This window comes from Sphingomonas oligophenolica (assembly GCF_039522915.1).
Classification (GTDB): domain Bacteria; phylum Pseudomonadota; class Alphaproteobacteria; order Sphingomonadales; family Sphingomonadaceae; genus Sphingomonas; species Sphingomonas oligophenolica.
The window spans coordinates 55,900-111,508 of record NZ_BAAAEH010000007.1 but is presented as its reverse complement, the minus strand read 5'-3'; the positions used below and the strand labels follow the sequence as shown (position 1 = coordinate 111,508).

Genomic DNA, 55,609 nt, shown 5'->3' with positions numbered 1-55,609 from the left:
GCATCGGCACCGGGCCAGGCACCGAACGCCATTCGCGGCGCAGGCCGCCGTCACGAGGTGGCGATAGGCGACATAGTCGTCGCCACTGAAGAACACCGGCTGCCGCCGGTTGCCGCGCTGGGTGACGTGGTGCGCGACATTCGGTACGACGATGCGGGCGAGGCGAGCCATGAGGCTTGCTTTAGTCGCGCTCGGTGCTGACGGCAATTAAGTATAGCGTCCTCCGAATTCAGGTTTGGGACTACGGTCCGGGTATGTTGCGGTGGCATTGTGGACTATGGATGCGTACGGAATAGCCATGCAAATAGGATGCGACAAGTGAAAAAAATTTACATCATAAGATCTATTTGCGTAATCGGTTATTTACTCGCTCTATTAAATTTCTATAGAATCTTGGCACTTGGCATATCGATAGCGTGCTCTTGCTATTTAATTTACATATATAAGAAGGAAAACTCGAATGATATTCCACCCCATTGATACGATATCCTGAAAAGCCAAATAGTCCAACAGTGACAGGACTGGGCTGCACCTGGACCGCCCCCCCCGTTTTGAGACACAACTAATTGGGTAACAGGTAGCACCTCTTCCGCGAAAGGCGAGCCGCCAGACGTTGCTCGCAACGCAAGCAACATGACGAGCGATCGCCCGGCTGGACGGATCGCGCGGCTGCTGCGATGATAGCGATACCATCAGCGAACCGGAGAGATCGCGACTGTGGCGGAGGAGCAAGTTGGACTGTCGGCCGGTAACGTCTCGACTATAAGCCGTCGCGGTTTCATCGTGATGGCGGGCGCCTTTGCGGCCTCGTCCGGTTGGGCGGCCTCCCCGCCTGCCCCGGCTACCATCCGCATCCTGTCGCCCAAGGGCGCGGCGATTATCGATCCCAATGCCGTGGTCGAGACGATCGCCGACGGCATCGCATGGGCCGAGGGGCCGGTGTGGGTCCCGCACCAGAATGCCCTCCTCTTTTCCGATCCGCCCGCCAATATCATGCGGCGCTGGTCGCGGCGCGGCGGCGTCTCGGTGTTCCTGAAGCCATCGGGCGCTGCCGTGTTCGATCCGAAGCTGGTGCGCGAGGCGGGATCGAACGGGCTGGCGCTCGGGACCGACGGGGCGCTGCTGATCGCCGATAGCGGCAGCCGGGCGCTGGTGCGGGTGGATCTCGCCACGCGGCGGCGCAGCATCCTGGTCGATCGCTGGCGCGGCGAGAGGTTCAGCAGCCCGAACGACCTGCATGTGGCGCGATCGGGCGCGATCTATTTCACTGATCCGCCCTATGGCTTTGCCGATGGCGATGCCTCGCCGCTCAAGGAAGTGGAGCAGAACGGCGTCTATCGCTGGACGCCGGGCGGCGAAGCGGTGCTGGTCGACGGGGCGCTGACGAGGCCCAATGGTGTCGCGCTCTCCCCCGACGAGCGGCGGCTCTATGTGTCGGTCTCGGACGAGAAGGCGCCGCGGATCATGGCCTATGATCTCGATGCGGGCGGGATGCCGCGCAACAGCCGCGTCTTCCTCGACGCCTCGACGCTGCATGGCCCGGGCCTGCCCGACGGCATGAAGGTCTCGGCGGGCGGCATCCTGTTCTGCAGCGCGCCGGGCGGCCTGTACCTTCTCTCGCCCGAGGCGGAACCGCTTGCGCTGATCGCGAACGGCGGACCGATCGCCAATTGCGCGTTCGGCGAGGACGGCCGGACCCTGTTCATGACCGCCAACGACCGGGTGCTTCGGGTCAGGCTGAAGATCAACGCCCTGCACGGCTGAACTGCCCGGCGCCTGCAAAAAAATGCCGGCGGTTCAAAAACCATTCACCGCTTTCGGGGCACTTAATTCCATGGCGCCGGCCAGCGCGGGGAACGCCCCCTGCCGTCCGGTGTTCTGCGCAGGTGCAAGGCCCGACCGCACGCCTCGCCGGATTCCGGCGGACATGCGCCAGGGCTTTTCCACCATTCGAACCAATCAGGCCGGCGTGGCATCGCCCCCACCGGCTGCGGGCACGTGTCGCGCCGCGATGAAATGAGGTAGCGCTTACCTATGTCGATCCTGTTGGCCCTCGCCCTGGCGGGCGTAGCCGCCCCCGCCCCGACGCCGCAACCCGATGCAGTGGTCGGGCGCTGGAAGACCGAGACCAAGAACGGGGTGGTCGAGATTGCGCGCTGCGGCGCCTCGATCTGCGGACGGCTCGTCACCTCCGACCTGCTGCGCACCAATCCGGGGCTGAAGGACGGCCGCAACAGCAACCCCGCGCTGCGCAACCGGCTGCTGCGCGGGCTGCTGATCCTGGGCGGCTTCACCCCGGCGGCCGGTGGCGTGTGGGAAGGCGGCACCATCTATAATGGCGATGACGGCAAGACCTATAGCGCCCGGGTGACGCCGATCAGCGCCAACCAGCTCAAGGTGCGCGGCTGCGTGTTCGTGCCCTTCTGCAAGACCCAGACCTGGACGCGGGTGAACTGAGGCTCCGCGACGCACCTCGCCTCCCAGGGCGTCGCCTGTGCGACGGCCTGAAATAAGCTGTCAGTATAGCGTCCCGAATTAGCCGCCCCGTCACCGCTCGCGGACCATGGATGCCCGAACCAGTCCGGCATGACGGGAACTGGGCCTGCGCTCGATTCAAGCAAACGTCCCCAACAAGACGCGCCCCTCCCGCGTCACGGCCCCCTATTGACTCCCTCACACAGTATATGCCACACACTGTGTGTCACACACTATACGGCAGACAGCACGGCATGGTCGTCGACCCCGATCTTTTCGAAAGCATGCGGCTCGAGCTCAGGCGCGGGTCGCTGGTGCTCGCGGTGCTCGCCCGGCTCAGGGAGGAGCGTTACGGCTATACGCTGCGCCAGGCGCTCGCCGCCGACGGGCTCGAGATGGAGGAAAGCACCCTCTATCCGTTGCTGCGCCGGCTCGAGAGCCAGGGGCTGCTGCAGAGCGAATGGCGCGAGGAGGAGAAGCGCAGGAAGCGCTTCTACCGGCTGTCGCCGATGGGCGCGCTGATGCTCGCCGCCCTCGCTGACGAATGGCGCGGCATCAACGCCTCGCTCGACAAGATCCTCTGAAACCGCATTTCGCGAAAGGCCCCGACATGGACATGATCGAAACCTATCTCGACGCCGTCGCCGCTCAACTGCCACGCGATACGCGCGACGACATCATCGCCGAGCTGCGCGACACCCTTCTCTCGCAGATCGAGGAGCGCGAAGCGGCGCTCGGCCGGCCGCTCGACGATGACGAGCGCGAAGCGATCCTGCGTGCCATGGGCCATCCGCTGGTGGTAGGCGCGCGCTACCGCGCCGGGCCGCAGATGCTGATCGGGCCGGAGCTCTTCCCCTATTGGCTGTTCGCGGTGAAGGTCGGGCTGGCGATCCTCGCCCTCGTCTTCGTGGTGACCTCGGTGATCGGCATGCTGGTCGGATCGTGGCATCTGTTCGGCCAGGCTTTTCCGAGCTTCATCGGATCGGGGCTGACGGTGATCGGCGCGGTGACCGTGACGGGCGCCGCGATCGAGCATTTCGGGCTGCGGCCGGCCTATTTCGACAGCTGGCGGGTGAAGGACCTCGCGGTGCTTCGGTTCAGCGATCCGGCGACATGGGCGGCGGAAGTGGCGGGTTCGGGCATGTTCTCCGGCCCGCGCGCGCGACGAACCCGGTTCGAGCAGCGGCGGCGGATGTGGCCCGGCTTCGAGGCGCTGGCCGGCGTGGTGTGGGGGCTGGTTTTCGTCGCCTGGTGGATCGGCCTGCTGCATTTCCCCGGGCAAGCCATGTTCGGGTTCCACGGCGCTGACGTGACGGCCGCGCCGGCGCCGATCTGGACGACCCTGTTCGTGCCGATCCTCGCCTTTGCGCTGGTGCAGGTCGCGGTGGACGCGGTGGGCGTGGCCTGGCCCCGGGCGGTGCGGGTGCGCGCCGCGCTCGGCATACCGGTCGCGCTGGCCGGGGCGGCGCTGGCCTGGGTGGCGTTCCTGGCGAGCGAATGGATCGAACTCAGCCGGTCGGGCGACCATGCCATGGTCGCCGGCGGGATGGAGATGCTGAACCTCCATGCGCTCGAGCAGATGGGCCATGGCGACACGCTCGCCGGGCTCGCCGCGATCCTGAGCGTGGTGTTCAGCTGGATGCTGGCGGGGATCGCGGTCGGCCAGATATTGAAGGCGCTGAAATGCCTGTGGCGGCTGTGCTTCGGGTGATAACCGCCACCGCTGCGCAACAATTGGTTTCCACATGCCGTCTTGATCCCGCCGCGCCGCAGGGCCACATGCGTGACATGCTGATCGAAACCGAAACGACGCCCAACCCCGCCACGCTCAAATTCCTGCCGGGACGGCCGGTCATGGAGGCTGGCACGCGCGACTTCGCGACGCCCGAGGAGGCCGAGGCCTCGCCGCTGGCGGAGGCGCTGTTCGCGCTGGGCGATGTGACCGGCGTGTTCTTCGGTCGCGACTTCATCTCGGTGACCGCGGCGCCGGGCGTCGAATGGGCGAGCCTGAAGCCGGATATTCTCGGCCTGCTGCTCGATCATTTCAGCGCCGCCATGCCCTTGTTCCGCCCGGGCAATGCCGGCGGCATTTCGGTTCCGGCCGACGACGCGATGTTCGCCGAAGACCCCGAAGACGCTGACATCGTCATCCAGATCAAGGAGCTGATCGAGACCAGGGTTCGCCCCGCGGTTGCGAATGACGGCGGCGATATCGTCTATCGCGGCTTCGACAAGGGCAAGGTCTATCTGCAGATGCAGGGCGCCTGTTCGGGTTGCCCGTCCTCGGCGGCGACGCTCAAGAACGGCATCGAGCAATTGCTCAAATATTACGTGCCCGAAGTCACCGAGGTCCGCGCGGTCTGAAGGCCGCGATCACCGTCAATCGTCAAAGGGGTCCTGCAATGACCGAGAAGCTGTCCGATGCGGCGCTCGATACGATCTTCCGTGCCGCGCGCACCTATAATGGCTATACCGACGAACCGGTCAGCGAAGCCGAATTGCGGGCGATCTGGGACCTGATGAAATGGGGGCCGACCTCGGCCAACCAGCTCCCCGCCCGGCTGATCTGGTGCGTGAGCGACGCGGCCAAGCAGAAGCTCGCCGCCTGCGCCAGCGCGCAGAACGCGCCCAAGATCCTGGCGGCGCCGGTGACGGTGATCATCGGCATGGACACCAATTTCCACGAGCATCTGCCCGAATTCTTTCCGCACAATCAGACGGCGAAAAGCTGGTTCGAGGGCGATACCGAGTTGCGCGAAGTCTCGGCGATGCGCAACTCGACGCTGCAGGGCGCCTATTTCATCATCGCGGCGCGGGCGCTCGGCCTCGATACCGGGCCGATGTCGGGCTTCGACAACGGGTTGGTCGATGCCGCCTTCTTCGCCGAAATGCCGGCGGTGCGATCGAACTTCATCTCGACGCTCGGCCATGGCGACCCGAGCACGATCTTCGAACGGTCGCCACGACCCGCCTTCGAGAAGTTCAACAGGATTGCCTGAACGGCCCTTCGCGCAGCGATCGTCCTTGTGTAGCGGGGGCTGATGCGCACCCTCGTCATCGAAACCTCGACCGCCGCCTGCTCGGTGGCGCTGATCGAGCATGGCGCGGTGATCGCCGCCGCGCACGAGGTCGTCGGACGCGGCCATGCCGAACGGCTGGTGCCGATGATCGCCGAATTGCCCGACGGCGGACGGGCCGCGGCCATCCTGGTCGATTGCGGCCCGGGCAGCTTCACCGGCATCCGCGTCGGCATCGCCGCCGCGCGCGGGCTCGCGCTGGGCTGGGGCGCGGAGGCGCATGGCTATTCGTCGCTAGCGCTGGTCGCCGCGGCCGGCTTTGCGGAAAATCCCGACTGGACGACCCTTGCCGTCGTGCTTGAAGGCGGGCATGGCGAGGTCTTCATGCAGCTTTTCGATGCTCCGCTCCTGTCCATTGGCGCGCTCGCCTCGCTCAAGCCCGAGGCCGCTTCCGCCGTTCTTGGCGGGCGGCCGGCGATCGGCAACGGCGTCCGCTTCCTCCGCCCGATCGAGACGGACGCGACGCTCGTCGATGCCCTGCCCCGTGCCGCCGACGCGATCCTGCTGCCGCCGGCGCTGACGGCGCTGCCGCCGCGTCCGATTTACGGGCGCGCGCCCGACGCCAAGCCGCTTGCGGCGCTGACATGAGCACGGTGCTGCATATGATCGAACTGCGTTCGGGAAGTGTCGCTGACCTTGGCTTGATCGATTCGATCATGGCGGCAGCGTTCGATCCCCGTTTCGGCGAGGCATGGACTCACAACCAGTGCCTCGGCATCATGGCGCTGCCAGGCGTCTGGCTGACGATCGCGACGCTCGATGGCGCGCCCGCCGGCTTCGCCCTGTCGCGCCTGGCGGCAGACGAGGCCGAGTTGCTTTTGCTCGCGACTGTCCCGGCGATGCGACGCTGTGGGGTTGCTGCTGCGTTACTGCGGTCGGTCGTCGCGGATTCCGTTACGGCGGGCGCCCACAAGCTTCATCTCGAAGTCCGCGAAGGCAATGAAGCGATCAGGCTTTATCAAGGTACAGGCTTCGTTAAGGTTGGCGAGAGACGCGATTACTATCGTGGCACGTCCGGTCAGGCATTCCACGCCTTCACCTATAGCCGCGATCTACGCTAAAAAAGCTTTTCTGCCGCATTTGTTACTTGCACGCCGCGGACCAAAGGACGATAGGGCCCAGCACGGGTTGCTAGGAAAAGCAATCGTAGATTGGGTCGAAAGGAATATAATGGATACGCAAAACGAGCTGCAGGAAACGCTGATCACGCTGACCGCCGATATTGTCGCCGCACATGTCAGCAACAACAGTGTCGCGGTTTCTGATTTGCCGGTGCTGATCTCGAACGTGCACGGCGCGCTCAGCGGCCTTGGCGGTGCTCCGGTAGTGCCCGAAGTCAAGCAGGAGCCAGCCGTTTCGATCCGCTCGTCGATCAAGCCGGACTTCATCGTTTGCCTCGAAGACGGCAAGAAACTCAAGATGTTGAAGCGCCACCTGATGACTCACTATCAGATGACGCCCGAGCAGTACCGCGCCAAGTGGAACTTGCCTGCCGACTATCCCATGGTCGCGCCGAACTATGCCGAGCAGCGCCGCACGCTCGCCAAGAAGATCGGCCTGGGCACCAAGCGCCGCAAGACCAGGTAACGGCCTGAAATCCTCCCCCGGTTGCGGGGGAGGATTTTCTCCGCGCTTATTGCGAGTCGGTCGCTCTTTATCGATGCGCGCAAAGCCACTACATCGGCGCCATGGCGCGCAAGATCGATCTCGAAGCCCTCTGCAATGAAAGAGGCCTCCGCATCACGGAGCAGCGCCGGGTAATCGCCCGCGTCCTTTCCGATGCCGAAGACCATCCGGATGTCGAAAAGGTCTATGAGCGGGCATCCGCGATCGACCCAGGCATTTCGATCGCGACGGTATACCGGACAGTCAGGCTGTTCGAGGAAGCCGGCATCCTCGATCGCCACGATTTCGGCGATGGCCGCTCGCGCTACGAGCCGGCACCCGAATCGCATCACGACCATCTGATCGACGTCGAGACCGGCAAGGTGATCGAATTCGTCGACCCCGAGCTCGAGCAATTGCAGAAGGCGATCGCCGAACGGCTCGGCTTCCGTCTCGTCGACCATCGCATGGAGCTGTACGGCGTCGTCCTCGACCGCAAGGTGTAGGCTTTGACGGCAGCCGCACAGGCGCGGGCTGACGCCGCAGCGGGGAAGGGAGTGCCGGTCGACGCACTCGGCTGGACGCGGATTGCCCTGCGCGCGTCGGGGCTGGTGCTGGCACTGCTGCTCACCGTGCCGCTCCACTATCTCTGGCGGCTGTTGCGGATCGGTTCGCCCTGGCCGAAGATCTTTCTCGGCTGGGCGGCGCGGCTCTCAGGCGCGCGGGTCGAGCGGGTCGGGGTGCCGCTGAAACGCGATGTCTTCTATATCTCCAACCATCTCAGCTGGATCGATATCCTCGCGATCGCCGGGCAGAGCGGGACCGCCTTCGTGGCCAAGGAGGAGATCCGCCAGGCGCCGGTGGTCGGCTGGCTCTCGACGCTCAACCGCACCGTCTATGTGAAGCGCGAGAACCGGCTCGGCGTGGCCGAGCAGATCAACCAGCTGCGCGACGCGCTCGAGGACAATTGGTCGGTCACCGTGTTTCCGGAAGGGACGACGACCGACGGCCAGTCGCTGCTGCCGTTCAAGACGCCGATGCTGCGCGTGCTCGAACCGCCGCCGCCGGGCGTGATGGTCCAGCCGGTGCTGCTCGATTATGGCGCGGTGGCCGAGGAGATCGGCTGGATCGGCGTCGAGAGCGGGATCGACAATGCCAAGCGGATTCTGTCGCGGCCCGGCTCTTTCCGGATGCGGGTCGAGTTCCTCGAGCCGTTCCTTCCGCAGGATTTCCCCGGGCGCAAGGCGATTGCTGCCGAGAGCCGGCGGCGGATCGAGGAGGCGCTGGTCGCGCGGCTTGGCAGGCCGCTCAGGCCGTTCGCTTATGCGGTCGAGGCGGTTCGCTATGAGGCGCCGGAGCAGCCCGCGGCCTGACGGTTTGTGCCCGTCCGCCGCCGCGACTATAGGCGCGGCATGAAACCCGCCCCCAAGACCTTTCACGTCAAGTCGTTCGGCTGCCAGATGAACATGTATGACGGCGACCGGATGAGCGAGCTCATGTCCGCCGAGGGCATGACGCCGGCCGAGGCGGCCGAGGCCGATCTGGTCGTGCTCAATACCTGCCATATCCGCGAGCGGGCGACCGAGAAGGTCTATTCGGACATCGGGCGCCTGAGGAAGAACGGCCGCGCGCCGATGATCGCGGTAGCCGGCTGCGTCGCGCAGGCCGAGGGCGCGGAGATCGTGCGGCGAGCGAAGGTGGATGTCGTGGTCGGCCCGCAGGCCTATCACAACCTGCCCGAGCTGGTCGCGAAGGCGGCGCGGGGCGAGGCGGCGCTCGACACCGACATGCCGGTCGAGACGAAATTCGGACGGCTGCCCGCCCGCCGCCGCGTGCCGCCGTCCGCTTTCCTGACGGTGCAGGAGGGGTGCGACAAATTCTGCACCTATTGCGTGGTGCCCTATACGCGCGGCGCCGAGGTTTCGCGGCCCTGGGGCGCGATCGTCGACGAGGCGAAGGCGCTGGTCGATGCCGGGGCGAAGGAAATCACTTTGCTCGGGCAGAACGTCAATGCCTGGGAGGGCGAGGACGCGAGCGGCAATGTCCAGGGGCTCGACGGGCTGATCCGGGCGCTCGACCGGATCGAAGGGCTGAAGCGAATCCGCTATACGACCAGCCACCCCAACGACATGCGCGAGGGGCTGATCGTCGCGCATGCCGAGGTGGAGAAGCTGATGCCGTTCCTGCATCTGCCGGTGCAATCGGGCAGCGACCGCATCCTCAAGGCAATGAACCGCAGCCATAGCCGCGATTCCTATCTGCGCATCCTCGACCGGGTCCGCGCGGCGCGGCCCGACATGGCGCTGTCGGGCGACTTCATCGTCGGCTTTCCCGGCGAGACCGAGGCCGACTTCGCCGACACGCTGAGCCTGGTCGACGCGGTCGGCTATGCCCAGGCGTTCAGTTTCAAATACAGCCCGCGGCCGGGAACGCCTGCCGCCGACATGGCCGAGCAGATCGCACCCGAGGTGATGGACGAGCGGCTGCAGCGGCTCCAGGCGGCGATCAACCGCGACCAGGAGGCGTTCAACCTTGCGAGCGTCGGGCGGCGGTGCGGGGTGCTGCTCGAGCGCAAGGGCAAGCTGCCGGGGCAGCTGATCGGCAAGTCGCCCTGGCTCCAATCGGTGCATCTGGTGGCGGATGCGGCGATCGGGGACATGATCGAGGTGGAGATCGCGGCGGCGTGGCCGAATTCGGTGTCGGGGGTGGAGCTGGTGCACGAGGCGGCGTGATGGCATCGTCACCCCGGACTTGTTCCGGGGTCCGCCGTGCCGCATGTCTCGTCGCGAGAGGCTTGGGGCACCGTGGATGCCGGAACAAGTCCGGCATGACGGAAAGATGGGTGGGGTGGCTTTTCCCTCTGTCCTCTGCGCCTCCGACCTGCCATCCTGCGCACGGATGCAGCAGACTCGCCCCTCCGCCGGAACACCGCTTCTTGCGGGCCGTTCGGGTGAATTGCTCTCCCTCCATGACATCTCCCTCCTGCCCGAAGGAACCGCATGAGCCGCAAGCCTGTCCAAGCCCAGTCCGGTGATCGCAGCCGTGCCGAGGTCGTGTTCGACAAGCCCCAGCTCATGCCGCAGCTCTTCGGGGAGTTCGACCAGAACCTCCTGCTGCTCGAAAACCGGCTCGGCGTGTACATCACTGCGCGGGGCAACCGCGTCGGCCTCGAGGGCAATGCCGAATCGGTCGCGGCGGCGCGCGACGTGCTGCAGGGCCTGTACAACCGGATCGTCCGCGGCGAGCGGGTCGATCCCGGGCTGGTCGAGGCAGTGATCACCATGTCGTCCGAGCCGACGCTCGACGGCATCATCCGCGCCGATATCGCCGGCACGCCGCAGATCATGATCCGCACGCGCAAGAAGACGATCGTGCCGCGCACCCTCGCACAGCAGCATTATATGCGCGAGCTGCTGGGCAACGACATCATCTTCGCGCTTGGGCCGGCGGGCACCGGCAAGACCTATATCGCGGTCGCGCAAGCCGTGGCGCAGCTGATCACCGGCAGCGTGCAGCGGCTGATCCTGTCGCGGCCCGCGGTCGAGGCGGGGGAGAAGCTCGGATTCCTGCCCGGCGACATGAAGGACAAGGTCGATCCCTATCTGCGGCCGCTCTATGATGCGCTGAACGATTGCCTGCCGGCGGAGCAGGTCGAGAGGCGGATCCTGTCGGGCGAGATCGAGGTCGCGCCGATCGCCTTCATGCGCGGGCGGACGCTGGCGGATGCCTTCATCATCCTCGACGAGGCGCAGAACACCACCCCGGCGCAGATGAAGATGTTCCTGACGCGCTTCGGCGAGAACAGCCGGATGGTGGTGTGCGGCGACCCCAAACAGACCGACCTTCCCGGCGGGATGGCGTCCTCCGGGCTTAACGACGCGGTCGGGCGGCTCGAGGGGATCGAGGGGATGTCAATCGTGCGCTTCGGCGCAGGGGATGTCGTGCGGCACCCGATCGTCGGGCGGATCGTCGAGGCTTATGAGGGGAAGGATGGTTGAGATGGGTGGGATATCCAGATATAGATAGAGGATATCCCCGGAGGAGAACATGGCTTCGCTATTCATCAAGGATCCCGCCACTGCTGACCTAGTCGATCGTCTGGCCAAGCGGAGAGGCATAACGAAGACGGAGGCCGTACGGCTGGCAGTCCAGGCCGATCTGGAGCGACTTGGCACGGAGCCGCCGGTACCGGAGTGGCTCGCTGACTTCTGGCGGCGATATCCGATTCCCGAACCGACCGGGCTGAAAGCGGACAAAGCATTTTTCGACGAGCTGTCGGGCGACCTGTGACGCTTTTCATCGACGCATCCGCGATCATCGCCATCCTTGCCGGTGAGGACGGGTGGCGAACGATCGAACGCGAACTGACGACCCATGTCGTCATCTGGTCTGCAATGTCCGCGTGGGAGGCCAATGCAGGCATGTGTCGATCCTATCGCTTGCAGCCGCAGGAGGCTCGCGAAAGGATCGAAGCGCTTTCTCGTGAAATGGGCTTTCGCCTCGTTTCCATCGGAGAACGGGAAGCGGAACTCGCTCTCGATGCCTATGCCCGGTACGGCAAGAACCGCCACTCCGCCGCCCTCAACATGGGCGATTGCTTCGCCTATGCCTGCGCCAAGGCGAACGACGCCCGCCTGCTCTACAAGGGCAATGACTTCGCCCAGACTGACCTCGCCTGAAAGGCTCCGATGCTCGAAACTGCCCTCTCGATCGAATCCCCCTGGCCGGCCGGCGACTGGGAGGCGCTTGCCCTTCGTGCCGCGACTGCGGCGATGGAGCGGACGCCGCAGGGCGAGATGCTCGCTTATCCGGCGACCTTCGAGATATCGGTCCGCCTCGCGACCGACGAGGAAGTCCGGACGCTCAACAAGCAATATCGGCACAAGGACAAGCCGACCAATGTGCTGAGCTTCCCAATGGTCCAGGCCGATCTGCTCGATACGATCGACCAGAATTCGGACGATGGCGAAGTGCTGCTCGGCGATATCGTGCTTGCTTACGGGGTCTGCGCGGCGGAGGCGGCCGAACGCAACATATCGCTGGAAGACCATGCAACACATTTGATCGTGCATGGCACGCTGCACCTGCTAGGATATGATCATCTGGAGGAACGCGAGGCGGAGGCGATGGAGGCGATCGAGATCGATGCGCTTGCCTCGCTCGGGCTTGCGGACCCCTATCTGATTCAAGAGGACTGAACGACCGCCATGGCCGACGGCCCCAGTACCACCGGCAGCGGCCCCACCAATGCCGGGGCCGACACCCACGACGGCAATCGGCACGAAGGTAGCATCTGGCGCTCCTTCCGTTCCTTCATCTTCGGCGACCCGGGCGACGATTCGCTCCGGGCCCAGCTCGAAGAGGTGATCGACGCGCATGAAGACGAGCCCGGCCCGGACAATGCCGGGGACCTTTCCCCGCTGGAACGCCAGATGGTCCGCAACCTGCTCCATTTCGGGGAGCGCGATGCGGGCGATGTCGGCGTGCCGCGCGCCGACATCGTCGCGGTGGAGGAGCGGACCAGCTTCGCCGATCTCGTCACCCTGTTCGCCGAGGCCGGGCACAGTCGCCTCCCCGTTTATCGGGAGAAGCTCGATACGATCATCGGCATGGTCCATATCAAGGACGTGTTCGCCATCCTCGCGACCGGGGCGCCGCACCCCGAGAGCCTGACCGGGCTGATCCGCGAGCCGCTCTATGTGCCGATGTCGCGCGGCGCGCTCGACCTGCTTGCCGACATGCGGCAGAAAAGGGTGCATCTCGCGATCGTGCTCGACGAGTATTTCGGCACCGAGGGGCTCGTCACCATCGAGGACCTGATCGAGGAGATCGTCGGCGATATCGAGGACGAGCATGACGACGCGCCCGAGGCGTTGCTCGTGCCGCTCGACGGCGGCGCCTGGGAAGCCGATGCGCGCGCCGAGCTGGAGGATGTCGGCACGGAGATCGACCCGCGGCTGGCCGAGGTTGACGGCGATATCGACACGCTGGGCGGCCTGGCCGCGGTGCTGGCGGGCCATGTGCCGCAAAAGGGCGAGTGCATCGTCCATGACAGCGGCTGGACGCTTGAGATCATCGAGGCCGATCCGCGCCGTGTGGAACGGCTGCGGCTGCATCCGCCGCGCAAGCGGGCGGTGGACGAGAGCTGAGCCGGGTGGTGAAATCCGGATTCAGGCAAACCGTCGCCGTCGCGGGAATTACGCCGCGGGCATCGGCGCCAGGATGCCGTACGGATCGTCCCCGGCCGCGCGCCTGACCTGGTCGAGCAGCCAGTCGCGGAAGGCACGGATCTTCGGCAGGTTGCGCTTGTGCTCCGGATACACCAGCCAGAAGGCATTGCGGTAGGTCGCCACGTGCGGAAAGGGTTGCACCAGAAGGCCCGCATCGATCGCCGGCTGGAACATGGGTGGGCTGAGAATTGCAATGCCATGGCCAGCGATCGCCGCATGCCCGTCAAGCACCTGCGATTCAAAGCGGATGCCGCTGCGCGGGGCCGTCTCCTGCCCCTCGACCGCCAGGGAATCGAACCAGAGATCCCACCAGTCATCCTCCGGTGAAAGGCGGACGGCGGCGTGGAGGTCGGCAGGCGTTTCAAGCGGGTGGGTCGCAAGGAAGGCGGGGTTTGCCAGCGGCGTCACCGGCATGCGCATGAGGAAATGCGACACCAGGCCCGGCACCGGGCCCGCCATGCCGCGAATAGCGACATCGAATTCGCTCGAGGCGAGATCCACCATCTGATCAGTCACATCGAGACGCACGGCAAGGTCGGGGCGGATGATATGGAAATCGCCCAGCCTGCCAGCAAGCCAGTTGGTCGCGAAGGTGCGCGGCGCCGTGATGGCGAGAACCGAGGCATTCTCGGCGCGCGCGATGGCGAAGGCCTCGCCAAGCGCAGCGAACGCCTCGGTGACCCGGGGCGCGATGCGGCGGCCGAGATCGGTCAGGACCATGCCGCGCCCCTTCCGGACGAATAACGGGGCCCCCAGACGCTCCTCGAGGAGCTTCATCTGATAGCTCACCCCGGCCTGGGTCATCGCCAGTTCCTCGGCCGCGCGGCTGAAATTCTCGTGGCGCGCGGCAGCCTCGAAAGCGCGAACGGCCGACAGAGGCGGGATGGGGAGCATGACCAAACTATAAGTACAACTTGCAGGTTACGTCCATCGCTTTGTTGGTGTCCGCCGCAGCAGCGAGTCAAAGAGGCGCTGTCGATCCCGACGAACGAAGGAACTTTCGCCATGTTGAAACTGATGATCGCAGCGGCTCTTATGGCCGCGCTTGCCCCGAATGCCGCGCTCGCCCAGGACAGCGGCACGGGCGACATCCACGTCTCCTATCGCGACCTCGACCTGCGCAACCCGGCCGGCGTGAAGCGGCTCGACCGGCGTATCAACTGGGCAATCGGGGTCGTGTGCCACGATGAGGCCGACACCGACCTGGCGCGCAAGCGCGAGGTCACGCGGTGCCGGGCAGCAAAGCAGGCCGACGTCGCCGCCCAGCGCGCCAGAATCCTGCACTACGCGGGCGGCTATGCCGAACTGGCGGCGACACGCACTGCTCGATAATGCCATGGGGACGCGCGACCCTGCGAAAGGGCTTGCCGCCCGACGCGGGTCGCGCCCCAATGTGCAAGCGGGGCTGATATATAACGACGATCGCGGCGCCGGTCTTGAAAGGCCCGTGCACAGGCGGGCCAGTTCAAATCGGACGCTGCATGGTTTAGCCATCCGCAAGGCCCGACCCCGACAGGAGGAACCCATGCCCACGACAGCAGAAAAGCGCGCCACCTTTCGCGCGCTCCACAGGCAAGGGTTCTTCATCCTTCCCAACGCCTGGGATGGCGGCAGCACGCGCCGCCTGACGGCGCTCGGATTCAAGGCGATCGCCTCGACCAGCGCCGGGGCGGCATGGGCAGCAGGCAGGAATGACGGCGAGCTCAGCCGCGACGAGGTGCTGGAGCATCTTCGCCTGCTCGTGGCGGCGACCGATTTGCCGATCAACGCGGATTTCGAGAACGGCTTCGCCGACGCGCCCGAGGATGTCGCCGTCAATGTCGGGATGGCGATCGATACCGGGGTCTCGGGCATTTCGATCGAGGACTGGTCCGGCACTGCGATGTACGACACCAGCCTTGCGGTCGAGCGCCTGGCAGCTGCCCGTGCCGCGATCGACGCGATCGATCCCGATGTCATGCTGATCGGCCGCAACGAGAATTTCCGCATCCCCGACATGCCCGTTGCGGAAAGCATCAAGCGGGCAATTGCCTATGCCGACGCAGGCGCCGACTGCCTGTTCGTACCCTTCCTTCTCGATCGCGGCGCCATCGCCGAGCTCGTTGCCGCGGTGGCGCCCAAGCCAGTCAACGTGGTCGTGCATCGCTATGATGACAGCATCGCCGGCTATGCGGAGCTCGGCGTTCGGCGCTGCAGCCTTGGGGGGAGTCTTGCGAAAATCGTCTGGGACGCCTTTGATGTGGCGGCGCGGACGGTGAAGGCGTGCGAGCCCTGAGGCGGCGGGCGGCCGAACGGAATCTAGTCATGGTGGCGGGTGCGACTGCCGCTTTATTCACTCCAGATTGGCAGTCTCGTGAAACGCCATCCTGATCCCGGGGGGGTTGCGGATACCGGCCCTCGATATGGTTCGGCACCTCGGTCCCCACTCAGCGGTTCCGATTTTGCAGGATAGCCCTAAGGCCGCATCACCCAGCCGCCATCAATATGGATCACCTGCCCAGTAATCCACGCCCCGGCTTCCGAGCACAGCAGCAGCAGCGCGCCGACCAGTTCGTCCGGCTCGCCGCGCGGGCGCGAGGCGACCGTCATGTTCAGGAACTGCAGGAAGGGCGAATCGTCGGGCACCAGCTGCTTGCCGGCATCCGAGGTGACATTGCCCGGTGCGATGGCGTTGGCGGTGATCCCTTCCTTGCCGAGCTGCTTGGCGAGCGTGGTGGTGAGGCCGACCAGGGCAAGCTTGCCGATGCCGTAGACGCCGATCGCCGGGAAGGCGCCGCCCGAGCTCTGGTTGACGATCCGCCCGCCGCCGCGCGCGTGCATCGCCGGGATCGCCGCCTGGCAGCAGATCAGCGCGCCGGTGAGGTTGACGTTCAGCGTGCGGTTCCATTCGTCGAGCGGCACGTCGGCGAGCTGGCGGTGGCCGAGCTCGGCCATCAGCGCCGCATTGTTGACGAGGATATCGACGCCGCCGAACGCCGCGACGGCAGCGGCGACCATCGCCTGGGCCGAGGCAGGCTCCGTGATGTCGACCCGGACGGCGATCGCCTTGCCGCCGCTGGCGGTGATCTCGGCGGCGACGCCGCGTGCGCCCTCCTCATTGATGTCGGCGACGACGACCGCGGCACCGGCGCCCGCCAGCCCGAGCGCATAGGCCCGGCCGATCGAGTTGCCGCGCCCGCCGGCGCCGGTGACGATCGCCACCTTGCCCACGAGGCTGAACTGCTTGACCGAAAATGTCATTCTGATGCTCCCGAGAGATTCCGGCCGGTGGCGCCGTCAAGAAAGGCGGAGGCTGCCTCGGCCAAAGTTTCAGCGCCGGCATTGCCGGGCAGCGCTGCGCCCAGCAGCTTGACGTCCTTGACCAGCAGGCTCGCGCCGTGGACGAAGGCGGCCGGGCCAGGCAAGCGGGCATAGACCTCGAGGCCGAAGCTGCGGCCGCTGCTCTGCTTGATCAGCGCGGCGAGCGCGGTGCGGTCGACGCCGAGCGCTTCGCCCGCGGCGAGGGCGGCGTGGGCGAGGCCCATATTCGCGGCCATCAGCGCGTTGTTGACGATCTTCGCGCGCTGGCCCGAGCCGGCCGGGCCGAGATGGACGATGGCGCCGCTAAAGCTTTCGAACAGCGGGCGGGCGCGGGCGAAGGCCTCGGACGTGCCGCCGCACATCAATGTCAGCGTGCCGGCGGCGGCTGCCGGGCCGCCGCCGCTGACCGGCGCGTCGAGAAAGTCGATGCCCGCGCCTGCGCAGCGCTCGGCGAGGCGCTCGCAGCTTTCGGGGAGGATGGTCGAATGGATGACGAGCAGGCTGCCGGGGCGCATCGCCGGGAGCAGCTGATCGACGATCGCGGCGACGCCTTCGTCATCGACCACGCAGAGGCAGGCGATATCGACGCGCGCGCCGAGCGCGGCGATGGTGTCGGCCGCGGCCGCGCCGGCGGCGACGAACGGGTCGAGCGCCTCAGCGCGGCGGGCCCAGACGCTCAGGGGATAGCCGGCGGCGGCGATGCGATCGGCCATCGGGCCGCCCTGGCTGCCGAGGCCGATAAAGCCGATCGCCGGCTTCGGGGTGTCGGGTGCGCTCATCCCGCGGTGATGCCGGCGTCGATCGAGATGCAGGCGCCGTGATAGCCACGGCCCGATTCCGAGGCGAGATAGGCGACCATGTCTGCGACGTCGTCGACCTCGACCAGGCCGCGCATCGGCGAATAGCGCTTGAGCAGATCGATGTCGCAGCCCTCGGGCGGGCGGAAATTGACGGCGATGTTGGTCATCATGCCGCCCGGCGCGACCGCGTTGATGCGGATCGGCTTGCGGATATATTCCATCGCCATCGCCTTGGTGAGGTTCACCAGGCCGGCCTTGGTGGCGCAATAGGCGGCGGCATAGGCCTCGCCGATAAAGGCAGCCGAGGAGGCGACGTTGACGATCGCGCCGTTCGCTTCGAGCAGATGCGGGATGGCCGCCTGGGACAGAAAGAAGGGGGCCGAGAGGTTGACCGCCATCGTCCTGTGCCATTGCTCGGCGGGCATGTCGGGGGTGTTGGCGAGGTAGATGACGCCGGCGATGTTGCAGAGCGCGTCGAGCCGGCCGAACTGCGCCGCCGCTTGCTCGACCACCGCCTTGCAGGCGGCCGGGTCGGCGAGGTCGGCGGGGAGGAGGAGGGTTTTCGCGCCCTGCGCCCCGAGCAGGTGCCCGGTTTCGGCGAGGGCATCGGGGTTGACGTCGACGATCGCGACGCTTGCGCCGGCGGCGGCGAGCCTGAGGGCGGTTGCGCGGCCGAGGCCCGAGGCGGCGCCGGTGACCAGGGCTGCCTTGCCGTTCATGTCGATATCCATCGTCACCCGTTCCATGGCAGCCCGGCGGCCACCTTCCTGATCATCTCGAAGACGACGCCCTGAATGACCGAGGCCTTTGGCCAGCCGGCATGGACGCCATATTGAAGGACGAATTCCTGCATCTCGTCGGGCGCGCAATTGCCGCTCGCCATCGCTGCGTGGATGTGGCTGCGGATCGGCGTTTCGGCGGCGGATTCGCAGACGCCGACCAGCGTGATCCAGCGGCGCGCGCGCTGGTCGAGCGCAGGGCGGCACCACATTTCGCCGAAGACGAAGTTGCGGATCGCCTCGAGATACGGCGTGGCGGGCGGGCCGCCGGGGAAGGTCATCACGGTCGCGAATTCCTGCGCGCCTTCCTCGCTGCGGACTGCCGGATCCCAGGGCGCGGCGCGGATCGGGGCTGCCTCGGCGGGGGGAAGGCCGAGCTCGGCGGCGACCTGGGTGACGGTGGCGTCGAGCAGGCCGCCCCTGCCCCAGCCGCCATAGACGGCAAGGTGAAGCGCCGCCTCGCGCAGCTCGGCGAGGGTGAGCGCGCCGCTGGCGAGGGCGCCGCGGACATAGGCCTCGAGCTGGGCCGGGGGGCCATGGGTGGCCGCTGCGCCTGACAGCGCGATCAGGAAGCGGGCGCGGCGATCGAGGCCGGGGCGAGCCCAGATTTCGGCGAAGATAAAGTCGCGCCAGCTTTCCTCGAAGGGGGTTGCCGGCGGCTGGAGGGTGCGGCCGGTGACGGCCATCGCGGTTTCGACGCCGCGGGCGGCGCGGTCGGCCGGATCGAGCAAGGTCATGTGGGGGGCTCCTCAGCCTTGCAGGTTCATCCAGATATTCTTGACCTGCTGGAATTCGCGCAGGCCCTCCATGCCGCCGAGGCGGCCATGGCCCGACTGCTTCATGCCGCCGAAGGGCACGCAAGGGGTCATCGCCTCCCCCGATCCGTTCACCTGGACCTGCCCCGCCTGCATCTGCCCGGCGACGCGGTGGGCGCGGGCGAGGTTGCTGGTGTGGATATAGGCTCCGAGGCCGTAATCGCTGTCGTTCGCCAACGCGACGGCTTCCTCCTCGGTGTCGAACGGCGTGACGACAAGGACCGGGCCGAAGATCTCGGTTCGGGCGATCTCGCTCTCGGGGGCGATATCGGCGAGGATGGTGATGGGGAGGAAGGTGCCGGCCTCATGCTCGCCGCCGAGGCGGGCGCCGCCGGTGACGAGGCGGCCACCACCGGCGACGCCGCGATCGACCAGGCCGGAGATGCGGGCAAGCGCGGCTTCGGAGATGACCGGGCCCATGATCGTGTCGGGCGCGAAGGGATCGCCGACCTTGATATGGCCGGCCATTGCGGAAAGCATCTGGACATAGGGCTCGTAGATCGAGCGCTCGACCAGCAGCCGCGTGCCGTTGACGCAGCCCTGCCCGTTCGCGCTGACCGCGCCCGAGAGGCCGCGTTTGGCCGCGCCCTGGAGATCGGCGTCGGCGAAGACGAGCACGGCCGATTTGCCGCCGAGCTCGAGGCCGACGGGCTTGAGCGTTTCAGCCGCGCTGGCGAGGATCTTCCGCGCGGTCGCGCCGCTGCCGATGAACTCGATCTTGTCGATGCCGGGATGCGACACCATCGCAGCGCCGACATCGGCGCCGCCGGTGACGAGATTGACGACGCCGGGCGGAAAGCCGGCCTGGCGGATCAGCTCGACGAGGCGCATCACGCTGTACGGGGCGAGGTCGGGCGCCTTGAGCACGATGCAATTGCCGGCGGCGAGCGCGGGGGCGAGCACCATGGTGGCGGCGAAGAGCGGGCCGTTCCAGGGCACGATGACGCCGATCGTGCCATAGGGCTCATAGGACACATAATCATGCGCCGGGCCGCCCCAGGTGGCGACGGTGCGGCCTCCGATCTTGTCGGCCCAGCCGCCGAAATAGCGGAACTTCTGCGCCGCGTCGGCCGACATATGCGGGCCAGCGAGGATGATCGAGCCGTTCTCGGCGGTGAGCAGCGGGGTCATCGCGCTCGCCTGCTCCTCGATCAGGGCGGCGAGGCGGAACATCAGGTCGCGGCGCTTGTCGCCGGGGAGCGCGCGCCAAGCCGCCTGGGCGGCGCGGGCAGCGACGACGGCACGGTCGACATCGGCGGGGCTCGCCATGCGGAAGCGGCGCGTGACCTGGCCGGTGCCGGGATAGACATGGGCGAGCATCTCGCCGCAGCCCTGGTCTTCGAGCGCATCGCCGATGATTACCGGATAGAGCGGAAGCTGCTCCGCGACCGGGTGCTGGAAGCCCATATGCCTCACTCTCCATGACATGCGGGCGCGATCTTCGCCGAGCCGCCGCGCCCCAATAATGTGCCTATTTATGCTGAGTCAATCGACGCTATTGCGCCTATTGCAAATTAATCGCATAATTATAGGCCTATAATCTGCCAGGAGCCTGAACATGGAGGAGGATCTGCGAAGCGCGCAGCCACGCAACCTGGTTGGGGAAACGGCCAACCGGTTGCGCGATCTCGTCTTCGCCTCGGCGCCTGGCAGCCTTGCCGGCTCACTGAAGGATCTCGCCGCATCGCTCGGCGTCGGCATCGTCACGCTGCAAAAGGCGGCACGGGTGCTCGAGCATGAGGGCCTGCTCGAGGGACGGCGCGGGCCCGGCGGCGGCTATTACGGGACCCGGCCCGACGGCGCTGCGGTGGAGCGGTCGATCGCCGCCTATCTTCGGACCAATCCGAGCTCGTTCGAGGAAGCGCTCGATATCACGTCGCTGCTCTTCAACGAGCTGGTGCCGGCGGCGGCGGGCTGCGGCGATGCGGCGCTGCGCGACGCGCTTCGCGCGCTGGCAGGACAGATCGACGGGTGCGACACCGACGAGGCGCGCGGCGCGTTCGAGAGCGCTTTCCAGGACCTGCTGTTCAGGATGGTCGACCGGCCGCTCTTCAAGCTGCTGACCCTGGTCACGCTCAGGGTCAGCGAGCTCCAGCCGCATCGGCTGCTGCGGCATGACGAGGATGCCGAGCGCCAGTGGAAGCTTGGTCGCCACCGGATCATCGACGCGATCCTGGCGGGAGACCAGCAACTGGCGCGCTTCGAGGCCGACCGGAGCAACCGGCAGGTCGTGCTGGAGCGGCTGCGCGCGCGCCAGGTGGGTGGGGGCTGAGCCCTCAGCGCGCGACCACCGCCACCGCCTCTTCCATCCCGGCGCTCGCCAGCTCGCGCTCGGCCTGGGTGAAGCCGTACTCCGGCACGATTTCGCCCGCACGATCGGCGACGTCGTCCCAGTGAAGCACCAGCTGCTCGCCCGCATCGACCCCGGCGCCGATATAGCGGCCCTGCGAGAGCGTAACGCTCGCGGTGGCGAAATGGCCGGCACCGGCGCAGAGGATCGCGCGGGTCGGAGCGTCTTCGCCGGCCAGCGCGAGCAGCGCCGGGCTGACCAGCGCCGGGTCGAGCAGGCGAAGGCTGTCGTCGGAGAGAACGCCCTGCGTCATCTGGGTCGCCGCGGTGGGGGCGAGGCAGTTGACGCGGATGCCGTATTTCTCGCCCTCGATCGCGAGCGTCTGCATCAGGCCGACCAGCGCCATCTTGGCGGCGCCGTAATTCGCCTGGCCGAAATTGCCGTACAGGCCCGAGGAGGAAGTGGTCATCACGATGCGGCCATAGGCCTGCGCGCGCATGACGTCCCACACCGCCTTGCTGCAGATCGCGGCGCCCATCAGGTGGACATCGACCACCAGGCGGAAATCGTCGATGCTCATCTTGGCGAAGCTCTTGTCGCGCAGGATGCCGGCATTGTTGACCAGGATGTCGATGCGGCCCCAGCCGGCGAGGATCTCGGCGACCATGGCGCCGACAGCGGTCTCGTCAGTCACCGAGGCGGCAATGGCGATCGCCTCGCCGCCGGTGGCGGTGATCTCGGCGGCGACGGCGCTTGCTGCTTCCGGGGAGACGTCGTTGACCACGACGCGGGCACCGTGACCCGCGAGGTAGAGCGCATGCGCGCGGCCCAGGCCGCCCCCGGCGCCGGTGACGATCGCTACCTTACCCTTGACTGACATCCGCCCTCTCCCTTGCGATTCGATCCCCGTCGCTTAGCGGGATCGCTATTCACTCTCAAGGTAGCGAATGATTATGGCGGGTGGCAAGGGGCGCGCAATTTGGGGGCGCGCTGAACCTCGCAATCGGCTCGTCACCCCGGACTCGTCCTGGGGTCCACCGTGCCTCAAACCAGAGGGCGATCCGTTCGCAGAACCATGGATGCCGGAACAAATCCGGCATGGCGGTGGGGACTCAGCGGCAGATCGCGAGGAACCCGGCGGCCAGGAAGGGCGCCATATATTGCTTCACCGAGACGAAATCGTCCGAGCGGCTGATGCCGCCCGAGAGCTTGTCGATGCGGCCGGTGCGCGCGAGGGTGAGCATCAGGGCACCGGTAACGAAGTGATAGCCCCAGAAGATCTTCTGCTCGTCGCAATCGGGCAGCGCCTTTTTGAGCAGGCCGATCAGGCGCAGCACGACCGGGTCGAAATGGGTATCCATCAGCTCGGCGCCCCATTCGGGGGTATTGGCAACCTGCGCGGTGAGCTGGGCATAGTTCTTCCAGCCCTCGCCGCCCTCGATATAGAGATCGAGATCGGTATCGAGGAAGGTGTGGAGCGCGCCCTCGACGGTCGGCTTGCCGCCACAGGCCGCCTCATATTCGTCGAGCGCCTTCATGCGGCGTTCGATGGTCACGGCGGCGCGGCGCGAGAAGACGGCGTCGAACAGGGCCTTCTTGTCAGCGAAATAATAATTGAGCAGCGTGTGATGGACGCCGACGCGCTTCGCGACTTCCTTCAGCGTCACGCCGTGCAGGCCATGCTGCGCGAAGAGCAACTCGGCCGTGTCGAGGATGAGTTCCATCGTCTCGGCGCGCTGCTCGGCCTTGCGGGTCTTCGGTGCCGGTTTTGCATTTTGTGTCACAAGTCTGTCCTTCAAGCCTGACGGGCCTAGCGTCAAGCCGTGATGCCCCCTCTTTGGCATAATATTCACGCGCGAGAGAGTGTGCATTGACAGGCTGGCGGCTTTCCCCGCATGATGCCCGCCAACAAGGATGCGGCCGCCACGGGGCACGCATGAACAGAGAGGACGCGTGTGGGTATGTTGAGCACGGGCGCCGCGCCTCCCGAGACTGCCCCGATCGAGATCAGGCCGCGGGTTACGGCACTACGCGGCGGGATCGTCCTCTTCACCCTCACCTTCGTCTATGTCCTGAACTTCCTCGACCGCCAGCTGCTCGGCATTCTCGCCAAGCCGATCCAGGATTCGCTTCACATCACCGACGGGCAGCTCGGGCTGATCGGCGGGCTGTATTTCGCTGCCTTTTACTGCTTCATCGCGGTTCCGGTCGGCTGGTTTGCCGACCGCACCGACCGGGTGAGCGTCGTGTCGCTCGCCTGCGCGATCTGGAGCGGGGCGACGATGTGCTGCGGCTTCGCCGCGACCTATCCGCAGCTCGTCGCCGCGCGGATGGTGGTGGGATTCGGCGAGGCGGGCGGGGTGCCGCCTTCCTATGCGATCATCACCGACACCTTTCCGCCCGGGAAGCGTGCCACCGCGCTCGGCATCTACAATCTCGGGCCGCCGATCGGGGCGGCGATCGGCATTGCGTTCGGGGCATCGATCGCGGCTGCGTTCAACTGGCGGGTTGCGTTCATCGCGATCGGCAGCATCGGCATCTTCACCGCAGTGATCGTGCGGCTGGTGGTGCGCGAGCCGGCGCGCGGGGCGCTCGACCCGGCCGCCCTGCCCGGCGACCTCGGCAAGCCGCCTTTCTGGGGGACGGTCGGCAGTTTCTTCTCGAACCCGGTGCTGCTGCTCGCCTCGATCGGCAGCGGCGCGACCCAGTTCGTGACCTACGGCCTCGGCAATTTCGCCGTGCTGTTCCTGATGCGCGAGAAGGGCATGACCCTCACCGAGATCGCGGTCTATTATGCAATCGTCGTCGGCGTCGGGATGGGCGCGGGGATGGTCGTCTCGGGGCGGGTGATCGACCGGCTGACACGGACGTCGCGCGCGGCGTACGCGATCGCGCCCGCCGCATCGCTGGCGATCGCCCTGCCCTTCTATATCGCCTTTGTGTGGGCGCCGGGCTGGCCGTTTGCCCTGGTGTTGCTGACGGTCGTGAATTTCTTCAACTATTTCTATCTCTCTTCCTCGGTGGCGCTGGTGCAGGAGGAAGTGCGGCCCGACCAGCGGGTGCTGTCGGGCGCGCTGCTGCTGCTGGTGATGAACTTCATCGGGCTCGGGCTCGGGCCGACCTATGTCGGCGCTGCGAGCGACTATTTCAAAGCGCATGGCTCGGCCCATTCGCTCCAGGTCGCGCTCTATACGCTCGCGCCCATCTATCTGATCGCAATCTTCTTCTTCCTGTGGCTGGCCCGCGTGCTCGGCCGCACAACCGGAAAGGCAGCTGCATGAGTTCGCTTCACCGTCTGATGGCCGTCTGCTGTCTCGCGCTCGCCGGGCCGGTGGCGGCGCAATCGGCCGACCCGGTGGTCGACGCGCCTTCCGGGGCGGTGAAGGGACAGGCGGACGGCGACATCAGGGTGTTCAAGGGCATTCCCTATGCAGTGCCGCCGGTGCAGGGGATGCGCTGGCGGCCGCCGGCGCCGCTGCAGCGCTGGCAGGGCGTGCGGACCGCGACTGCCTTCGGGCCGGCATGCGTGCAGCCGCAGGGCAGCAAGCTTTCGTCGATCTATTCGGGCGACCCGATGCCGGTGAGCGAGGATTGCCTGACACTCAACATCTGGGCGCCGGCCAATGCGAAGAATGCGCCCGTATTCTTCTGGATCCATGGCGGCGCGCTGGTCGGCGGATCGAGCCGCGAGGCGACCTATGACGGCAAGCGGATGGCCGAGCGCGGGGTGATCGTGGTGTCGATCAATTACCGGCTGGGGGTGCTCGGGTGGCTGGCGCATCCCGGGCTGAGCGCTGAATCGCCGCAGCATGTTTCGGGCAATTACGGGCTGCTCGACCAGATCGCCGCGCTTCAGTGGGTGCGGCACAATATCGCGGCGTTCGGCGGCGACCCAGCGAAGGTGACGATCGCCGGGGAATCCGCGGGCGGGCTGAGCGTGATGTACCTGCTCGAGTCTCCGCTGGCGCGGGGGCTCTATTCGAAGGCGATCGCCGAGAGCGGGTACATGATCTCGATGCCCGAGCTGAAAAAGGCGGTCTATGGCGCGCCGTCCGGCGAAGGCGCGGGGCAGATGCTCGCGGGAGCGCTGCAGGCGCCGGATATCGCGACGCTCAGGGGGATGGACGCGCAGACCCTGACCAACTCGGCGGCCGCGATGGGCTTCGGGCCATGGGGCGTGGTCGATGGCGTGGTGCTGAAGGAGCAGATGGTCTCGGCGTTCGACGCCGGCAGGCAGGCGCCGGTGCCGCTGCTGATCGGCTTCAACCAGGGCGAGATCAGATCCCTGACCGTGCTCGCGCCCAAGGCGCCGGCGACCGCCGCCGAGTATGAACAAGGCATCCGCAGTCGCTATGGCGACCTCGCCGAGGCGTTCCTGCGGCTCTATCCGACCGCCGATTACAAGGAGAGCATTCTCGCGACGACGCGCGACGGGCTCTATGGCTGGACCGCCGAGCGGATGGCGCGCAAGCAGACGGCGATCGGCCAGCCGGCCTATCTCTATCTGTTCGACCATGGCTATCCAGCTGCCGATAGCGCCGGGCTTCACGCCTTTCATGCAAGCGAGCTGCCCTTCGTGTTCGGCACCTTCGACGGGACGCCACCGCGCTGGCCCAAGGTGCCCGATACGGCGCCCGAGCGGGCATTGTCCGATGCGATGCTCGATTACTGGGCCAGCTTCGCGCGGGACGGCCAGCCGGTCGCGGCGGCCGCGCCCGCCTGGCCCGCTTACGGGTCGGCCGGGGCCTATATGCACTTCACTGATACGCCGCATCCCGAGACGGGGCTGATGCCGGGCATGTATGCGCTGAACGAAGCAGTGATGTGCCGGAAAAAGGGTACGGGCAAGATTGCGTGGAACTGGAATGTGGGCCTTGCGTCGCCCAAGCTTCCAGCGAAGGGCGACGCTTGCCCGTGAGGGGGGGGCGGGCGGCCGGAAGGTCGCCCGCTTTCTGGCCGGTGCCGTGATGAGCTCGATTCAGCAGCGTTCTGCCAGGGCCATTTGTCACAGGCTCTCCCGGATTTGAATCGGCGCTGAATCCCCCTCCCACTTTGCGGGAGGGGGATTGTGATCAGCCTCCCTACCGCGCCACCCGATCGGCCGCGATCTTGCCGTCGGCATAGTCAGCGCGGAGGCGGTTCTTGTCGATCTTGCCCGAGGCGGCGAGCGGCATCGTGGCGACTTCAACGACCTGATCGGGAATCCACCAGTCAGCGACCTTGCCGCGGAGCAGGCGGATCAGCGCGCCGGGATCCTGCGTACCCTGAGTCTCGACGATCAGCACCGGGCGCTCGCCCCATTTGACGTCGGGCCGGCCGATCACCGCGACATGGCGGACCGACGGATGGGTTCCGACGATCGCCTCGATCTCGGTCGGGTTGATCCATTCGCCGCCCGACTTGATCAGGTCCTTGGCGCGCCCGCAGATGGTGAGGTTGCCGTCAGCGTCGATCATGGCGAGATCGCCGGTGTCGAAATAACCTTCGGCATCGAGCGCGTCGGCATCGGCACGGAAATAGCGATCGAGCACGCTCGAGCCCCTGACCTTGAGATGGCCGAGAATGTCGCGCTGCGGGACCAGCGTGTTGCCTTCGGCATCAGTGAGCTTGAGATCGACGCCCATTGGCGGCCGGCCTGAGGCGCGGCGCTGACCGGGCATGGCACTGGGCGGGGCGATGGTGCCAATCGGCGACAATTCAGTCATGCCCCAGCTGGTCTGCACATAGGCGCCGAGGCGCTCCTCCATGCGGCGGATCAGCGCGTCGGGGCAGCTCGAGCCGCCGATCAGGACTCGCTGGAGCGCGGGCAAGGTACCGCCAGTCGCTTCGAGATGATCGACAAGGCCGAGCCAGATCGTCTGGACGCCGACCGCGACCGTGACGCCCTCGTCGCGCATCAGGCGGGCGAGGCTGGCGCCGTCCATATGCCGTCCGGGAAGGACGAGCCTTGTGCCGGCCGCGGGTGCCGCGAAGGGGAGGCCCCAGCCATTGGCATGGAACATCGGCACGCCGAGCAGCAGCACATCCTCGGCCGTAAGAGCGACTGCATCGGCCTGCATCGCCCGCAGCGTGTGCAGATAATTGGAGCGGTGGGTGTAGACCACGCCCTTGGGCGCGCCGGTGGTGCCCGAGGTGTAGCAGAGGCCGGCGGGGACATTCTCGTCGAACGCGCCCCAGGCAGCAGGGGCGCCGTGCGCCGCGAGCAGCGCGTCGAAGGTCCAGAGGCGCGCGGGGTGCGGCGCGAGGTCGGCCATGTCAGTCCATGGCGCGTCGATCACCACGACATGCTCGAGCGTCGGGCAGAGCGGCGCGAGCTCGGCGACGATCGGCATGAGATCGGCCGCGACGACCAGCATGCGGTTTTCGGCTTCGTTGATCATCGTCGCGAGGTGCGCGACGGTGAGGCGCGGGTTGAGCGTATGGCAGACCAGCCCGACGCCCATCGCGGCATAATAGAATTCGAGATGGTGCCGGGTATTCCAGGCAAGCGTGCCCACGCGGTCGCCCAGCTTCAGCCCGAGCGCGGTCAGTGCGCCGGACATGAGGTTGCTGCGCTCGCGCAATGCCGCATAGCTCACCCGGCCGCAGACACGACCAGCGTCGGCTTCGACGACCTGGCGGTCAGCGAACCATTTGGCAGCATGATCGAGGAATTTGTCTACCGTCAGGCCGTAGGGTTGCATGACGCCTTCGCGGCTGGAGGGAGAAAAAAGGCCGGCCGCCGCCCCTTGCCCGGGACGCCGACCGGCCAGCAGGAGGATCAGAAGACTTTCAGAACCTTGACACCATATTGGCGCGGCGGCCCGGCGAAGTAGAGGCCGGAGTTGAGCGCGCCGACATAATGCTGGTTGGTCAGGTTCGTCGCGTAGCCGGTGATGGTGTAGGTACCATGCTGCCATGCGAGCTGCGCGGCCAGGATGTTGCGAACGCCCAGAAGATCGCCCTGCGACTTGTTTTCGAACAAGGTCGCCCATTGGTTGCCGATATGCCCGAAGTTCGCACGCGGGGTGATCGTGTCCCCGTTTCCGAGCTTGAAGTCATATTGCGCGCCGACGTTGAAGGTGACGTTGGGCGCATAAGTCTGGCGGCGGCCGTTGAGGTTGATACAGGTGGTGCTTACCGGACCGGTGAGCGGATCACATGCGGTCGTGGTCGCCACGCGCGGGTCGCTTGCGTAGAAGGTGCCCAACGCACTGTGCAGAATGTTCACGCCGGCATCGAACGAGAAGCCGCCGAGGTGGAACTCGGCCTCAGCCTCACCGCCGTAAATCTTGGTGCTGTGCGGCACGTTGAGCTCGATCCCGAAGGTCGGGAAGGTCGGATAGCCGATGATGACCTGGAAGTTTTTGTAATCATTGTAGAAGCCGGTCACCGTCGTGCGGATCTTGCCGCCGGCGAAATTACCCTTCCAGCCGCCCTCGAAGGAAGTGATCGTCTCGGGCTTGAACGGGACAGGCAGGCCGAGGCCAACCGGCACGTTCAGGCCACCGGGGCGAAAACCCGTCGCGACAAAGGCATAGAGATACTGATCCGGGGTGGCCTTCCAGCCGAGCGACACCTTGTAGGAGAAATTGTCGGTCTTGGCGGTCTGATCGTCCCGGATATAGGCAGTATATTGCAGCACATCGACATGGTTGGTTGTCCGGCTCGACGTGTAGCGACCGCCCACATCGAGCTTCAGGTTCGGCGTGATGGCGAAGCCCAGCTGACCGAACACGGCAAGCGAGCGCGTCGGATTGGTGCCCTGCAGCTTGTATTGAAATGCCGGAATGCCGAGAGGGTATGGAGAGCTGGGCGTGTCGATCACGAACTGGTAGGGCGAGAGGAACGTATAGTCGTTCCACACCCCGAATGCGCCGAGCAGCCAGGTGAACCGCTGGTTGTCAGGTGAAATGAGGTTGAATTCCTGGGTGATCTGGCGCTCGTCGACACTGTCGAAAAAGGTCCAGTTCCTGATGGGCGCTACGTTGGAGGCCGTACCGTCCAGATCGGCCAGATACATGGTATTGGCCTTCTGGTAGCTCGTCACCGAACGGAACTTGATGCCGCCATCGAACTGATAGTCGATCTTGAGGATCGAGCGGACGAACTTGTCGCGCGCCGCGGCGGGCGAATTCTGGGTGATGTCGAAAAGGTCGCGATAGTTCGGGTTGGGCGTGGTCGTGCCCGGCAGATATTTGGGGAAATTGCCCTGCGGGCTTGCCGGATAGGCGCCGTAATCGAGATAGCCGAGATCAGTCTTCGACAGGATCGAGAAATTGTCGGTCGGCTTCCACAGGAAGCTGATGCGTCCGGCGACCTCGTGCAGATCATTGTTGCCATAGTGATAGGGATAGCCGTTCGGGCCGGTGATGTTGTAGAAGCCGTCGCGGCGCTCGCCGTAAAAGGCGACACGGGCCGCGAAGGTGTCGCTGACCGGGATGTTGACCGAGCCCTGGCCGCCGAAATCATTATAATTGCCGTAATTGGCGTTGATATAGCCGTGCGTGCCGCCGCCGATGATCGGATCATTGGTGTTGACGAACACGGCGCCGCCGGTTGCGTTCTGGCCGACGATGGTGCCCTGCGGGCCGCGCAGCACCTGGATGTTGGCGACGTCATAATAGGGCTCGCCCTGGACATAGCCAGGGAAGGTCGGAACGCCGTCGCGATAGGTGATCACGCCGGTCGTGGTCTGGGTGTTGTGCTCGGCCTTGCCGATGCCGCGGACGTTGAAATCATTGCCCTGGCCGAAATTGTTGACCGTCACGCTGGGCATTGCGAACTGAAGCGCGTCGACATTGACGACGCCCTTGTTGGCGAGATCGGCGCCGGTGAGGACCGAGCCCGAGACGGCCGTGGTCATCAGATTCTCGGTGCGGCGCTGGGCCGTGACGATGATGTCCCTGGTGGTGTCGGCCGAGCTGTCGTTGCTCGTGTTGTCGGCCTGCGCCGCCGGCGGCGTCGTCTGCGCTGCGGCAGTGCCGCCAAAGCCGAATGCCAGCGCGGATGCGCTCAGCAGATATGCATAGCCCTTCATAAGGCCTCCCCGTGCCAGATTCCCAACGCGCTCTCCGGCGCGACACCGTCCAGATGCATCAAACAGGCGTGAGGTTCAATCCTAATTCTCAACAGAGTGAACATTATTGGATGGTGATGATTGGCGGTCACAAAGCGGCAGGATGGCTGATGCCGGCCGGTCGACGCGGCCGGCCCGGCGCCCCGTGCCAGACGAGCGGCGATTGCCGCGGATTGCAGACCCGAACCCATGGGGCCAGGTCGCTAACCGAGATGCGCAGGAGGTTGAATCGCGCTTGCGGGGAGCGCGGATTTTTCCGCTGTTCCCCGCTGTTAATCAGCATTTTTTATTTTCGCCGCTGTTATGTTGGATTTCCCAGCCGATTTTCTCAAGCATTATCAACAGCATGTCGGCGATCCCGCTGTTATTGAATAACAGCGGCGGAACAGCGGGGAAAACAGCGGCGAACAGCGGCGGTATCAGCGGCGGTATCAGCGGGGCCGCCGGAATAACAGCGGCGCCCTGTCAGCGGGCAGAAAGACGGCCATGTCAAAGAGCAGCGCGAAGCCGAACCAGCCTCGCGCCTCGTTCTCTTCCACGAGGCCCGCAAAAATTGAATCGACCCCGCCATTCCCCGATCCGTTCGGCCGGCCGCGTGACCGTGAAATCGGCTTCGTTGTCACAGTCCTCGGCGAGGAGGATGCTCATCGGCGGCGTGCGGTTGAGCGACCCCGCGGGCATATCGCGGGCGGGGTCGCCAAGCGCGGGAGATAGAGGGAGGCCACTACGGGCGCATTCGTTTGGCAGCGATTTTCACCTCGCGCCAGCCAGGAACCAGCCGGTGAACATGCGCCTTGGCCCGCCGGCTGTAATCGGCCACACCCGGTGCTCGAGTTCGTCGGACACATCAAAGATCAGGACCGAGCCAGGCACTTCGTGTCGATGTCGCGCGAGAAGCTGCCGCGTCTTCTTGAAACGGAGCTCGAACAGGCCGCCTTCGTACGCATTCTCACTCAGGTTTATCGTGATCGCGAGCCGCCGCGTCGGATCTTCCGGAAGATCGTCATGCCAGCCGAGACGGTGCACTGCACCAGGCGCGATTTGCGTCACGCGTCCAAAGGTAGAGCGCAGCGATTCACATCCTGTCGCCCTTTCGAGCCAGCGCAGCAAGTCAGGTCGCTTCAAGGCCAGAGCAAGGGCGTCGCCTGCTATCCCGGGGGTTTCGCGCTGGCGCTGGGCTATGTCTGTTGCGGTGTCGGCGACGAATTGCGCACGGCTGCACAGCTTCAACAACTGATTGAAGAAGGCAGTGTCGATCATGTCCGAAAAGGCGATGGCGCGATGGCGCTCGAAGCTCTCGGCGAAATCCGCCGGATCGCCGCGTATTTCGGTGCGCTGCAACCCCACCACGATGGGTGAAGGAATGCCGATTAGTCGATCCGGCTTTGGCATGCTCTCGGCGGATTCCGGGAGGGAGTGAGGGAGCGGAGTCATTGCTGCCCACCTTAAGCGCCTACTCCGTTCACGGAAAGTCCAGATGGGACCACCAGCACGCTGATATTCGCTATGGCAACCGCGACGGCAGCGCCTGTGTCGAGAGTTCGGTTGGGAGGGCTTGAACGACGCCGACCAGGCATCGAGGCTCGGCTGGGCAGCTCTCGGGCCGCCTCCTCATCCACAACACCGACGATTCAGGTTTCACCGCCGAGCCCGAATGATTTCTTCAACGGCCCGCAAGGCAAGATTCCCGGACCCTGGAAGATCGGTCGGTCAATATCCCTCCGAACTGGTTCAATCGTCGACTAGTTTATTGTTTGGTGGGACACGACTTGCTTAAGCTGGTATTGCGAAAATTGGAGCTGCACGAGCTGCAGGCGGGGAGGCTGCCATGATTTTTAGAAATGGTCTTAAGCATGTGATGAGGGGGCCACTCGCAGCGTCAAATTATCGTATCAAAAACTATGAGGACATGCTTGCGAAATACGGGTCTGACCGCGCAATTCAAGCCGCGGCAGGACGAACAAATCGAGGCGTCAATACCGTTGGTGGAACAATGGCAGCCGGCGGCGGCGTAGGACTGGCAAGCGGATGCGGTTGCCACTGATGGGAAAAGCCAGATACATACTAACTTGGGCGGCAATATCTTTGCTACTTGGTGGCGTAGGAAAATACTTGCTTGGGGTAAATTTCTGGCATTCTTCGCTGATAGCCGCTGCCGCACTCCTAGCGAACGGCATTATCGCGCAGCGGGAGGACGCGGAATGATTGGAACGGTGTTGTCTCAAGTGCGGGCGAGAGCAGCTTTCTCGGCGAAGCATTTGACGAGGCGATGAACTACCCCGTCAGCCGCAAGGCCGAGAGTGTCCGCCGCCCTGTTGGGAGTGGCTGGCCCACATGGGGGCCCGCACTGGCCTGACCCTCGCGCTGCGAAAGCGTGGGCCGGTGCCAAAGGAGAGATAGCGATACAACGATGACGGGTACAAGAAATCTCTTTATTCTATATCTGCGTCCATGCGCATCGGTAGCGAGCTGAAGTTACCGGGGATTATTCCTGGCCGAAACCCCGCTAACAGGTCATCATGATTACGCTGATGATATCGGACCAGGCATCTTCCCCGGCGATCCTTGCCGGCGTCACCTGGGCGCGGGACGCCTTGCTCGGCACGGTCGCCACCTCGGTCGCGGTGATCTGCGTCGCCGGCGTGGGATATGAAATCCTGAAGGGCCGCGTGCCGGCGCGCCGCCTGGCGACCGTCATCATCGGCTGCTTCATCCTGTTCGGTGCGTCGGACATCGCGACCGCGCTGAGCGCGCTGGCGGCGCGGGGATCGTCATCCGATCAGATCGATCGCGAACCGCCCGCCCCTGTCTTCACCGTGCCGCCGCGAACGACGCTGAAGACCGCACCGGATCCTTTCGATCCCTATGCGGGGGCGTCGGTTCCGACCGATCAATAATCAGGGATTCAGTTCGCGCACCCCGGGCTGCATTTTTCCGACCATTGCCCTGATCGTCACCGCCCTGGGCGGGCCTCAGTCCCCCTCCCCCGCCTGATCGATTTTCCTGTTCGCTCTGACCGACTTTAATCGTTTCCCTGACAGCTCCCCATCGGCCTAGTCTCCGCGCCAAGAGTTCAACCACGAGAGGATGACCGACATGGACGCAAAGACGAGCGGCGATCCGCTGAGCTGCCCGATGAAGGACCCGGCCGCACTGCGGTCTCTCCTCGGCCGGACCAACCGCGACTGGTGGCCCAACCAGCTTTCGCTCGAGATCCTCCAGCAGAACGGCCTGTCGGGAAACCCGATGGGCGACGATTTCGACTATGCGGCCGAGTTCAAGTCGCTCGACTATGATGCGGTCAAGCGCGACCTCACCGCGCTGATGACCGACAGCCAGCCCTGGTGGCCGGCCGATTACGGGCATTACGGCCCCTTCTTCATCCGCATGGCCTGGCACAGCGCCGGCACCTATCGCACCGGAGACGGGCGCGGTGGTGCCTCTTCGGGCTCGCAGCGGTTCGCGCCGCTCAACAGCTGGCCGGACAATGCCAATCTCGACAAGGCGCGCCGGCTGCTCTGGCCGGTGAAGCAGAAATATGGCCGCAAGCTGAGCTGGGCGGACCTGCTGATCCTCGCCGGCAATGTCGCGATCGAATCGATGGGCGGCCCGGTGTTCGGCTTCGGCGGCGGCCGCGAGGACGTGTTCGAGCCCGAAAAGGACGTTTACTGGGGCACCGAGGAGCAGTGGGTCGGCCATCCCGAGAACCAGACCCGAATCCAGCCCGAGCGCGAGATGGTGCTGGAAAGCCCGCTCGCCGCGATCCAGATGGGCCTGATCTACGTCAACCCCGAAGGCCCGGGCGGCAACCCCGATCCGCTCCTGTCGGGCCGCGACATCCGCGAGACCTTCCTGCGCATGGGGATGAACGACGAGGAGACCGTCGCGCTGGTCGCGGGCGGCCATACCTTCGGCAAATGCCACGGTGCGGGCGACGCGTCCAAGGTCGGGGCCGAACCCGAAGGCGCCGACATCGCGCAGCAGGGGCTGGGCTGGCTGAGCAGCCATGAATCGGGGATGGGCGACCACACCATCACCAGCGGCCTCGAAGGCCCCTGGACGGCGACGCCGATCACGTGGAGCATGAACTATTTCCACATGCTGCTCGATTATGAATATGAACTGGTGCGGAGCCCGGCGGGCGCCAAGCAGTGGCAGCCGATCAACCAGAAGCCCGAGGACATGGCCCCCGGCGCGCACAGCCCCGAGCGGCGGGTGCCGACGATGATGACCACCGCCGACCTGGCGATGAAGGTCGACCCGAAATACCGGGAGATTTCGGAGCGTTTCCGCGGCGACCCCGATCATTTCGCCGACGCCTTTGCCCGCGCCTGGTTCAAATTGTGCCACCGCGACATGGGGCCCAAGGCGCGCTACCTCGGCCCGGAAGTGCCGGCCGAGGACCTGATCTGGCAGGACCCGATCCCCAAGGCCGATTATGCGCCGATCGACAGCGGCGATGTCGCCGCGCTGAAGGCGAAGATCCTCGGATCGGGGCTGAGCGTCTCCGAGCTGGTGTCGACCGCCTGGGCCTCGGCCGCGACCTATCGCGGATCGGACCATCGCGGCGGGGCGAATGGCGGGCGCATCCGGCTTGCGCCGCAAAAGGACTGGGACGTCAACGAGCCGGCGAAGCTGGCCCGGGTGCTGGCTGTCTATGAAGGCATCAAGCGCGACTTCGACGCCGCCGGCGGCAAGAAGGTCAGCATCGCCGACCTGATCGTGCTGGGCGGTTCGGCCGCGGTCGAGAAGGCGGCGAAGGATGCCGGCAAGCCAATCGAGGTGCCCTTCACTCCCGGCCGCACCGATGCGAGCGCAGAGCAGACCGACGTCGCGAACTTCGAGGTGCTCGAGCCGAAGGCGGACGGGTTCCGCAACTATCTCCAGGTGCGCTTCAGCGTGCCGACCGAGGAGTTGCTGCTCGATCGCGCGCAGCTGCTTGGGTTGAGCGCGCCCGAGATGACCGTGCTGGTCGGCGGGCTTCGCGTGCTGGGCGCCAATCATGGCGGATCGACGCATGGCGTGTTCACTGACCGGCCCGGGCAGCTGACCAACGACTTCTTCGTCAACCTGCTCGACATGGGCAGGGCGTGGAAGGAAGTCGACGAGGCCGGCGACGAGGAGTTCGTCGGCACCTGCCGGCGCAGCAACGAGCAGAAATGGACGGCGACGCGCACCGACCTGGTGTTCGGCTCGAACGCCCAGCTGCGCGCCGTGGCCGAGGTCTATGCGGCAAACGATGCGGGCGACAAGTTCGTCAGGGATTTCGTCGCCGCCTGGACGAAGGTGATGAACGCCGACCGGTTCGACCTGCGCGGCTAGGGTCCGCCCTCCCGGGCGGATGTGCTGAAAAGGCCGCCGGCGCTCTTCGCGTCGGCGGCCCTTTTTGTCGCGTTCGGCTTGCGGCGCGTCCCATCGATTTGCCGAAATACGCGGTTTTTTGGCCTTCCGCGCGCGCCGGGGACGGCGTAACCTTGTCTCATGCGCAAACACCTCCTCATCATCCTCGGCATCTTCATCGTCGCAGCGGCGGGCATCTGGCTCTGGATCAGCCAGCCTGACGAGGCGCATCTGGCGGTCAATGCCGTTACCGGCGCGCGGCCGCAGATCACGCCACCGCGGCCGCAGAATTTCCCGACGATCAGGATCGCCGAAGCGGTCGGCTGGCCGCAGGGCGCCGCGCCGACACCGGCCGCCGGGCTGACCGTGACGGCATTTGCGCGCGGGCTCGATCATCCGCGCTGGCTCTACCGGCTGCCCAACGGCGATGTGCTGGTGGCGGAAACCAATTCGCCGCCGCGCGAAGGGGGCGGCATCACCGGCCTGGTGATGAACCACCTGATGGACAAGGGCGGCGCCGGCGGGCCCTCCCCCAACCGGATCATACTGCTGCGCGATCTCGACGGCGACGGCATGGCCGAGACCAGGACCGTGCTGCTCTCGGGACTGAACTCGCCCTTTGGCATGGCGCTGATGGGGGGCTGGCTTTATATCGGCGATACCGATGCGCTGGTCCGGGTGCCCTACAAGGAAGGCGATACACGGATCACCGCCAAGCCCGAGACGGTGGTGAAGCTGAGCCCGGGCGGCTTCCACTGGGCGCGCAACGTGATCGCCGCGCCCGACGGCAAGACGCTGTTCGTGACGGTCGGCTCGTCCACCAACATCGCCGAGAACGGCATCGACGCCGAGAAATTCCGCGCCAACATCCTCCAGGTCTATCCCGACGCGAAGACCTTCCGGATCTACGCCGCCGGCTTACGCAACCCCAACGGCCTGGCCTATGAGCCGCATTCGAAAGAGCTCTGGGTGACGGTCAACGAGCGCGACATGCTCGGCTCCGACCTCGCGCCCGATTATATGAGCCAGATCGAGCTGGGCGACAATTTCGGCTGGCCCTGGTATTATTGGGGCGGCTATCCGGACAAGCGCGTCGAGCCGGCCAATCCCGATCTGCAGCAATATTCGAAGCGGCCCGACTATGCGCTCGGGCCTCATGTCGCGGCACTCGGCATCGCCTTTGCCGGGGATGCGAAGCTGGGCGCGACCTTTGCCAATGGCGCCTTTATCGGCGAGCATGGATCGTGGAATCGGGTGCCGGTATCGGGCTACAAGGTCGTCTATGTACCGTTTGGGGACAATGGCTTTCCCGTCAAGGGCGCGAAACCGGTCGATGTGCTGACCGGGTTCCTCAATGCGAAGGGCCAGGCCCAGGGACGGCCGGTCGGGGTGATCACCGACAAGACGGGCGCGTTGCTGGTCGCCGACGATGTCGGCAATGTGATCTGGCGGGTGAGCGCCGGAAAATAAGAAAAAGAGAATAAGAAGAGAGGTCGGGCCGCGGCTTTGCTCCCCCCGAAGCACCCGCAGCCCGCGCCGGCGCGGCGGCTTCCGCCAGCGCCTGCTCCCCCTCTTCGCGACCGGGGGGCAGGCGCGCTGGTCGCGCCAATCCGGTCTCTCCCCCGATAGCGCTATAGCTTTTGCCAAGCTACTTGATAGTTTACGATAAATGCGGCGTTACCCATATCGGGTAGCAGGGGCCAACCCGGCCTTATCCGTCCAGGCGGGGCACTGAATGAGCGATCGGGTTGTGAGCAATCCCGCCAAGATGGCCGAAAACTGGCGCGTCGCGATGTCGGCGCTGACCAATTTGTTTCTGACGACTCACCATACCCTGGCCGGTGCTGCGTCCGTCGGCCCGACCGAGTTGCTGATCTACCTGACCGTCTCTGTCGCCAATGTGCAGAAACTGATGCGCGAGCGGTGCATTCCGGCAGGCTTTGCCGCAACCGAGATATTGCCGCGCGAATGGGTCGTGCCGATCTCGCGCAACGCGATCGCGACCGCGAGCGGACTCCCCCGAGAAACGGTGCGCCGCCAGGTCGCCCAGATGATCGAGAGCGGGCTGCTGATCGAGGATCCGCGCGGCGGCGTGACCGTGCCGATCGGCGTCATCAAGAATCGCGGGCTCGAGCCTTTGCTCGAGACGCTGCTCACCGATTTCGCGCGATCGGCGGAATTGCTGCTGCGGATCGGGGTGATCGAGATCCGGAAGGATTAACGGCTCTATTTGAGCAGCGACGGTCCGTCCTTGGCGAGCTTCGCGCGGATCTTGTCGGCGAAAAGCGCCAGGAAGGGCGGGAGATCGATCACGGCATGGACCCGATCGTCGAACAGATCGAGCCGGCTGGCGACGCGCTGGCCCATCGCGGTCACGGTGAAATGCAGCGTGTCGCCTTCCCAGCGATGCTCGGCGACGGCGCCGCCCGGGAACATCGCGGCGATCTTGCCGACTCCCTTGTCGAGGCGTGCGCGCACTGCCTCGCGGCCATGTTTGTGCGGGATATCGACGGTGATCGGCTGGCTCATGGCGAGGTCCTTATGTCGCGAAGAGCATCGCGTCATCAGCAAACGCCTTGAACTCGAGGGCGTTGCCGGAGGGGTCGAGAAAGAACATCGTCGCCTGCTCGCCGGGCTGGCCGCGAAAGCGGATATGCGGCTCGATGCCGAAGCTGACGCCGGCCGCGCTCACCCGCGCGGCGAGCGCTTCCCAGTCCGGCATGGTCAGCACCACGCCGAAATGCGGGACCGGGACGTCATGGCCGTCGACCGGGTTGGAGACGGCGACCGCCTGTGCCGCCGGGTCGAGATGGGCGACGATCTGGTGGCCGAACAGATCGAAATCGATCCAGCCCGCTGCGCTGCGCCCCTCGGCGCAGCCGAGCACGCCGGCGTAGAAAGCACGGGCGGCGGCGAGATCATGGACCGGGAAGGCGAGATGGAAAGGGCGGAGGGTCATTGACGATTCATAGCCTCATTGCGCGGCTTTCGTCACCCCGGGCTTGTTCCGGGTCCGCCCTTTTCGCATAGGAAGCAGCCGAGGCGTTGACGGCCCGGTGAATGCCGGAACCAGTCCGGCAGAACGATGGGAACACCGTTGGCTTACGAACATATGCGGCAATTGGGGAACCGGGGACGTCGCTACCCTGCCCTTCTCTCCCTTGCCCTCGGCGCGCTCTCGGCAACCGGATTCGCGCCATTCGGTTTCTGGCCGCTTGCCCTTGCCTGTTTCGGCGGCTGGATCTGGCTGGTCCATGAATCGCCCACCCTCAAACAAGCATTGCTGCGCGGCTGGCTGTTCGGGCTCGGGCAGTTCGCGGTCGGCAACAACTGGCTGCAACATCCCTTCGCCTTCCAGGATGCGATGCCGCAATGGCTCGGCTATGTCGGGGTGGTTCTCGCCTCCTGCTATCTGGCCATCTATACGATGCTCGCGGCGGGGCTTGCCTGGCGGTTTGCGAGCCCGCGCTCGACGGGCGATGCGCGGACGCCGCCGGGCGCCGGCTATGTGCTGGTCTTCGGCGCCGCCTGGATCGTTACCGAGTGGCTGCGCGGCACCATGCTCGGCGGCTATCCGTGGAACCCGCTCGGCGCGATCTGGGTGCCGATGCTGCCTATCGCGCGCACGGCCGCCCTTGTCGGCACCTATGCACTGTCGGGCCTCACGACAGCATTCGCCGGGAGCCTGATGCTCGCCATTGCACGGCGGTGGCGCCTGCTCGCCGCGATGCTGACGATCGGCGCGCTGGCCGCGCTTCTCAACATTGGCCACAAGGGCTCGCCCGCAGCGGGGGCGGCCTATCCACATATCCGCATCGTCCAGCCCAATCTCGGCGAGGAAGAGCGGCCCACGCCCGACTATGCGGAAAATAACCTGCGCGCGCTCGAATCGCTGGCGGGGGAGCCGGGCGCGCATCCCCGCCTGATCGTGTGGCCCGAAGGCGCGCTGCGCTATTCGATCGAGGACGGCTATCCGCCCTATGTCTATGGCACTGCCTCGCCCGCGATGATCAGGCAGCGGATCGCCGCGAAGCTCGGGCCGCGCGACATTCTGCTCACCGGGGGCAACGCGCTCCAGTTCGACGCACGCGGCGATGTCAGAGCCGCGACCAATTCGATCTTCGCGCTTGATTCGCGAGGCTCCATCCTCGCCCGCTACGACAAGGCGCACCTCGTGCCGTTCGGCGAATATCTGCCGCTGCGGCCGATCCTGACGGCAATCGGCCTCTCCCGGCTGGTACCCGGCGACATCGATTTCGCCGATGGTCCGGGACCGCGCACGATCGCGCTGCCGGGGTTCGGCACGGTGGGCATGCAGATCTGCTACGAGATCATCTTTTCGGGCCAGGTGACTGACCCGGCGCACCGGCCCGCGCTGATCTTCAACCCATCGAACGACAGCTGGTTCGGCACCTGGGGCCCGCCCCAGCATCTCGCCCAGGCGCGGCTCCGCGCCATCGAGGAAGGGATTCCGATCATCCGAGCGACGCCGACCGGCATCTCGGCCGTGATCGACGCCGACGGCCGGCTGCTGGACAGCGTCGGATTGCACAGGGCCGGCGCGATCGAGCTGGCGATGCCCGAAGCGGATCCGCCGACCCTCTTCTCACGCCTCGGCAACTGGATGGCGCTCATCACGGCGGCCATGATGCTGCTCGTGGCAGTTGCCATCCGCCGGGCTGCTCGCTAGGGGCGCATATAAGGAAAGCTTTATATGCGGTTTCCGGCGTGCCGGACCGCCAGCCAAGGGTGACTCAATGCGCGCGTCGTTCCTCTTCACGTCCGAATCGGTTTCCGAAGGCCATCCCGACAAGGTCGCCGACCAGATTTCGGATTCGGTCGTCGATCTGTTCCTCTCCAAGGACCCCTATGCGCGCATCGCGTGCGAGACGCTGACCACGACCAACCGGGTCGTGCTGGCGGGTGAAATCCGCTGCAAGGGCGTGTTCGAGAACGACCAATGGGCGCCGGGGGCCAAGGAAGAGATCGAGGCAGCGGTCCGCGCGACGGTGAAGCGGATCGGCTATGAGCAAGCCGGCTTCCACTGGGAGACGTTCTCGTTCGAGAATCACCTGCACGCGCAGTCAGCGCATATCGCGCAGGGCGTCGACGAGAGCGGCAACAAGGACGAGGGCGCCGGCGACCAGGGCATCATGTTCGGCTATGCGACCGACGAAACCCCCGACCTGCTGCCCGCCACGCTTTATTATTCGCACCGCATCCTCGAAAAGCTCGCGCATGACCGCCACAACAAGGTCGTGCCGTTCCTCGAGCCCGATGCGAAGAGCCAGGTGACGCTCGAATATCGCAACGAAGTTCCGGTCCGCGCGACCGCGCTGGTCGTCTCGACCCAGCATGCGCCCGGCTATTTCTACGATGGCACCGAGGGCAATCCCGAGCTCTACAAGGAGCTTCGCGACTATGTCGTCGGCGTGTTCAACGAAGTCCTGCCCAAGGGCTTTGTCGACGAAGAGACCAAGATCTACGTCAATCCGACCGGCCGTTTCGAAATCGGTGGCCCCGACGGCGATGCCGGCCTGACCGGCCGCAAAATCATCGTCGACACCTATGGTGGCGCGGCCCCGCATGGCGGCGGCGCTTTCTCGGGCAAGGACCCGACCAAGGTCGACCGTTCGGCCGCCTATGTCGCGCGCTATCTGGCGAAGAATGTGGTTGCCGCGGGGCTCGCACGCCGTTGCACAATCCAGCTTTCCTATGCGATCGGCATTGCCGAGCCGCTGTCGGTCTATGTCGACACGCATGGCACCGGCACCGTTCCGGAAGCCAAGCTGGAAGAGGTTCTGCCGAAGCTGGTGCGCCTGACGCCGAAGGGCATCCGCGAGCACCTCAAGCTCAATGCGCCGATCTATCAGCGCACCGCGGCGTACGGCCATTTCGGCCGCAAGCCGGAGGGCGATTTCTTCACCTGGGAAAAGACCGACCTGGTCGACAAGCTCAAGGCTGCTGTTGCCTGAGCCAACCGGGCGAAAGCCGAAACGATGCGGCGCGGCCCCTGGCGGGGCGGCGCCGTTTTCGTTGAAGGCTTGCACCCAAGCCTCACGAGACTATGGCCGCCCGGCAATGAACGACCCCACCACGATCCGCCGCCTCTATGGCCGTCGCCAAGGGCACAAGCTGCGTCTCGGCCAGGCCGCGCTTGTCGAGGAGCTGCTGCCGCGGATCAGCGTGCCTGAGACGGGCCCGCTCGACGCGACGAACCTGTTCGGCGACGATAGGCCACTCGAAGTCGAGATCGGCTTCGGCGCCGGCGAGCATCTTGCCGGGCAGGCCGCGGCGCGGCCCGGCAGCGGCTTTATCGGTTGTGAGCCATTCCTCAATGGCGTGGTCGGCGCGCTCAATCATGTCCGCGACGGCGATCTGGAGAATGTCAGGCTTCACATGGGCGATGCGCTCGATGTGATCGAGCGGCTGCCCGATGCTTCGCTCACCCGCGTCTACCTGCTCCATCCCGATCCGTGGCGGAAGGCGCGCCACGCGAAGCGGCGGATGGTCAATCACGGACCGCTCGACCTGATCGCGGCCAAGCTGAAACCCGGCGCCGAATTCCGCCTCGGCACTGACGATCCGACCTATTGCCGCTGGGCGATGATGGTGATGAACGCGCGCAGCGATTTCGAATGGCTGGCCGAGCACCCGCGCGATTTCCTGACCCGCCCCGACGACTGGCCCGAGACCCGCTATGAGCGCAAGGCGCGGCGGCAGGGGCATGAGGTGTGGTACTTCCGGTATTTGCGGCGCTGACCTAGGGTATCGGCGAAGGGGATGCCGGTGAGCGACGATATCGACCGCATGATCGCCACGCTCGGCGCGGCGCTGCGGCAACGACCCGACTATCCTTTCCACCTGATCGGACTCGCCGAGATGGTTGCCGCCGAGAAGCATCGGCGCCGCGCGGTGAAGCTTGCGCGCGAGGCAATGGCGCTTGGCCGCGACGACCCGGCCACCGTCATGCGCGGACGCCGGCTGCTGGCGTCAATGCTGCCCGGCTATCACGTGCCGATGATGAACGATGCGCGGCGCAACCGCGCCTGGGACGCAGCGCTGCGGCGCGCGATCCGGCCCGGCATGCTGGTGTTCGAGATCGGCACCGGTGCCGGCATGCTCGCCCTGATGGCCGCGCGCGCTGGAGCGGCGAAGGTCGTCACCTGCGAAACCAATCCGGTCGCCGCCGAGCTTGCCCGCGCGCTGGCGGCGCGCAACGGCTATGCCGACCGGATCGAGGTGATCACCGGCCCGTCGCAGAAGGTGACGATCGGCACTGACCTGGAACGGCCTGCCGACCTGCTGTTCTGCGATATCTTCGCTGACGGCCTGCTCGGCTTCGATCCGCTCTCGGCGATCGGCGACGTGCGGGCGCGGCTGCTGGCACCCGGCGCACCGGTTGTTCCGAGGGCGGCCAGCCTGTGCGTCGGCCTTGCTGCGTGGGAGGATCATGATCGGAGCGGAAAAATCGACGCCGCCTGCGGCTTCGACCTGTCTCCGCTCGCCGATTTCGTCGATGTCGCGCTGTTGCGGCCAATCGATACGCCGGGCCTGGATCTGCTCTCTGACGGGGAAACATTGTTCCGGTTCGACTTTTCGGAAGCAAGCTTTCCGGCCTCGGAACGCTGCGCCGTCGCGTGCCGGGCGTTGAAGGCAGGGCATGTCGACACGATCGCCCGGTGGATCAGGCTCGAGCTCGACGCTGAAACAACGCTCGAGGCTCGGCCCGAGCCGGGCGCCCTCTTCTTCTCCTCACCGACCCTGACGCCCCTCGCTGCGCCGATTCCGGTGTCGGTGGGAGATGAAATGCGAGTCGGCGGATGGCATGACCGCCACAAGATCCTGACCTGGATCGACCCCGGCGCGTGCTGATATCCGGAGCCGATGGGCGGTGATCACATCGCCGCGTCGGAATCCTTCCCCATCCCGGGCGGCATCGGCCGCTGGCCGCTCCTCGTCCAGATATGGCGCAAGGCCCGCCCGAGCAGCGCGGGCAGGCCGGGCCGAACCAGCAACCAGTCGCGGATCGCGCCGCCCCGTTCAGCGCCGATCACGCTCTTGTACCCGCTGTCGCCCGCGCCCCAATCGACCCGGCATAGTCCCTGCTCGAGGCCGCGCAACAGGGTGCGGTAGGAAAGCAATTTGCCCGGCGAATATTTCGCAAAGGCAGGATCATAGCTGTTGGCGATCGCATATTTGAGGTTGCCCGCGTTCAGATCGAACGAGAAGGCAGCCGGCGCGTCATCGACCAGGAGCAGCCCGGCGCTCATCATGCCGGCAAGTACCGGATCCTGCGCGGCCGTACGCCAGAAAGCGCCGTGCCCGGCTGCGGTGAACTTTGCATCACGGCCGTCGGTTTCAGTCGCAATCCAGCTTTTCTCCTCGACCGACGCAAGGGCGTCGAACCCGCCCGATGCCAGATCAGCGCCGCCGAGGAACCGCCATGCAAGCGCGCCCCGTTCGGCCAGATGCTTTTCGTGGAAGCGGTTCTTGCGCAGTGTCGAGGTGCGGGGCCAGGCCTCCTCGCCCCGCGCCGCTGTCATGTCGAGAACCCAGCTGTCGGCGACGAACCGGTCGAGCACGGCCCATCCCTTCGCCCGCGCCGCGGCGATCAGGGGCGCGAGACAGGGATCACCATCATTGACCGGGCCGATTCTGAGGGCGTTGACCTCGCGGCCAAGGCTGTCGAGCAGGGTATTGAACGCGCCCTCACCGGCCACCTCGCTCACCGGAAAGCTCCGGAACGGCCAGTAGGAGCCCGGCACCGCGGCGAGGCGCGCCGGGGTGGGCCCGAAACGGATCATCGGCAGTGCGATCACCGGATCGCCGTCATGCTCGATCAGGATGGTGCGCGCCTGGCCCCCATAGGCAGCGAGTGCCGCCGCAAACCATTGATAGCGCAGGAAGCGATGAGTCTCGGGCGCTGCCTCGGCGACCGGATCGATCGCGCCCGACAGACCGTCGAACACGACGGCTCGCGTCACCGGTGGCAGGCGCGTGAACTCTGCGAGCAGCATCGGCTTGGTCATGACGAGGTCGTTACGCCCTCATCGGTTACCAACCGGTTCGCGCTTGACCCCTGGGCCGCGAAACCCCCACTATCCTTTCGTGCAATATTCCCCCGCCGTCACCACGATCGCCCAGACGATCCAGCTCTCGCTGTCGCCGGTCTTCATGCTGGCCGGGATCGGTGCGCTGATCAACGTCCTGGCCGGGCGCCTTTCGCGCGTCGTCGACCGCGCCCGCGCAGTGGAAAGCTTGCATCCCCGCTCGACCGGCCCCGAGCATGACCGCCATGTCTGGGAGTTGCGCCTGCTCGACCGGCGGATGTCAGTGATCAACATGGCCCTGGTACTGGGCGTGTCGAGCGCCGTGATGACCTGTCTCGTCGTCGCCATGCTGTTCGTTGCCGAGCTGGCCAAGCTTCATATCGGCACAGCGGTCGCGCTTTCCTTCATCCTTGCAATGCTGTTGCTGATCGCAGCGCTCGTTTCGTTCCTGATCGAGGTGCGGATGTCGCTGACCGCTATCCATATCCGGCCGGAGCTGCTCGAAAAAGACCGGGCGTGAGCCTGCTGGCCGAGAAGCGTGCGCTGCAGGCCGTGGTGGCGATCGCCTGTCTCGTGCCGCTCATCACCGGCGGCCAGAGCATCCTGCACGGACCCGCCTTTCTCGGCCACCCGCCGGTAATCCCGATCGATCTCGACAGCCATTTCCGCTACGTTTCGGGCATCTTCTTCGCGGTGGGCGTGGCCTTTGCGAGTTGCGTGCCGGGCATCGAGGCCAAGGGCCCGCGCTTCCGATTGCTGGGGGCGCTGGTGATCGTCGGCGGGCTTTCCCGGGTCGGGTCGCTGATCGCGGTAGGCGTGCCGTCAAAGGGCCATCTGTTCGCCTTCGCGATGGAGCTCGTTGTCGTGCCGTTGCTGCTGCTGTGGCAGGCGGCCTTCGCAAGCCGGTGGAATCGGAAACGCTAAGGGTTCAGGCCCCCTGCATCGCCTGCTTGAACGTCAGCTCGATGAATTCAGCCGGATGGATCATCTGGAGCGTGACGTTGACGATCATATAGCCGTTGAGAATATCCTCTGCGGTCATCGTCGAGCCCAGGCCGCACTGAACGGTGAAGGCATCGCTGGCCTTGTCGCCCATCAGCCCGCCGGCCTGCCAGAGCTGGGTCAGGAAATTCGAGATCATCGAGGTGACCGTCATCCAGGTCGTGCCGTCATTGGCCGCGAAGGTGAAGGGCTCGAGCGCCTGCTGGATCGACTGCTCGATATAGATCAGCGTCCGGCGAACCTGGATGTAGCGATAATCGTCGCTATTGCCGTCAAGCGTCCGCGCGCCCCAGACGACCGTACCGCGATTGACGAACGCGCGGAGGATGTCGATGGCATTGCCGTTGAGCGGCACATTATACGCGCCCTGCTGCGCGTCGTTCAGCAGCACCTTGGGTGCGAGCACCTGGTTGAGCGCCATGTTCGCCGGCGCGATCCAGACGCCGTGATTGGCGTCGTTGAGTGCCCAGATACCCGCCATGGCGCCACTTGGCGGCACGACGTTGAGCTTGTCGGCGAGGATCTGCTGGATAGTGCCGAGCAGGGGCAGCGCGGCCAGCAGATATTGATCGAGCGCTTCGATGCCCGCGCCGTCGGTCGGCACAGCGATGGGGCCCGGCAGGGAAACCGCCAGGCCTTGCGCCACGCCGACGATATTGGCCGGATCCGATGTGATCGGCGACGCGCCGGCGACCGGAAAGGCAGCCGCGATGTGCGCCGCGATATCGACAAAGGCGGACGGAAAGCTCGTGCCGGCTGAAGCGGGGGTGCCGGCCGCATAGAGCGACTGGGCCTGGGTCGTGAGCAGATTGTTCATGAGCGTAGTGCCGGCGGCGCTTCCGCTCAGATTGGAGCAGGAGAGATCGGTCTTGGCAAGCAGCGAAGACTGAAGCGCCGGGCCATAGGCGGCGCCATAGCTGAAGACGTCAGCGGCCGGCGCGATGGCCGCGTAAAAGGCATCCGCCTCTTGCTGCATCGCATCCGCGGACCAGTTGGCCGGTTCGAGCGCGCCCGGCAGGTCGAGGATGGCCATACGATCCTGAAGCGTGCCTGATTGCCGCAGCATCTCGACGACGACAGCCTGATATCCTGGATAGGTCAACGCACCCTTGGCGTCGGTCCCGACCAGCAGACAGGCGTCGGGCACCACGAGCATGGTGCCGCCGCGCACGGTGTTCGAAACGGCAAGTCCGGCCAACAGGTCGTTCACATCGACGGCAGCCGGTGTTGAATCCGCCGGGGGCGTTACGCTTGCGGTTCCCCAATAATTGGCGACCGAGATAACGAAGCAATTGCCCCCGCCATTGGCGAAAAACAGCGCCAGCGCCGAATAGAGATTGAACTGCGGCCCGTAGGTCATGGTGCCGGCGGGCGTCACCGAGGTCCCGACCACATAGCCTGCGCTGGAAGGCAGGTTGGCCGAGCCGTCCCATGAAAATGCCTGGAAATCACTCTCGGCGGCTGGCGCGGCGGCCGCGACGACACCCTTTGCATCGAACCCCGCGCCGAAATAACTGCGATAGTCAGCCATTGAGCTCAACGGGATCGCCTGAAGATAGACGGGCTCGCCGGTCGATGGATCTCGGGCGGTTTCTGTATAGCCGATGAAGATCGGGACGGCGGTCGCGACGCCGACGATCGAAGGCGGAAAGGCATCCAGCTCAGTGATATAGACGCCGGGCGTCTTGCGATTCTGAAAGCCGGAATTGGTCGGGACATTCGCTGACATGACGGCGCTTCCTTTGCGGCGGGCGGGGCAGGCTCCGGCTCCCGCGATCAGGAGAGGTTTGTGGATTCCTGTCCAATAGAGAATGCGGCGAAGGGCTCATACCCGAAGTCGAACCAACTTCGCTCCGATCACTGGACGGCGTCTATCGTGCGGCTTCAAGACCGGCGCCCCCATCAGCCACCGCCAGATAGCGTGGCGCGACCCGGGCATGGCTCGCCTGCTCATAAGCGTAGCCGACGTTCAGCACTGCCTGATCCCCCCAGGCGGTGGCGATGAAGGACAGGCCGACCGGCAGACCCTTCACCAGCCCCATCGGCACGGTCAGATGCGGATAGCCGGCGATCGCGGGCAGCTCGCTCGCGCTCGGGCCGGTAAAATTGTCGCCGGAGACCGTATCGCTCAGCCAGGGCAATCCGTAGGTCGGCTCGACCAATATGGTGGCATCAGCCTTTTTGAGCATCGCGTCGATCCCCTCGGCACCGGCCAGGCGCAGCGATTTCGCCCGGGCGCCGAGATATTCGGCATCAGCGAGGCCATGGGCCTTGGCAGCGTCGAGGAATATCTCCTGCCCGAAAAAGGGCATCTCCGTCGCCTTGTTTGCCTCGTCAAAGGCAATCACCTGATCGAGCGTGCGCGTCGTCACGGCATTCGGCGTGGTCGCCAGATAGGCGTCGAGATCGGCCTTCAATTCAGTCTTGAGCACCTCGAACTCAGCGTCGCCGCGGCCGCCATCCTTGGGCGCCTCGACATCGACCAGGACCGCGCCCTGCGCCTTCAGCACCGCGAGCGCCGCTTCATATCGCACCTTGAGGGTATCGGGCATGTCGGGGTGAAGGACAGCAATCCGCACACCCTTGAGCGCATCCGCCGACAGCCCGGCGGTAAAGTCGCGTCTGTACTTGTCCGCATCGCGCGTCGCGACGTCAGCCGGATCGGTGGCGACCATGGTCGAGAACAGGATCGCGACATCCCTCACGCTGCGCCCCATCGGCCCCGGCGTATCCTGGCTGTGGCTGATCGGCACGACGTGCGTGCGGCTAACCATGCCGAGCGTCGGCTTCAGCCCGACCAGGCCATTCATCGACGAGGGGCAGACCACCGAGCCGTCAGTCTCGGTGCCGATCGCGACCGCGGCGAAGCTCGCCGCCACCGCAGCGCCCGAGCCGCTCGACGAGCCGCAGGCGGTGCGATCGAGCGCATAGGGATTGCGCACCAGCCCACCGACCGCGCTCCAGCCGCTCATCGCCTTGGTCGAGCGGATATTGGCCCATTCGGAGAGGTTGGTCTTGCCGAGGATCACCGCCCCACCCTTGCGGAGTTCGGCCACCACGGGCGCATCGCGACCGGTGCGATTGTCCCTGAGCGCGAGGCTGCCGGCAGTGGTGGGCAAATCCTTCGTCTCGATATTGTCCTTGATCAGCACCGGGATGCCGTCGAGCGGCCCCAATGCCTTGCCGGCCTTGCGCCGCGCATCGCTGGCCCGTGCCTCGGCGAGGGCGTCGGGGTTGGTCGCGATCACTGCGCGCAACGTTGGTCCCTTGCGGTCCATCGCCGCGATCCGGGCGAGATAGGCCTGGGTGATCGACACGCTGGTCGCGGTGCCCTTGGCCAGCATCGCATCGAGATCGGCGATCGAGGCCTCCTCGACCTTCGGGCCGGCGTGCGCCTCAACCGATGTCATCAGAGCCGAGCCGATCAACAGAAGAGCGAAGCCGCGCATGATAGTCCCCCAGCCGCCAATGCCCGACCTTCGCGATCGCGCGGCCAAATCATGCGGGAGAGCAGGCCGTCGAACAAGCCGTCTTCGCGACCCTGTTTGCCCAGGCGCTCGCGCCGCGCTCCGAGCGCCAGGACGAAGGAGTCGCGTCACCGACCAGGCCAGACATGAAAAGAGGCTGCCGGGTCCGAAGACCCGGCAACCTCCTGACATGGTCAGCGGCCGGAAGCTCCAGCCCGGGAGACCATGCGAACCGCAGCTTCGATAGACGGCAGCGTTGATTGGGGGAAAATACCCCCCGCCGTCATCCCGATAAAGCTAGCGGTGCGTCCCCCGAACGAACTGAACCGACCCCATTGCTGAACCATGAGACATCGGATCACCTCCTTTCGCATTGTTGAAACGGCGTACCCTGCAGCGGGTACGATCCCAATGTGAATCATCGGAATCGCATATACAAGTCTTGTATTGCATCGCGATTTGGAGGATTCTCTTTCGCCTGCGCGGTTCGGGCGGCGTCACGCCTTCCCGAAGGCGACGCGCAACTCATCTTTCGCTTTCTCCAGTATTTTCTTCTGCTTAGCGTCGAGCCCATGCCCGGCGCGGTTGATGTAGAAGGTGAGCATCGACATCGCCGACTGGAAGGGCGTGCCCTTGCGGCGATGGCTGTGCTCGGCCGATCGCTTGAGGGATGCGGCGATCCGTTTCGGATCGTCCCAGGTGAAGACCACGCGTTCGAGATCGAGCGCGTCGGAATGCTCGGTCACGTCCTGCGACCATTTCCGTTCCGCCATGATCAGTGCCGCTTGAAATATTGCACGTCACGCTCATGCTTCTCGGCCGCGGCGCGGGTGTCGAAGGTGCCGAGGTTGCGGCGCTTGTGCGTGTCTGGATCGAGCTTGCGCGTATAGAGGCGATATTCGCCGGATTTGAGCTTGCGGATCATTGCCTTTCTCCTTGGCGGGAAAAACGCACGAAGCGGCAAGCCTATCCCGTCAGCGCCGGCAATCCTCGGTGACGCGCTCGATCTCGGGCCAGGCCGGCAGCACCAAGGTCGGATAGCCCGGCTGCTCGATGACGAACCGCCCGCGGCTGAAGCCGATCGCGTCCAGCAGGCTGTCACGCGGGGCGATCGAGACAGCGAGATAGGGCGGCGTACCGCCGGTCGGCGCGCTCGACAGGATCCGCGAGACCGTCGAGGTGCGGATCGTCATCGGCACCGCGCCGGCGGCAAGCCCGGCGCGTGAGAGATAGAGCGTGTTCGCCGCGAGATCGCAGCGCAGCGTGACTACGGCGTCGGCACCGCGCTGGCCGAACAGCGCGATCGAGCCGCGGCCATCCTGCCGATATACCCAGTCGCCGGATGTCACCGGCCAGTCGCGCCAGTCCGGTCCGACCGGTGCCGGGGTCGGCGTGGGGCGTGGCGGCGGCGTGTAGGTCGGCGCCGGCGCGGGCGCCGGCCGTGGTGGCGCTGTCGGACTGACGCAGCTCGCCAGCGCAAAGGTCAAGGCGAGGATCGGAAGCGCGCGCATCATCAGGTCCTATGCGCGATGCGGGCTGCCCGCTCAACCGTCCGTCTTGCGCGCCCGCGTTATTTCGACTCTCCTGTCCGCCAAGACGTTGAACCGGGGGAGAGAGACATGGCGATCGACGCCAGAAGGTTGCGATCGATCATCGGCGCCTCGTGTTCGCCGCGACCTTCTTCCCCAAGGGCGATCGCACCGCTCAGCTGCTGAGCACGGCGGCGATCTTCGCGGTCGGCTTCCTGATGCGCCCGGTCGGCGCCTGGGTGATGGGCCCGATACCAAGCGGACGAGCCTGATCGTCGAGGATGAGGCTGAAATTAGGAAGCGACGGCGTGTCCGCTCCCCGGCAATTCTCCACGGTCCCTCGATTTAACGTCCTGCAACGACGGCGGTTGCTCCATCGGCCCGCGATGTCAGCTCCAGGTCTTGATGAACTCCGGCGTGAACGGCAACACGTCGACACAGGCGTGAAGCAGGACGACCAGCAACAAGCTCCGGGTCCGCGCCCACAGCACGCCGAACAGGATGCTGATCGGCGACAGCGTCGCGATGGTGAACGCAGCGACCTGAAGCGGATCGGTCGACCAGCCGTCCGTATCGGGCGTGCCGCGCAGATAAAGGCCCGGCACATGGGCGAGCGCGAACAGGATGGACGTCGCGATGATTGCGGCGATCGGCGACTTCAGCACTGCGGCGAAGCGCGATTGCAGCGCAGCGCGAAACAGGAATTCCTCGCACAACCCAGCTTCGACCGCGATCCACGCAAAGGCGCCCCCGGCCCCGAACGCAAGCGCCGGCAGCCCGAGCTTGAGGGCCGCGATCTGGCCGAGACTGGGGCTGACCACCGCCAACAGCCCGATCAGAATGGCGCCGAGGACAATGAGGGTCGGCCAGAAGCCGGGCCGGCTCAGTCCGCTGTCGAACATCGCCCGGATCGGGGCGCGCAACAGCCAGAGCAGTGCCAACGGCGCGCCGACATGCACGACGAGCTTCAGCGCCAGGACGGCCAGCTCCTGTTCGCGCCCGGCCGGTACCGCCGCCTTGACCGCACCCATCGCCCAGCCCAGCACGACAAAGGCATAGACGGCGAGATAGAGGAGCAGGGCCGACAACTCGATCGCCGGCCTTGTCACCGGTACCGCCGGCGCGTTCGCCTTTCGGGTCAGCCACCAGGCCAGGCCGGATAGAGTTATGCCGAAAATCGCAAGAGAGATGATCGGAAAGGACCAGTCAGCTCCGGCCCGATAGAGATAGAAGGTCGAAAGCGACCACAGGGCAAGATAGAGCAGAGCCGCCGCCGGGTCTTTTCCCTTGGAGATGCCATCCGCCATCGTCCGCCCCCCGGTTCGTTACGGTGGCATGTCATATCTCACATGCGTCCGAAACAGCCAAATGGCGGTTCCGCAGGCAAGGCGAAGCGGCGCCTCGCCGACGGGATCGATCAACGGCGCTTGCTAGCGCCCGCTCCGCCCGCCGCCCATCCGCATCTTCTGGCTCTTGCCGTAGCGGGTCTTGCGCGTGCCCGGCTTGCCTTCGTTCGCTCGGCCCATCACCGGCGCGCGATGCTCGCCGGCAGGCAGGCCGAGCTCCTCGGCTTCGAGCGATCTGATCTCGTCGCGCAACCGCCCGGCTGTTTCGAACTCGAGATCGGCGGCCGCCGCGCGCATCTGCTTTTCGAGATCCTCGATATAGGCGCGCAGGTTGTGGCCGACCATGTGCGGCCGGTCCTCGTCGATCTCGATCGTGACCTGGTCGCGGCTCGCGACGTCCTTGATGATGTCGCCGATATTGCGGCGGATCGTCGTCGGGGTGATGCCGTGCGCTTCATTATAGGCGAGCTGCTTTTCGCGCCGCCGCCCCGTCTCGTTCATCGCCCGCTCCATCGAGCCGGTGATGCGATCGGCGTAGAGGATCACCCGGCCGTCGACATTGCGCGCGGCGCGGCCGATGGTCTGGATGAGCGAGGTTTCGGAGCGCAGGAACCCTTCCTTGTCGGCATCGAGGATCGCGACCAGCCCGCATTCCGGGATATCGAGCCCCTCGCGCAGCAGGTTGATGCCGACCAGCACGTCGTACACGCCGAGCCGCAGATCGCGGATCAGCTCGATGCGTTCGAGCGTCTCGACGTCCGAGTGCATGTAGCGGACCTTCAATCCCGCCTCGTGCATGAACTCGGTCAAATCCTCGGCCATCCGCTTGGTCAGCGTCGTGACCAGGGTGCGATAACCGGCCTCGGCGGTCTTCTTCGCCTCGACGATCAGATCCTGCACCTGTTCCTCGACCGGCTTGATCTCGATCGGCGGGTCGATCAGCCCGGTCGGGCGGATCACCTGCTCGGCGAAGACGCCGCCGGTCTGCTCCATCTCCCAGCCGCCCGGGGTCGCCGAGACATAGGTGGTCTGCGGCCGCATCGCCTCCCATTCGTTGAAGCGCAGCGGCCGGTTGTCGATCGCCGAGGGCAGGCGGAAGCCATATTCGGCGAGCGTCAGCTTGCGGCGATGATCGCCGCGGGACATGCCGTTGATCTGGCCGATCGTGACATGGCTCTCGTCGACGAACAGCAGGGCGTTGTCGGGCAGATATTCGAACAGGGTCGGCGGCGGCTCGCCGGGCATCCGGCCGGTGAGGAAGCGCGAATAATTCTCGATGCCGGCGCAGCTGCCGGTCGCCGCGATCATCTCGAGATCGAAATTGGTGCGCTGCTCGAGCCGCTGCGCCTCGAGCAGCTTCCCCTCGGGCACCAGCTCCTTCAGCCGTTCGGCGAGCTCGTGCTTGATCGCTTCCATCGCCTGTTTCAGCGTCGGGCCGGGCGTCACATAGTGGCTGTTGGCATAGACCCGGACATAATCGAGGCTCGCGACCTTCTTGCCGGTCAGCGGATCGAACTCGACGATCTCCTCGATATCGTCGCCGAAGAAGGACACGCGCCAGGCGGTGTCCTCATAATGCGAGGGGAAGATTTCGAGATTGTCGCCCTTCACGCGGAAATTGCCGCGCTGGAAGGCGGCATCGTTGCGCTTGTACTGGAGCGAGACGAGCTTGCGGACGATCTCGCGCTGGTCGACCGTCTGGCCTTTCTTGAGATCGAAGATCATCGCCGAATAGGTCTCCACCGAGCCGATGCCGTAGAGGCACGAGACCGAGGCGACGATGATCACGTCGTCGCGCTCGAGCAGCGCGCGCGTCGCCGAATGGCGCATCCGGTCGATCGCCTCGTTCACCGAGCTTTCCTTCTCGATATACGTGTCCGAGCGCGGGACGTACGCCTCGGGCTGGTAATAGTCGTAGTAGCTGACGAAATATTCGACGGCGTTCTCGGGGAAGAAGCTCTTGAATTCGCCATAGAGCTGCGCAGCGAGAATCTTGTTGGGGGCAAGCACAAGCGCCGGTCGCTGCACTGCCTCGATCACCTTGGCCATGGTGAAGGTCTTGCCGCTGCCGGTGACGCCGAGCAGCACCTGATCGCGCTCGCCGGCCTCAGTCTGCGCGACGAGTTCGGCAATCGCCGTCGGCTGATCGCCCGAAGGGGTATAATCGGAAACGAGCTTGAATCTCTTGCCGCCCTCCGCCTTGGGCGGCCGCGCCGGGCGGTGCGGGACGAAGCTGGTGCCCGTCTCGGGCTCCGCGAGGCTGGTGCGAATCTGGATTGCCATAGAAGTACAATATGGGAACAGAAAGCCCGAGCGGCAATCACCTTCGCCTGCATTCGAATCCGGATTGCCATCCGCCGCGAATGCGAGAAGGAAGGCGTCAACCCGCGACACAGCGGGATTGGTCGCGCGTAATCTTTAGTTCTTGGAGATTTTGCGATGAATCGACTTCTTGCCGCCGCACCGCTGCTGCTGGTCCTTCCCGCCGCAACATCGAGCCTGCCGATCCAGCCCGGCAAATGGCAGAGCATTGTCACCATCACCGACATGCAGTCGCCCCGCATGCCGCGTGGCGTCGGCGCTGCGATGCGCGCCCACCCGACCACCGTGACTGCCTGCGTGACCGCGGTGCAGGCGGCGAACGGGCCGCGCGCCGTGCTCCAGGGAAGCAATGGCAAATGCCGTTATACCAGCTTCAACGCCACGGGTGGTCGCTTGAGCTCAGTGATGGTGTGCGCCTTCGCCTCCGGCACCATGACCGTGACCTCGAACGGCGGCTATACCGCCACGACGATGGACGTGAGCGGCAGCTCGGTCTCGACCGGGCGGATGCAGATGACGTCGAAGACTCACACCAGCGCCCGGCGCCTCGGCGGTTGCTGAACGGAAGAGCAGGCCGATGATGGGCCGACACCGCAACGACTGCCATCGATGTTGAATCGGCGATGCGTGGACGTGCTCACCAGATACGCCGGTACGCGACCCGCCACATGGTGAACCCGATCAGCGCCGACATGCCGGAAAGGATCAGGCTGGTCGCGACAGCGCTGATCCAGCGGAAAATCAATGTCTGGGTGTCGGTGGCGGGCATCGTGTAGAGGCCGAAACCATAGGTCTGCCCGCCGAGGAACAGGGCGAAGCCGGCGACCGCGCCGACCAGCATCGCGGCGCCCGGGCCCCGCCGGCCGAGCGCATGGGCGACAAGCCAGAGCGGCCCGGCAACCGCGACCGCCGCCATCGCGGTGATCACCATGCCGATGAGGAAACCGACTGCGATCGCCAAGGGTGTCGGCGTTCCGCCGAGCGCGACCAGCAGGCTCGCAAAGGCGCCGCCCAGCAGCCCGCCCGCACCGAGCGCAAGCCCCGCGCGATCCAGACTCGTCTCATATCCGCGCAGTGCGACCCGCTCGGCCAATTCCCCACTCCCCTGGCGGCGTCCATAT

57 protein-coding genes (1 of these 57 cut by a window edge) are annotated in these 55,609 nt (G+C 65.6%); 34 read left to right on the top strand and 23 right to left on the bottom strand.

From position 1 onward, the window contains the following. Positions 1-171, bottom strand: the 5' portion of a protein-coding gene (locus tag ABD050_RS05445) for a hypothetical protein (protein WP_343888214.1). It extends 24 nt beyond the left edge of the window; 171 of the gene's 195 nt are visible here — the first part of the coding sequence; its start codon is at positions 169-171; the stop codon falls past the left edge of the window. Between the two features lie 546 nt (positions 172-717). On the opposite strand from ABD050_RS05445, the gene ABD050_RS05440 reads away from it, so the two are divergent. The 17 genes from ABD050_RS05440 to ABD050_RS05360 all read left to right on the top strand — a co-directional run bounded on the left by ABD050_RS05440 (position 718) and on the right by ABD050_RS05360 (position 13,306). After that, positions 718-1,764 carry an SMP-30/gluconolactonase/LRE family protein gene (locus ABD050_RS05440; protein ID WP_343888212.1) on the top strand — a complete coding sequence of 349 codons (1,047 nt, stop codon included), beginning with the start codon at positions 718-720 and terminating at the stop codon, positions 1,762-1,764. 270 nt (positions 1,765-2,034) lie between these two features. Next, positions 2,035-2,457, top strand: coding sequence for a DUF2147 domain-containing protein (locus ABD050_RS05435; RefSeq protein ID WP_343888211.1), 423 nt, complete (start codon positions 2,035-2,037; stop codon positions 2,455-2,457). A 227-nt stretch (positions 2,458-2,684) separates the two neighbouring features. Further along, positions 2,685-3,059: a PadR family transcriptional regulator gene (locus ABD050_RS05430; protein ID WP_343888210.1), complete on the top strand. Its 375-nt coding sequence runs from the start codon at positions 2,685-2,687 to the stop codon at positions 3,057-3,059. A 26-nt stretch (positions 3,060-3,085) separates the two neighbouring features. Further along, a complete protein-coding gene (locus tag ABD050_RS05425) occupies positions 3,086-4,186 on the top strand; it encodes an HAAS signaling domain-containing protein (RefSeq protein ID WP_343888209.1) in 1,101 nt (366 codons plus the stop codon). A gap of 77 nt (positions 4,187-4,263) precedes the next feature. Further along, entirely contained in the window at positions 4,264-4,839 is a 576-nt protein-coding gene (locus ABD050_RS05420; protein ID WP_343888208.1) for a NifU family protein, read from the top strand. 38 nt (positions 4,840-4,877) lie between these two features. Beyond that, positions 4,878-5,474 (top strand): malonic semialdehyde reductase, encoded by a 597-nt coding sequence (locus tag ABD050_RS05415; RefSeq protein WP_343888207.1) that lies wholly within the window; start codon positions 4,878-4,880, stop codon positions 5,472-5,474. Positions 5,475-5,516: 42 nt separating this feature from the next. After that, entirely contained in the window at positions 5,517-6,140 is a 624-nt protein-coding gene (tsaB, locus tag ABD050_RS05410) for a tRNA (adenosine(37)-N6)-threonylcarbamoyltransferase complex dimerization subunit type 1 TsaB (protein ID WP_343888206.1), read from the top strand. After that, entirely contained in the window at positions 6,137-6,613 is a 477-nt protein-coding gene (locus tag ABD050_RS05405) for a GNAT family N-acetyltransferase (RefSeq protein WP_343888205.1), read from the top strand. The genes tsaB and ABD050_RS05405 overlap by 4 nt, the downstream gene beginning before the upstream one ends. A 109-nt stretch (positions 6,614-6,722) precedes the next feature. Further along, the gene (locus ABD050_RS05400) at positions 6,723-7,139 is read left to right on the top strand and encodes a Ros/MucR family transcriptional regulator (RefSeq protein WP_343888204.1); all 417 of its coding nucleotides are present in this window, start codon (positions 6,723-6,725) and stop codon (positions 7,137-7,139) included. A gap of 101 nt (positions 7,140-7,240) precedes the next feature. After that, complete coding sequence (locus ABD050_RS05395) at positions 7,241-7,663, top strand: Fur family transcriptional regulator (protein WP_343888203.1); 423 nt, start codon at positions 7,241-7,243, stop codon at positions 7,661-7,663. A gap of 3 nt (positions 7,664-7,666) precedes the next feature. Beyond that, a complete protein-coding gene (locus ABD050_RS05390; RefSeq protein ID WP_343888202.1) occupies positions 7,667-8,530 on the top strand; it encodes a lysophospholipid acyltransferase family protein in 864 nt (287 codons plus the stop codon). A 39-nt stretch (positions 8,531-8,569) separates the two neighbouring features. Continuing rightward, positions 8,570-9,889, top strand: coding sequence for a tRNA (N6-isopentenyl adenosine(37)-C2)-methylthiotransferase MiaB (gene miaB / locus ABD050_RS05385; protein ID WP_343888201.1), 1,320 nt, complete (start codon positions 8,570-8,572; stop codon positions 9,887-9,889). Positions 9,890-10,156: 267 nt separating this feature from the next. Then, the gene (locus ABD050_RS05380; protein ID WP_343888200.1) at positions 10,157-11,155 is read left to right on the top strand and encodes a PhoH family protein; all 999 of its coding nucleotides are present in this window, start codon (positions 10,157-10,159) and stop codon (positions 11,153-11,155) included. A 49-nt stretch (positions 11,156-11,204) separates the two neighbouring features. Beyond that, positions 11,205-11,447 (top strand): type II toxin-antitoxin system VapB family antitoxin, encoded by a 243-nt coding sequence (locus ABD050_RS05375; protein WP_343888199.1) that lies wholly within the window; start codon positions 11,205-11,207, stop codon positions 11,445-11,447. Further along, positions 11,444-11,836, top strand: coding sequence for a type II toxin-antitoxin system VapC family toxin (locus ABD050_RS05370; protein WP_343888198.1), 393 nt, complete (start codon positions 11,444-11,446; stop codon positions 11,834-11,836). The genes ABD050_RS05375 and ABD050_RS05370 overlap by 4 nt, the downstream gene beginning before the upstream one ends. Positions 11,837-11,845: 9 nt before the next feature. Then, on the top strand, positions 11,846-12,355 hold the full coding sequence (gene ybeY / locus ABD050_RS05365; RefSeq protein WP_343888197.1) for an rRNA maturation RNase YbeY: 510 nt from the start codon (positions 11,846-11,848) through the stop codon (positions 12,353-12,355). 9 nt (positions 12,356-12,364) lie between these two features. Continuing rightward, entirely contained in the window at positions 12,365-13,306 is a 942-nt protein-coding gene (locus ABD050_RS05360; RefSeq protein ID WP_343888196.1) for a hemolysin family protein, read from the top strand. Between the two features lie 48 nt (positions 13,307-13,354). Here the strand turns inward: ABD050_RS05360 and ABD050_RS05355 are convergent, their stop codons facing one another. Then, positions 13,355-14,281: a LysR substrate-binding domain-containing protein gene (locus ABD050_RS05355; RefSeq protein WP_343888195.1), complete on the bottom strand. Its 927-nt coding sequence runs from the start codon at positions 14,279-14,281 to the stop codon at positions 13,355-13,357. Between the two features lie 111 nt (positions 14,282-14,392). On the opposite strand from ABD050_RS05355, the gene ABD050_RS05350 reads away from it, so the two are divergent. After that, on the top strand, positions 14,393-14,719 hold the full coding sequence (locus ABD050_RS05350) for a UrcA family protein (protein WP_343888194.1): 327 nt from the start codon (positions 14,393-14,395) through the stop codon (positions 14,717-14,719). A gap of 193 nt (positions 14,720-14,912) precedes the next feature. After that, positions 14,913-15,662, top strand: a complete 750-nt coding sequence (locus ABD050_RS05345) for an isocitrate lyase/PEP mutase family protein (RefSeq protein ID WP_343888193.1) — start codon at positions 14,913-14,915, stop codon at positions 15,660-15,662. 179 nt (positions 15,663-15,841) lie between these two features. On the opposite strand, the gene ABD050_RS05340 is transcribed toward ABD050_RS05345, so the two are convergent. From ABD050_RS05340 to ABD050_RS05320, 5 genes are read right to left on the bottom strand one after another with little or no spacing between them, the layout of a single operon-like run. Further along, the gene (locus tag ABD050_RS05340) at positions 15,842-16,627 is read right to left on the bottom strand and encodes an SDR family oxidoreductase (RefSeq protein WP_343888192.1); all 786 of its coding nucleotides are present in this window, start codon (positions 16,625-16,627) and stop codon (positions 15,842-15,844) included. Next, on the bottom strand, positions 16,624-17,466 hold the full coding sequence (locus ABD050_RS05335; RefSeq protein WP_343888191.1) for an NAD(P)-dependent oxidoreductase: 843 nt from the start codon (positions 17,464-17,466) through the stop codon (positions 16,624-16,626). Before ABD050_RS05335 ends, ABD050_RS05340 begins: the two co-directional genes overlap by 4 nt. After that, positions 17,463-18,233, bottom strand: a complete 771-nt coding sequence (locus tag ABD050_RS05330) for an SDR family NAD(P)-dependent oxidoreductase (protein WP_343888190.1) — start codon at positions 18,231-18,233, stop codon at positions 17,463-17,465. The genes ABD050_RS05335 and ABD050_RS05330 overlap by 4 nt, the downstream gene beginning before the upstream one ends. Then, positions 18,221-19,003, bottom strand: a complete 783-nt coding sequence (locus ABD050_RS05325) for a carboxymuconolactone decarboxylase family protein (RefSeq protein WP_343888189.1) — start codon at positions 19,001-19,003, stop codon at positions 18,221-18,223. Before ABD050_RS05325 ends, ABD050_RS05330 begins: the two co-directional genes overlap by 13 nt. A 12-nt stretch (positions 19,004-19,015) precedes the next feature. Continuing rightward, positions 19,016-20,488 carry an aldehyde dehydrogenase family protein gene (locus ABD050_RS05320; protein WP_343888188.1) on the bottom strand — a complete coding sequence of 491 codons (1,473 nt, stop codon included), beginning with the start codon at positions 20,486-20,488 and terminating at the stop codon, positions 19,016-19,018. Positions 20,489-20,639: 151 nt separating this feature from the next. Here ABD050_RS05320 and ABD050_RS05315 point away from each other — a divergent pair, with 151 nt between their 5' ends. Beyond that, positions 20,640-21,353 carry an FCD domain-containing protein gene (locus ABD050_RS05315; RefSeq protein ID WP_343888187.1) on the top strand — a complete coding sequence of 238 codons (714 nt, stop codon included), beginning with the start codon at positions 20,640-20,642 and terminating at the stop codon, positions 21,351-21,353. A gap of 4 nt (positions 21,354-21,357) precedes the next feature. On the opposite strand, the gene ABD050_RS05310 is transcribed toward ABD050_RS05315, so the two are convergent. Both ABD050_RS05310 and ABD050_RS05305 read right to left on the bottom strand, forming a co-directional pair. Next, positions 21,358-22,251, bottom strand: coding sequence for an SDR family NAD(P)-dependent oxidoreductase (locus ABD050_RS05310; protein WP_343888186.1), 894 nt, complete (start codon positions 22,249-22,251; stop codon positions 21,358-21,360). A 232-nt stretch (positions 22,252-22,483) separates the two neighbouring features. Beyond that, positions 22,484-23,155, bottom strand: coding sequence for a TetR/AcrR family transcriptional regulator (locus tag ABD050_RS05305; protein WP_343888185.1), 672 nt, complete (start codon positions 23,153-23,155; stop codon positions 22,484-22,486). A 177-nt stretch (positions 23,156-23,332) separates the two neighbouring features. Here ABD050_RS05305 and ABD050_RS05300 point away from each other — a divergent pair, with 177 nt between their 5' ends. Next, positions 23,333-24,652 (top strand): spinster family MFS transporter, encoded by a 1,320-nt coding sequence (locus ABD050_RS05300; protein ID WP_343888261.1) that lies wholly within the window; start codon positions 23,333-23,335, stop codon positions 24,650-24,652. After that, a complete protein-coding gene (locus ABD050_RS05295) occupies positions 24,649-26,289 on the top strand; it encodes a carboxylesterase/lipase family protein (protein ID WP_343888184.1) in 1,641 nt (546 codons plus the stop codon). Before ABD050_RS05300 ends, ABD050_RS05295 begins: the two co-directional genes overlap by 4 nt. Before the next feature lie 163 nt (positions 26,290-26,452). On the opposite strand, the gene ABD050_RS05290 is transcribed toward ABD050_RS05295, so the two are convergent. The 3 genes from ABD050_RS05290 to ABD050_RS05280 form a co-directional block, all read right to left on the bottom strand. Then, complete coding sequence (locus ABD050_RS05290) at positions 26,453-28,054, bottom strand: AMP-binding protein (protein ID WP_343888183.1); 1,602 nt, start codon at positions 28,052-28,054, stop codon at positions 26,453-26,455. Positions 28,055-28,131: 77 nt separating this feature from the next. Continuing rightward, on the bottom strand, positions 28,132-30,390 hold the full coding sequence (locus tag ABD050_RS05285) for a TonB-dependent receptor (protein ID WP_343888182.1): 2,259 nt from the start codon (positions 30,388-30,390) through the stop codon (positions 28,132-28,134). Positions 30,391-31,182: 792 nt separating this feature from the next. Then, entirely contained in the window at positions 31,183-31,821 is a 639-nt protein-coding gene (locus ABD050_RS05280; protein WP_343888181.1) for a 2OG-Fe(II) oxygenase, read from the bottom strand. A gap of 1,127 nt (positions 31,822-32,948) precedes the next feature. Here ABD050_RS05280 and ABD050_RS05275 point away from each other — a divergent pair. From ABD050_RS05275 to ABD050_RS05260, 4 genes are all read left to right on the top strand, one after another. After that, entirely contained in the window at positions 32,949-33,326 is a 378-nt protein-coding gene (locus ABD050_RS05275) for a TrbC/VirB2 family protein (RefSeq protein ID WP_343888180.1), read from the top strand. Positions 33,327-33,525: 199 nt separating this feature from the next. Further along, positions 33,526-35,751 (top strand): catalase/peroxidase HPI, encoded by a 2,226-nt coding sequence (katG, locus tag ABD050_RS05270; RefSeq protein ID WP_343888179.1) that lies wholly within the window; start codon positions 33,526-33,528, stop codon positions 35,749-35,751. A 159-nt stretch (positions 35,752-35,910) separates the two neighbouring features. Next, positions 35,911-37,239: a PQQ-dependent sugar dehydrogenase gene (locus ABD050_RS05265; protein ID WP_343888178.1), complete on the top strand. Its 1,329-nt coding sequence runs from the start codon at positions 35,911-35,913 to the stop codon at positions 37,237-37,239. Between the two features lie 265 nt (positions 37,240-37,504). Beyond that, positions 37,505-37,990, top strand: coding sequence for a hypothetical protein (locus ABD050_RS05260; RefSeq protein WP_343888177.1), 486 nt, complete (start codon positions 37,505-37,507; stop codon positions 37,988-37,990). Between the two features lie 5 nt (positions 37,991-37,995). On the opposite strand, the gene ABD050_RS05255 is transcribed toward ABD050_RS05260, so the two are convergent. Beyond that, entirely contained in the window at positions 37,996-38,298 is a 303-nt protein-coding gene (locus ABD050_RS05255; RefSeq protein WP_343888176.1) for a polyhydroxyalkanoic acid system family protein, read from the bottom strand. Positions 38,299-38,308: 10 nt separating this feature from the next. Continuing rightward, on the bottom strand, positions 38,309-38,728 hold the full coding sequence (locus tag ABD050_RS05250; RefSeq protein ID WP_343888175.1) for a VOC family protein: 420 nt from the start codon (positions 38,726-38,728) through the stop codon (positions 38,309-38,311). A 138-nt stretch (positions 38,729-38,866) separates the two neighbouring features. Here ABD050_RS05250 and lnt point away from each other — a divergent pair, with 138 nt between their 5' ends. The 4 genes from lnt (at position 38,867) to ABD050_RS05230 (ending at position 43,644) form a co-directional block, all read left to right on the top strand. After that, on the top strand, positions 38,867-40,459 hold the full coding sequence (gene lnt / locus ABD050_RS05245) for an apolipoprotein N-acyltransferase (protein WP_343888174.1): 1,593 nt from the start codon (positions 38,867-38,869) through the stop codon (positions 40,457-40,459). Between the two features lie 67 nt (positions 40,460-40,526). Further along, positions 40,527-41,744, top strand: coding sequence for a methionine adenosyltransferase (metK, locus tag ABD050_RS05240; protein WP_343888173.1), 1,218 nt, complete (start codon positions 40,527-40,529; stop codon positions 41,742-41,744). 106 nt (positions 41,745-41,850) lie between these two features. Next, positions 41,851-42,531, top strand: coding sequence for a tRNA (guanine(46)-N(7))-methyltransferase TrmB (gene trmB / locus ABD050_RS05235; protein WP_343888172.1), 681 nt, complete (start codon positions 41,851-41,853; stop codon positions 42,529-42,531). A 27-nt stretch (positions 42,532-42,558) separates the two neighbouring features. Continuing rightward, positions 42,559-43,644: a 50S ribosomal protein L11 methyltransferase gene (locus ABD050_RS05230; RefSeq protein WP_343888171.1), complete on the top strand. Its 1,086-nt coding sequence runs from the start codon at positions 42,559-42,561 to the stop codon at positions 43,642-43,644. Between the two features lie 23 nt (positions 43,645-43,667). Here the strand turns inward: ABD050_RS05230 and ABD050_RS05225 are convergent, their stop codons facing one another. Continuing rightward, entirely contained in the window at positions 43,668-44,801 is a 1,134-nt protein-coding gene (locus tag ABD050_RS05225) for a GNAT family N-acetyltransferase (protein ID WP_343888170.1), read from the bottom strand. Between the two features lie 79 nt (positions 44,802-44,880). Here ABD050_RS05225 and ABD050_RS05220 point away from each other — a divergent pair, with 79 nt between their 5' ends. Both ABD050_RS05220 and ABD050_RS05215 read left to right on the top strand, forming a co-directional pair. Next, positions 44,881-45,342: a DUF2721 domain-containing protein gene (locus ABD050_RS05220; protein WP_343888169.1), complete on the top strand. Its 462-nt coding sequence runs from the start codon at positions 44,881-44,883 to the stop codon at positions 45,340-45,342. After that, positions 45,339-45,746 (top strand): DUF4345 domain-containing protein, encoded by a 408-nt coding sequence (locus ABD050_RS05215; protein ID WP_343888168.1) that lies wholly within the window; start codon positions 45,339-45,341, stop codon positions 45,744-45,746. Before ABD050_RS05220 ends, ABD050_RS05215 begins: the two co-directional genes overlap by 4 nt. A gap of 4 nt (positions 45,747-45,750) precedes the next feature. On the opposite strand, the gene ABD050_RS05210 is transcribed toward ABD050_RS05215, so the two are convergent. The 5 genes from ABD050_RS05210 to ABD050_RS05190 all read right to left on the bottom strand — a co-directional run bounded on the left by ABD050_RS05210 (position 45,751) and on the right by ABD050_RS05190 (position 50,805). Continuing rightward, positions 45,751-47,553, bottom strand: a complete 1,803-nt coding sequence (locus ABD050_RS05210) for a phage tail sheath family protein (protein ID WP_343888167.1) — start codon at positions 47,551-47,553, stop codon at positions 45,751-45,753. A gap of 142 nt (positions 47,554-47,695) precedes the next feature. Continuing rightward, positions 47,696-49,273, bottom strand: coding sequence for an amidase (locus tag ABD050_RS05205; protein ID WP_425542411.1), 1,578 nt, complete (start codon positions 49,271-49,273; stop codon positions 47,696-47,698). Positions 49,274-49,788: 515 nt separating this feature from the next. Next, complete coding sequence (locus tag ABD050_RS05200) at positions 49,789-50,064, bottom strand: DUF3175 domain-containing protein (protein ID WP_343888166.1); 276 nt, start codon at positions 50,062-50,064, stop codon at positions 49,789-49,791. A 2-nt stretch (positions 50,065-50,066) separates the two neighbouring features. Continuing rightward, positions 50,067-50,216 carry a hypothetical protein gene (locus ABD050_RS05195; protein WP_343888164.1) on the bottom strand — a complete coding sequence of 50 codons (150 nt, stop codon included), beginning with the start codon at positions 50,214-50,216 and terminating at the stop codon, positions 50,067-50,069. A 49-nt stretch (positions 50,217-50,265) separates the two neighbouring features. Beyond that, positions 50,266-50,805, bottom strand: a complete 540-nt coding sequence (locus ABD050_RS05190) for a hypothetical protein (protein WP_343888163.1) — start codon at positions 50,803-50,805, stop codon at positions 50,266-50,268. Positions 50,806-50,954: 149 nt separating this feature from the next. Here ABD050_RS05190 and ABD050_RS05185 point away from each other — a divergent pair, with 149 nt between their 5' ends. Then, complete coding sequence (locus ABD050_RS05185) at positions 50,955-51,092, top strand: hypothetical protein (RefSeq protein ID WP_343888162.1); 138 nt, start codon at positions 50,955-50,957, stop codon at positions 51,090-51,092. A gap of 117 nt (positions 51,093-51,209) precedes the next feature. Here ABD050_RS05185 and ABD050_RS05180 read toward each other — a convergent pair whose 3' ends face one another. Together ABD050_RS05180 and uvrB are read right to left on the bottom strand one after the other, a co-directional pair. Then, positions 51,210-52,127, bottom strand: coding sequence for a CPBP family intramembrane glutamic endopeptidase (locus ABD050_RS05180; RefSeq protein WP_343888161.1), 918 nt, complete (start codon positions 52,125-52,127; stop codon positions 51,210-51,212). 123 nt (positions 52,128-52,250) lie between these two features. Then, positions 52,251-54,449, bottom strand: coding sequence for an excinuclease ABC subunit UvrB (gene uvrB, locus ABD050_RS05175; RefSeq protein WP_343888160.1), 2,199 nt, complete (start codon positions 54,447-54,449; stop codon positions 52,251-52,253). 156 nt (positions 54,450-54,605) lie between these two features. Here uvrB and ABD050_RS05170 point away from each other — a divergent pair, with 156 nt between their 5' ends. After that, positions 54,606-55,049, top strand: a complete 444-nt coding sequence (locus tag ABD050_RS05170) for a DUF3617 domain-containing protein (RefSeq protein WP_343888159.1) — start codon at positions 54,606-54,608, stop codon at positions 55,047-55,049. A gap of 76 nt (positions 55,050-55,125) precedes the next feature. On the opposite strand, the gene ABD050_RS05165 is transcribed toward ABD050_RS05170, so the two are convergent. After that, positions 55,126-55,581: a hypothetical protein gene (locus ABD050_RS05165; protein WP_343888158.1), complete on the bottom strand. Its 456-nt coding sequence runs from the start codon at positions 55,579-55,581 to the stop codon at positions 55,126-55,128. Positions 55,582-55,609 lie beyond the last annotated feature (28 nt).

Excerpts from the sequence above, each read along its gene's own strand:
- ABD050_RS05435 (WP_343888211.1), top strand. The coding sequence starts at position 2,035 with ATGTCGATCCTGTTGGCCCTCGCCCTGGCGGGCGTAGCCGCCCCCGCC.
- ABD050_RS05430 (WP_343888210.1), top strand. The coding sequence starts at position 2,685 with ATGCCACACACTGTGTGTCACACACTATACGGCAGACAGCACGGCATG.
- ABD050_RS05425 (WP_343888209.1), top strand. The coding sequence starts at position 3,086 with ATGGACATGATCGAAACCTATCTCGACGCCGTCGCCGCTCAACTGCCA.
- ABD050_RS05420 (WP_343888208.1), top strand. The coding sequence starts at position 4,264 with ATGCTGATCGAAACCGAAACGACGCCCAACCCCGCCACGCTCAAATTC.
- ABD050_RS05415 (WP_343888207.1), top strand. The coding sequence starts at position 4,878 with ATGACCGAGAAGCTGTCCGATGCGGCGCTCGATACGATCTTCCGTGCC.
- tsaB (WP_343888206.1), top strand. The coding sequence starts at position 5,517 with ATGCGCACCCTCGTCATCGAAACCTCGACCGCCGCCTGCTCGGTGGCG.
- ABD050_RS05405 (WP_343888205.1), top strand. The coding sequence starts at position 6,137 with ATGAGCACGGTGCTGCATATGATCGAACTGCGTTCGGGAAGTGTCGCT.
- ABD050_RS05400 (WP_343888204.1), top strand. The coding sequence starts at position 6,723 with ATGGATACGCAAAACGAGCTGCAGGAAACGCTGATCACGCTGACCGCC.
- ABD050_RS05395 (WP_343888203.1), top strand. The coding sequence starts at position 7,241 with ATGGCGCGCAAGATCGATCTCGAAGCCCTCTGCAATGAAAGAGGCCTC.
- miaB (WP_343888201.1), top strand. The coding sequence starts at position 8,570 with ATGAAACCCGCCCCCAAGACCTTTCACGTCAAGTCGTTCGGCTGCCAG.
- ABD050_RS05380 (WP_343888200.1), top strand. The coding sequence starts at position 10,157 with ATGAGCCGCAAGCCTGTCCAAGCCCAGTCCGGTGATCGCAGCCGTGCC.
- ABD050_RS05375 (WP_343888199.1), top strand. The coding sequence starts at position 11,205 with ATGGCTTCGCTATTCATCAAGGATCCCGCCACTGCTGACCTAGTCGAT.
- ybeY (WP_343888197.1), top strand. The coding sequence starts at position 11,846 with ATGCTCGAAACTGCCCTCTCGATCGAATCCCCCTGGCCGGCCGGCGAC.
- ABD050_RS05360 (WP_343888196.1), top strand. The coding sequence starts at position 12,365 with ATGGCCGACGGCCCCAGTACCACCGGCAGCGGCCCCACCAATGCCGGG.
- ABD050_RS05355 (WP_343888195.1), bottom strand. The coding sequence starts at position 14,281 with ATGCTCCCCATCCCGCCTCTGTCGGCCGTTCGCGCTTTCGAGGCTGCC.
- ABD050_RS05350 (WP_343888194.1), top strand. The coding sequence starts at position 14,393 with ATGTTGAAACTGATGATCGCAGCGGCTCTTATGGCCGCGCTTGCCCCG.
- ABD050_RS05345 (WP_343888193.1), top strand. The coding sequence starts at position 14,913 with ATGCCCACGACAGCAGAAAAGCGCGCCACCTTTCGCGCGCTCCACAGG.
- ABD050_RS05340 (WP_343888192.1), bottom strand. The coding sequence starts at position 16,627 with ATGACATTTTCGGTCAAGCAGTTCAGCCTCGTGGGCAAGGTGGCGATC.
- ABD050_RS05335 (WP_343888191.1), bottom strand. The coding sequence starts at position 17,466 with ATGAGCGCACCCGACACCCCGAAGCCGGCGATCGGCTTTATCGGCCTC.
- ABD050_RS05330 (WP_343888190.1), bottom strand. The coding sequence starts at position 18,233 with ATGGAACGGGTGACGATGGATATCGACATGAACGGCAAGGCAGCCCTG.
- ABD050_RS05325 (WP_343888189.1), bottom strand. The coding sequence starts at position 19,003 with ATGACCTTGCTCGATCCGGCCGACCGCGCCGCCCGCGGCGTCGAAACC.
- ABD050_RS05320 (WP_343888188.1), bottom strand. The coding sequence starts at position 20,488 with ATGGGCTTCCAGCACCCGGTCGCGGAGCAGCTTCCGCTCTATCCGGTA.
- ABD050_RS05315 (WP_343888187.1), top strand. The coding sequence starts at position 20,640 with ATGGAGGAGGATCTGCGAAGCGCGCAGCCACGCAACCTGGTTGGGGAA.
- ABD050_RS05310 (WP_343888186.1), bottom strand. The coding sequence starts at position 22,251 with ATGTCAGTCAAGGGTAAGGTAGCGATCGTCACCGGCGCCGGGGGCGGC.
- ABD050_RS05300 (WP_343888261.1), top strand. The coding sequence starts at position 23,333 with ATGTTGAGCACGGGCGCCGCGCCTCCCGAGACTGCCCCGATCGAGATC.
- ABD050_RS05295 (WP_343888184.1), top strand. The coding sequence starts at position 24,649 with ATGAGTTCGCTTCACCGTCTGATGGCCGTCTGCTGTCTCGCGCTCGCC.
- ABD050_RS05290 (WP_343888183.1), bottom strand. The coding sequence starts at position 28,054 with ATGCAACCCTACGGCCTGACGGTAGACAAATTCCTCGATCATGCTGCC.
- ABD050_RS05285 (WP_343888182.1), bottom strand. The coding sequence starts at position 30,390 with ATGAAGGGCTATGCATATCTGCTGAGCGCATCCGCGCTGGCATTCGGC.
- ABD050_RS05280 (WP_343888181.1), bottom strand. The coding sequence starts at position 31,821 with ATGCCAAAGCCGGATCGACTAATCGGCATTCCTTCACCCATCGTGGTG.
- ABD050_RS05275 (WP_343888180.1), top strand. The coding sequence starts at position 32,949 with ATGATTACGCTGATGATATCGGACCAGGCATCTTCCCCGGCGATCCTT.
- katG (WP_343888179.1), top strand. The coding sequence starts at position 33,526 with ATGGACGCAAAGACGAGCGGCGATCCGCTGAGCTGCCCGATGAAGGAC.
- ABD050_RS05265 (WP_343888178.1), top strand. The coding sequence starts at position 35,911 with ATGCGCAAACACCTCCTCATCATCCTCGGCATCTTCATCGTCGCAGCG.
- ABD050_RS05260 (WP_343888177.1), top strand. The coding sequence starts at position 37,505 with ATGAGCGATCGGGTTGTGAGCAATCCCGCCAAGATGGCCGAAAACTGG.
- ABD050_RS05255 (WP_343888176.1), bottom strand. The coding sequence starts at position 38,298 with ATGAGCCAGCCGATCACCGTCGATATCCCGCACAAACATGGCCGCGAG.
- ABD050_RS05250 (WP_343888175.1), bottom strand. The coding sequence starts at position 38,728 with ATGACCCTCCGCCCTTTCCATCTCGCCTTCCCGGTCCATGATCTCGCC.
- metK (WP_343888173.1), top strand. The coding sequence starts at position 40,527 with ATGCGCGCGTCGTTCCTCTTCACGTCCGAATCGGTTTCCGAAGGCCAT.
- trmB (WP_343888172.1), top strand. The coding sequence starts at position 41,851 with ATGAACGACCCCACCACGATCCGCCGCCTCTATGGCCGTCGCCAAGGG.
- ABD050_RS05225 (WP_343888170.1), bottom strand. The coding sequence starts at position 44,801 with ATGACCAAGCCGATGCTGCTCGCAGAGTTCACGCGCCTGCCACCGGTG.
- ABD050_RS05210 (WP_343888167.1), bottom strand. The coding sequence starts at position 47,553 with ATGTCAGCGAATGTCCCGACCAATTCCGGCTTTCAGAATCGCAAGACG.
- ABD050_RS05205 (WP_425542411.1), bottom strand. The coding sequence starts at position 49,273 with ATGCGCGGCTTCGCTCTTCTGTTGATCGGCTCGGCTCTGATGACATCG.
- ABD050_RS05200 (WP_343888166.1), bottom strand. The coding sequence starts at position 50,064 with ATGGCGGAACGGAAATGGTCGCAGGACGTGACCGAGCATTCCGACGCG.
- ABD050_RS05195 (WP_343888164.1), bottom strand. The coding sequence starts at position 50,216 with ATGATCCGCAAGCTCAAATCCGGCGAATATCGCCTCTATACGCGCAAG.
- ABD050_RS05190 (WP_343888163.1), bottom strand. The coding sequence starts at position 50,805 with ATGATGCGCGCGCTTCCGATCCTCGCCTTGACCTTTGCGCTGGCGAGC.
- ABD050_RS05180 (WP_343888161.1), bottom strand. The coding sequence starts at position 52,127 with ATGGCGGATGGCATCTCCAAGGGAAAAGACCCGGCGGCGGCTCTGCTC.
- uvrB (WP_343888160.1), bottom strand. The coding sequence starts at position 54,449 with ATGGCAATCCAGATTCGCACCAGCCTCGCGGAGCCCGAGACGGGCACC.
- ABD050_RS05170 (WP_343888159.1), top strand. The coding sequence starts at position 54,606 with ATGAATCGACTTCTTGCCGCCGCACCGCTGCTGCTGGTCCTTCCCGCC.